This window comes from Arthrobacter sp. UYCu723 (genome assembly GCF_054059215.1).
The window spans coordinates 3,973,418-4,029,017 of sequence record NZ_JBSSBW010000001.1 but is presented as its reverse complement, the minus strand read 5'-3'; the positions used below and the strand labels follow the sequence as shown (position 1 = coordinate 4,029,017).

Below are 55,600 nucleotides of genomic sequence, written 5' to 3'. Positions count from 1 at the left end.
GTTCGCCGGCCCGGTCGTGCGCTATCAGCTGGGCGAGGTCGTCACACTCGGCCGTGGCATACTCCGGATGGGAACCGACGTCGAGGTACAGGCGTGAGCCGTTGGTCAGGAACACATTGGAGGACCTCCCCCAGCTGACCACCTTCCGGAAGAGGTAGCGGGCCACTTCCTCGGGAGCCAGCGGACGTGACTCCGGGCTCGAATAGGAAATCCCGAACTCGGTTTCGATCCCGAAAATACGCTTGTCCATCTCAGTCCTCCTCAGCGAGCAATGCCACGATGTCGGCGTCCTCAAGGCGGCGGAATGCGCGGCGGGTGCCGCGGCTGCTTTCCGAACCGCGGTCCAGTACGGCAACTTCCACAGCCGACGCCGGCAGGGTGGTGGTTTCCTTGTCCGCCACGAGTCCCGCCAGGGCGAGCCGGATGGCGGCGGCGAAGTCGAGCTCGCCCTGCCAGCCGGCCGCGACGGCCTCGGCTACCTTGTCCGCCTGGCCACCCATCACCACGAATCCCTTTTCGTCGGCGATGGACCCGTCGAAGGTCAGCCGGTACAGGTGGTCCTGGTCCTGGCTGGAGCCAACCTCGGCCACGGCGAGTTCGACTTCGAACGGCTTCTGTTCAGCGGTGAAGACGGCGCCCAGGCTTTGCGCATACACGCTGGCCAGTCCCCTCGCCGTGACATCCTCGCGGTCGTAGGAGTAGCCGCGCACATCGGCATACCGCACCCCGGCCTGGCGCAGGCTTTCAAACTCGTTGTACTTGCCGACGGCGGCAAAGGCGATCTTGTCGTAGATCTCGCCGATCTTGTGCAGTGACGGAGAGGGGTTTTCCGCCACGAGGGCGATCCCGTCCCGGCAGCTGACCACCACCACCGAGCGGCCCCGTGCGATGCCTTTCCGTGCGAAATCCGCACGGTCCTTCATCAGCTGTTCTGGAGATACATAGAACTGCTGGGTCATCTCAGGCCTCCCGCTGGGCTGCGGCCCGGGATTCTATGATCGCGCCGGCCACCGCGGCGAGTTCCCGGTCCGGGACCCGGACGGCGCCGGAACGGTTGACGGTGTAGACCACCGGCCAGAGCCGCCGGACCGGGTCCGGGCCGCCGGTGGCGGAGTCGTCGTCGGCGGCGTCATAGAGGGCCTCGACGGCGATGGCGACGGCTTCATGTTCGGAGAGGTTGGGCCGCCACAGCTTTTTCAGCGCGCCGCGGGCGAACATGGAGCCGGAGCCCACCGTGTGGTGTTCCTGTTCCTCGTAGCGGCCGCCGGTGACGTCGTAGGAGAAGAGGCGACCGACTCCGGCCGGCAGGTCGAAGCCGGCGAACAGCGGGATGACGGCCAGTCCCTGCATGGCCATCGGCAGGTTTCCGCGGATCATCGCGCCGAGCCGGTTGGCTTTGCCCTCGAGGCTCAGCAGGGTCCCTTCAATCTTTTCGTAGTGCTCAAGCTCCACCTGGAACAGCCGGGTGAGGTCGAGGGCGCATCCCGGCGGTCCCGGCGATGCCCAGCACCGAGTACTGGTCCGCCGGGAAAACCTTTTCGATGTGCCTGCTGGCGATCACGTTGCCCATCGTGGCACGCCGATCGCCAGCCATCAGCACTCCCCCGGCGTAGCTGAGGGCGACGATCGTGGTCCCGTGGGGCACCTGAAGCGGTGCGGCGTTCGCCGCCAGGGTTCCGGGCTGCGGTTGGCCGAAGGGGAGTTGGCCGAAGTGCAGTTGGCCGAGAGGCAGTAAACCCGGCCGCTCGCGCTGCAGGTGCTCGGTGAAGGAGGACGTCGCGTTGGCTGCTACCTGGTTGGCTGTGGTTTCCTGCACTGGTGCACTCCCTCAACGTGGTGGATCAACGACTTCCTCAAGCCCGGTCCCGCCCTCATCCGGCGGCCGGCCGCGGCCTTATTGGCCGCCCTTTTGGACGAAGGCGCGGACGAATTCCTCGGCGTTGGATTCAAGCACGCCGTCGATCTCATCGAGCAGATCGTCCACGCCCTGCGTGGCGGCTGATGCCTGCCCTTCCGCGGGTGCCGGCGGGGCGGCGGGGACGTCCTCGTCAACCTCGGTGTCGCGCGACTGCGGCTGCTGCTGCTCCTGGCCTGCCATTGTTTTCTCCTTCTGTCCGTCCCTATTTTTTCGAAGGGACATCCTGTAGCAATACTGCCACGCCCGGGGCGTCGGCGGGGGCCTTTGCTCCTACGAACCGGGGCTGAGCCCGAGGAGCTCGGCGAGGAACGGTCCGGCCTCCCGGTGCCGGGCAAACAGGCCGCCGGTGAGGGCCTCCGTACCCCGCAGCGGCTCACGGGTGGGGACGCGCTGGAGCCTGCCGCGGCCGGGCACATCGAAGATCACGGAGTCCCAGCTGGCACCGACGAGGTCGGATCCGAAGCGGCTGACGCAGCGTCCCCGGAAGAAGGCCCGGGTGTCCGACGGCGGTTCGGTCACCGCCCGGGCGATGGTGGCGTCGTCGACGATCCGCTTCATCCGGTCGCGGGCGAGCAGGCGGTAGTACAGCCCCTTCTCCGGCCGGATATCCGCCCACTGCAGGTCCACCAGGCCCAGCCGGGCGTTGTCCCAGTCCAGCCCGTCGCGGTCCCGGTAACCCTCCAGCAGGGAGAGTTTGGCCAGCCACTCCACGGAGGAGGCGGCGGCAGCCCGGTCGCTGCCCAGTTCGGTCAGGGTGGCGGACCAGCGCTCCAGCACGGCGTGGGTGTGTCCGTCGCCGTCCACGGCATCGGCGACGCCGGTGTCCTGGGCGTGCTTTGCGGCCGCCTCATAGTAGATCCACTGCAGGTCCAGGGCGGTGATCCGGCGGCCGTCGAGCAGGCGCAGGGTGGCCGTGAGGGAGGTGTCATGGCTGACGGCCTGGAGTGCACCGACCGGCTCGTGGACCTCCAGCCGGGGGGCCAGTCCGGCCTCGATCAGGCTCAGGACCATCGCGGTGGTGCCGAACTTGAGGTAGTTGGACGTCTGGCTCAGGTTGGCGTCGCCGATGATGACGTGGAGCCGGCGGTACTTGTCGGCGGTGGCGTGCGGTTCGTCACGGGTGTTGATGATGGGACGGCGGATCGTGGTCTCGAGGCCGACTTCGGTCTCGAAGAAGTCCGCGCGCTGGCTGATCTGGTAGCCGTGCCGGGAGCTGTCCTGCCCCCGGCCTACCCTGCCGGAGCCACAGATAATCTGGCGGGTGACAAAAAACGGGGTCAGGCCGCGGACGATGTCACCGAAGGGGACGGTCCGGGGCATGAGGTAGTTCTCATGGGAGCCGTAGGACACCGACTTGTTGTCCGTGTTGTTCTTGTAGAGGTTGATCGGCGGCAGTTCCGGGTCGCCCGCCAGCCGCCGCACCGCGGCCAGGGCCACAAGGTCGCCGGCGGCGTCCCAGGCGACGGCGTCGCGCGGGTTGGTGACCTCCGGGCTGGAGTACTCGGGATGGGCGTGGTCGACGTAGAGCCGGGCACCGTTTCCCAGCACCATGTTCATCAGCAGTGTGCCGGCTTCGTCCTCGCCGTCGTGGTCCAGTTCGGCCCGGCCGTAGGCCAACGCAACCGCCTCGGCGTCCAGGACCGGCGGCTGGTCCGTCAGCTGCTCCGGGTCGGCGGCACTCCGCTCCAGGGTCCAGCCCCGGGCGTCGTGCAGCGGCTCTTCGTCGGTGTAGTCCCAGCGGGTTTCCGCTCCGCCGGCGGCACGCTGCCGCGTCACCTGGGCGTAGGCCTGGATCACCCGGGCCGACATCATGGTGGCGTTGGCCCCCGGCGCGGAGGGCGCGTGGATGCCGTATTCCGTCTCCGAGCCCATCACCCGCATGGCGCCGCCCGCGGGCAGGCCGCCGGAAACGTCCGCCGGACGGCCGGTCGCAGGTGCCGTCACAGGTACTGGCCCGTGCTGGGCATCGTCTCGATGGACTTCCCGGGCTCCTGGCCCGCCTTGCCCTGGACGATGGTGCGGATGTACGTGATGCGCTCGCCCTTCTTGCCCGAGATCCGTGCCCAGTCGTCCGGGTTGGTGGTGTTCGGCATGTCCTCGTGCTCGCGGAACTCGTCGACGACGGCCCGCAGCAGGTGGTCGATGCGGATGCCCTTCTGGCCGACGGTGAGCAGGTCCTTGATCGCGTACTTCTTGGCCCGGTCCACGACGTTTTGCACCACGGCGCCGGAGTTGAAGTCCTTGAAGTAGAGCATTTCGGTGTCGCCGTTGGCGTACGTCACTTCGAGGTACTCGTTGGACTTGTCGGTCGAATACATCGCCTCGACGGTCCGCTGGACCATCGCGTCCACGGTGGCCTGCACGTCGCCGTCGTGTTCGGCGAGGTCGGACTGGTGGAAGGGCAGGTCGACGGTGATGTACTTCTGGAAGATGTCCGCCGCGGCTTCGGCGTCGGGTCGCTGGATCTTTACCTTCACGTCCAGCCGGCCCGGCCGCAGGATGGCCGGATCGATCATGTCCTCCCGGTTGGAGGCCCCGATCACGATCACGTTGTCGAGCCGCTCCACGCCGTCGATCTCGCTCAGGAGCTGCGGGACAATGGTGGTTTCGACATCCGAGGAGATGCCGGTGCCGCGGGTGCGAAACAGGGAGTCCATTTCGTCGAAAAACACGACGACGGGGCTGCCCTCGGAGGCCTTCTCCCGGGCGCGGGCGAAGATCAGCCGGATGTGCCGTTCAGTTTCGCCGACGTACTTGTCGAGCAGCTCCGGGCCCTTGATGTTCAGGAAGTAGCTCTTCATGTCCGTCTTGCCGGTGCGCTCGGCTGCCCGGGCCGCCAGGGAGTTGGCGACGGCCTTGGCGATCAGCGTCTTGCCGCAGCCCGGCGGGCCGTAAAGCAAAATGCCCTTGGGGGCCTTCAGCCCGTGCTCACGGTACAGATCCGGATGCAGGAACGGGAGCTCGACGGCGTCGCGGATCTGCTCGATCTGGGGTCCCAGGCCGCCGATATCCTGGTACGTGATGTCCGGAACTTCTTCGAGGACAAGGTTCTCCACCTCGGAGCGCGGTATTTTCTCGAGCGCGTAGCCGGTGCGGGAGTCGATGGAGAGGGCGTCGCCGACCCGGAGATTCTGGGCCAGCAGGGCGCCGGAGAGCCGGATGACACGTTCCTCGTCCGCGCGGCCCACCACGAGGGCGCGGTCCGGGCCCAGCATTTCCTTGAGCGTGACAAGGTCCCCGGCCCGCTCGTAGCCCAGACCGGCCACTACGAGCAGCGCCTCGTTAAGCAGCACTTCCTGGCCGACCGCGAGCTGGTTCATGTTCACCAGCGGACTGATCCCCACCCGCATCTTGCGGCCGGCATTGAAGATGTCCACCGATTCCTCGGTGGCTGCCTGGCCGCTGTTACCTGCCGTGGGCTGGCGTTTCGGGTTCAGCTGCAGCACCGTGCCGAAACTGTAAGGCGGCTGGCCCTCCTGGTCGAGGGCGTTCTTAAGCCGAAGGATCTCAGCCTTCGCCGCCTCCAGCATGCCCACGAGTTTAGAGTTGTTTTGCGTCGCGGCGGCGAGCTGGCGGTCAATATGCCGGAGTTTGTCCCGGAGGATATTGACCTGCCGCTCGGCCACGGACAGCTCGTTGGCGGCGTAGCGGTCACCATCGGCACCTTGTACCGCCGATCGTGCTGCCGTTTCCGCTGCATCGTCTGCCGATGTGCGGCCCGGGTCGGTGTTCGGAGTCTCCATCGTCTTCAGCCCCTTCCTGCGCTTCTATTAAGACATTAGCCCCAAGACGCCGGGTGCTGCTGAAGACTTCCGGAATTCGGACTAGTTTGTCGCGTCGGGGTCATCCTTGACGTTGGTACCGGCGATGGCGTCCCGGGCTGCCCGGCGCAGTTTCTTGTCCGAGACGGCACGCTCCCCGACGGCGCCGGGGGTCCAGGCGTTGACGTCCTCTTCGTTGAATCCGGTCTTGGAGGGGCGGCGCTTGACGGAGATGCCGGTGACGCCGTCGGCCAGCCTGCGCGTGACGAGCAGGAATCCGGTGTGGGCAACCATGCGGTGGTCCGGGCGGACCGCCAGGCCCTCCAGGTGCCAGCCCCGGACCATGGACTCCCAGGCGTCCGGCTCGGTGAAGCGGCCGTCTGCGCGGATGGCCTCGGCGGTCCGGGACAGCTGCGTCACAGTCGCGACATAATTGATCCACACGCCTCCGGGAGCGAGCACCGTGGCGACGGCATCCAGGCACTCCCAGGGCGCGAGCATGTCCAGGACCACGCGGTCCACGGAGCCCGGCGCCTCGGTGCGGACCACTTCCTCCTGAAAGTCACCGAGGGAGATCTTCCAGGCCGGGTGCGGGCCGCCGAAAATCGTTTCGACGTTGCCGCGGGCAATGTCGGCGAATTCCTCCCGGCGTTCGAAGGAGTGCAGGTAGCCGTTGTCCCCCACCGCGCGCAGCAGCGAAATGGACAGCGCCCCGGAACCGACCCCGGCCTCCACTACGCGTGCGCCGGGGAAGATGTCCGCCATGGTCACGATCTGGCCGGCGTCCTTGGGGTAGACCACTGCCGCGCCGCGGGGCATCGAGAGCACGAAGTCCGAGAGGAGGGGGCGCAGGGTCTGGTACTGCTGGCCGACGTTGTTCACCACGACGGAGCCGTCCGGCTTGCCGATGATCTCGTCATGGTTCAGGAAACCGCGGTGCGTGTGGAAGGCGCCGCCCGCTTCCAGGCTGATCGTGTTCATCCGTCCGCGCTCGTCCGTGAGCTGCACGCGCTCCCCTTCACGGAACGGGCCGCGCCTGCGGGCGGCACCGACCGGCCCCGTCGAGATGGCACCCAGGCTGCCGGCCGGGCCCGCCGCGGTGCTGGTAGCCGCGGTGCTGGTAGCTGCGGTCTTGGCTGCGCCGGTGTCGGCCGGGCTGGCGTTGGCGGCGGTGTCGCTGCTCATGAAGAATTCCTCGCTCCTGTAAAGCTGTGTGGCCGCGGATCTGCCGGCGGTCCGGCTGCTTGTGCTTGGGGTCTGTGCCTGGGGACTTTGCGCCCAGGGCCGGAAATTCACAGCCGGCAGGTAACTCTACCCGTTCCGGCCGTAGATCCGTCCGCCGCCCCGGGGATTCTTGCCGGTGATGGCGTCCAGGACGGTTGATTGCCGGAGCAGCCCGGTGACGGTTCCGTCCCCGTTGACAACGGCGTACTCCTGGCCGTCGAGCTGGGCCAGGTACTCGATCAGCTCCTGGCCTTTTGACCATTCGGGAACATAGGCCCCGACGCCGAGGGCGTACGAGACGGCCGTGAGCGGCGTGGTGGCCGCGGCTGCGGGCGGCACCGTGGCGACAGCGCCGGCGTCGACCACCGCCACGGGGCGGCCGTCCTGGGCACACAGCACGACGGCGGGCGCTGCGCCCGGGGCGGAGTCCCGTGCCAGGTCCTGCAACTCTGCGACCGTGGCGGTTTCGGGAAGGCCGACGGCGGGCTCGGCGAGGGCGCGCGCGTCCACGAGATGCAGCCGCCCGCGCAGACGCGCCTGCTGGATCGACGCGGTCGCGCCCATCCAGAGGAAACTGCCCACAAGGACCGTGATGAGCATGAGCGAAATGTCCGGGCGCTCACCGCCGAGCAAGGGCAGGGCGACGAACCACACCACGAGTGCGATCACGATGATCCTGCCGGCCCAGCCGGCTGCCACGGTGCCTTTCTCCTGGCTGCCGGTCGCCTTCCAGACGGCGGATTCCACCAGCCGGCCACCGTCCAGCGGAAGTCCGGGCAGGACGTTGAAGATGCCGATCAGCAGGTTGGCCCAGACAAAGATGTTGGCCAGGATGCCCGCTACGCCGCTGAGGTTTCCGCTGGTGAGCAGCACCCAGCCGCCCGCGGCCAGGACGAAGTTGGCGGCGGGTCCGGCCAGGGCCACCAGGACGGACCGGCCCGGCGAGGCCGTGAAACTCTCGAACTGGGTGTGGCCGCCCCACAGATTGAGGACGATCTTCTCGGTGGGCCAATGATAGATCTTGGCGGTCAGGGCATGCGCGAGTTCGTGCACCAGCACCGAGATCAGCAACAGCACGGCGTAGGCAAAGGCCACGAAGAAAGCGGCGAGGCCCAGATCGGGATTGTTGCGCTGGAGCACTGGCCCGTAGACGATCACGGTGAAGGCGCCGATGATGAACCAGGAGTAGGCAAGGACGACGGGGATACCGGCGATCCGGCCCAGCGGGATCCCGTCCTTGCGCGTATCCGCGGCCTTGCCCGGCTGTCCCTGGGTGCCGGTGTCCGTCATGGGGCCAGGCTCCCGCTGGCGCGTTCCAGCCCGAACGTCGCGTCCGGAAACTCGTGGCGGAGCGCCACGAGCTCTTCGAGGTCGGACACGGTGCGCCCTGCCAGGGTGTCCCAGATGGCGTGGCGGGGATCAGGCGGGAGCGGGACGATGTGCGGAATCGCCACGGTCAGGACACCGGAGGCCACCGCCGCGGCTACTCCGGGTGCCGAGTCCTCGAGCGCCACGCAGTGCTGCAGGCCGAGCTCCGGATCTGCCTGCTGGAGGAGTTCGACGGCCAACAGGTAGGCCTCGGGGTGGGGCTTCCCCTGCGTGACGGTGTCTCCCGTGACGAGGAAGTCGAAGTAGGGCTTGGGCAGGCTGGCCACTATTTCCCGGGCCAGCGGGGCCTCGGACATGGTCACGAGGGCGCAGCGGACGCCCGCGGTGTGGAGCTCATCGAGCAGTTCCCGGGCCCCCGGCCGCCAGGGCACCGAGGTACGGACGCGGCTGATGACGTGCTCCGTGAGGGTGTCGATGATTTCGCGGCGCTCCAGCTTGACGCCGGCCTCCTGCAGGATCCCGGCGGAGAACGTGAGGGACTGGCCCACGAGCTGCGTGGCCTTCTCATGCGACCACTGCCCGCCGTGGGCGGCGACGAGGGTGTGTTCGGCTTCAATCCAGTACGGCTCGGTGTCGACAATGGTGCCGTCCATGTCCCATAGCGCGGCTTTGAGAAGGGGCTGGGAAGCTGAGGATCGCATGCCCTCAAGTCTACGGTGCGGCGTTGTTTCGCCGCCCGGTACTACGCCCACGGCGAATACCAGGTACCGCGTGGCCCGCTCCGGAGCGGGTTTCACCCGCCGGAGCAAGATTTCCGGCGCTTCATTCCATGCGTGTGCCGGGTCCTTGGACGTAGGGTGAGGAAATGAATAGCTTCGAGGGAGACACCACGGAAGCGGGCGGCGTGCCGGAGCCGGAGCGGCTTCTGCAGCCGGTGCCCGAGGGCCAGCGCATCACGGTGATGCTTGCCGCCTTCGAAGGCTGGAACGACGCCGGCGAGGCTGCAAGCGATGCCCTGCGGTATCTGAACAAGTTGTGGGGCGGCAAGAAGGTCGGTTCGATCGACGCCGATGAGTATTACGACTTCCAGTTCACCCGGCCGACCATCCGCCGGACCTCCTCTGGCGACCGGAAGATCAAGTGGCCGTCCACCCGGATCTTCAAGGCCAGCGTTCCGGACTCCAAGGTGGACGTCATCTTCGTCCAGGGCACGGAGCCGTCCTACAAATGGCGTGCCTACACCGCCGAACTGCTGGTCCATGCGGAGGCGCTCCATGTGGACTACGTGATCCTGGTGGGTGCCCTGCTCGCTGACGTGCCCCACAGCCGGCCGATCCCGGTGAGCGCGTCCACGGACGACGGCGCCCTGCGCGAACGGATGGACCTGGAGGCCTCGCAGTACGAGGGGCCGGTAGGGATCGTCGGGGTGCTGGCCGAGGTGGCGCTGCTGGCCGGGTTGCCCACGGTCTCCCTCTGGGCCGCCGTGCCGCACTACGTGGCCCAGGCGCCTTCGCCCAAGGCCCAGCTGGCCCTGCTGCACCGGATTGAGGAGCTGTTGCAGGTTCCGCTGGACACCACGGAGCTCGTCGAGGAGTCGGACGCGTGGGAGCGCGGCGTCGACGAGCTCGCCACCGAGGACCCTGAGATTGCGGCCTACGTCCGCCAGCTGGAGGAAGCGAAGGATACCGCCGACCTCCCTGAGGCGAGCGGCGAGTCGATCGCGCGGGAGTTCGAGCGCTACCTCAAGCGCCGCGGCAAGGACAAGCCCTAAGCGGAGCCCGGCAGGCAGCCGGAGCCGGCCCGGAGATTCAGCCGGCCCGGCGGCTCAGACGGCCCGCGGCTCAGGCGGTCAGAGTTCGACGCCGAGGAGCGCGTTGACGGCGTCGCTGACCAAGGCAGCGTCTCCGGCCGCGCCGGTACCGCCGCCGTTGAGGGCAGTCCGGGCCCATTCGTCCACGGCGTCGAGTGCGCCGGGGGCATCGAGGTCGTTGGACAGTTCGGCGCGCATGCGGGCCACGAGCGCGGCCGCCGAGCCCGCGGGGGCCACGGCAAGGGCCTCACGCCAGGCGCGGAGACGGTCCTTGGCCGCAGCGAAGCCGGCGCCGGTCCAGGACCAGTCCGTGCGGTAGTGGTGCGCCAGGATGGCCAGGCGGATCGCGGCCGGGTCCTCTCCGTCGGCGCGGAGCCGGGAGACCAGCACGAGGTTTCCCTTGGACTTGCTCATCTTTTCGCCGTCGAGGCCCACCATGCCGGCATGGGCGAAGTGCCGTGCCAGCGGCACCCCCGCCAGGGAATAGGCGTGGCCGGCACCCATCTCATGATGGGGGAAGATCAGGTCCGAGCCGCCGCCCTGCACGGTGAACGGCGCGGGCAGGTACTTCTGGGCGATGACGGTGCATTCGATGTGCCAGCCGGGACGCCCCTCCCCCAGCGCGCCGCCGGGCCAGCGCGGTTCGCCCGGGCGGGCAACCCGCCAGAGCAGCGGGTCCAGTGCCTGGCGCTTGCCGGCACGGCCGGGATCGCCGCCGCGCTCGGCGAAGAGCTCAAGCATCTGGGCGTCTGACAGGCCGGAGATGGCACCCAGCGTCCAGGCGTCTTGGGTTTCCGGGGCGTGCTTGCCGGCGGCTTCGACGTCGTAGTAGACGTCACCGTCGGGCTCGCCGTCGCCGCCGCCGCCTCCGGCCACGCGGTACGCCAGGCCCCGCTCCACGAGCCGTTCGATCGCGGGAACAATCATCGGAATCGCTTCGACGGCGCCCACGTAGTGGTCCGGAGCGAGCACGTTGAGGGCTGCCATGTCTGTCTGGAAGAGTTCGATCTGGCTCGCGGCCAGCTCGCGCCAGTCCACGCCTGTCGCCGTCGCACGCTCCAGCAGCGGGTCGTCGACGTCGGTCACGTTCTGGACGTAGGAGACCTGCTGCCCGCCGTCGCGCCAGGCGCGGTTGAGCAGGTCAAAGGCCACGTAGCTGGCGGCGTGGCCCATATGGGTGGCGTCATACGGGGTGATCCCGCAGACGTACATCGACTGTTCGCCGGTGGCCGCCAAGGTGGCCATGCCGCCCTTGGCGGTGTCGAAAAGGCGCAGGGCAGGCATGCTGCCCGGGAGCTGGGGAACAGGGCGGGAGGTCCAGGATTTCACAGACCAAGCCTAGTGCTAGGCGCTGATGACATTGAAACCGAGCAGCAGATACAGCGCCATGCCCAGGAAGATCCGGTACCAGACGAACACGCGGTAGCTCCGGGTCGAGACATACTTCAGGAACCAGCCGATGATGACGTAGCCGACCACCAGGGCGATGACGGTGGCGAGGGCGGTTTCCGGGAGGCCGTAAGGCCCCGTGATGCCCTCCTTGGAGAGCACCTTGTAGAGCTGGTACAGCCCGCTGCCGAACACGGCGGGGATGGCGAGCAGGAATGAGTAGCGGGCCGCGGCCTCCCGGGTGTAGCCCATCAGCAGGCCGGCGGTGATGGTTCCGCCGGAGCGGGAGACACCCGGGATCAGCGCCATGGCCTGCGCGAGCCCATAGTAGAGCCCGTGTTTATAGGTGAGCTGCGTGAGGTCGCGGTCCTGGCGCCCGACGGCGTCCGCTACGGCCAGGAACAGGCCGAAGACGATCAAGGTGGTGGCAACGATCCAGAGGCTGCGGAGCACGGACTCGATCTGGTCCTGGAACAGCAGGCCGAGGAAGATGATCGGCAGGCTGCCGAGGATCACCAGCCAGCCCATCCGTGCGTCCGGGTCCTGCCGCGAGACCTTGCCGCGGAGCGATCCGAACCAGGCTTTCACGATCCGCACGATGTCGCGCCAGAAGTACACGATCACGGCGGTTTCCGTGCCCAGCTGGGTGATGGCGGTGAACGCCGCGCCGGGATCGGCCGCATGTGGCAGGAAGGAGCCGACAATCCGCAGGTGGGCGCTGGAAGAAATCGGGAGGAATTCTGTCAGGCCTTGCACAAGGCCCAGCAGGGCCGCTTCAAACCAGTTCACGTTTATAGACCCTACGTCATGAACCTTTCCGAATCCCCGTAAGCTTGCTGACATGCAGCAGCGTTATGTCGGCAACAGTGGGTTGCGCGTGTCCGCCCTCTCCCTTGGCACTATGTCCTGGGCCCGGGAGACCGATGAGCAGGATGCCTCCGGGCTGCTCCGCACGTTCGTGGACGCGGGCGGCACCCTGATCGACACGGCCGCCTCCTACGCCGGCGGCCAGGCCGAGGCCATGCTGGGCGGCATGCTGGGCGATGTGGTGGCCCGGTCAGAAGTGGTCATTTCCACGAAGGCAGGACTTTCGTCGGACGAGCGGCGCAGCGTTGACACCTCCCGGAATGCGATGCTCTCCGGTCTGGACGCGAGCCTTGCCAGGCTCGGCACCGACTACGTGGACATCTGGTTTGCCCAGGCCTGGGATCCCAACGTCCCGCTTGAGGAAACCCTGTCCGCGCTTGAGTTTGCCCTCCGCTCCGGCCGGGCCCGGTACGCAGGCGTCTCCAACTTCAATGGCTGGCAGACGGCAAAGGCAGCCGCGGTGGCGGGCTTCCCGCTCATCGCAAACCAGTCCGAGTACTCACTGGTGCACCGTACCCCGGAGGCCGAGCTGATTCCGGCAATCGAGGACGCGGGACTCGGTCTGTTGGCGTGGGGGCCGGTAGGCCGCGGGGTGCTGACCGGAAAGTACCGCGGGCACATCCCGGCGGATTCGCGGGCGGCGCACTCGCGGCTGGCCAGCTACGTCGAACCGTACCTCGAGAGTGCCGCCTCCAGCGTGGTGGAAGCCGTGGCGATGGCGGCGAAAGGACTCGGCCGGACGGCCCTGGATGTCTCCCTCGGCTGGCTGCTGTCACAGCACGGAGTTGCCGCCGCCATCGTGGGCGCACGGACCCCCGTGCAGCTCAAGGAACTGCTGGATGCGACGCTGGCACCGCTGCCGCCGGAGATTGCGCAGGCGCTGGAGGACGTGTCCAGCCCGGCCTGAGCAGACACTGCCGGTCCGGCCGGGGTCAGTCCGCGTCAGCCGCGTCAGCCGGGTCAGTCCGCGAGGATCTCGAGGTCTTCCTCGTCGTCGACGTCTTCCTCATCGTCCTCTTCGCCGTCGTCGTCGATCACCTCAAGTGGAGTAACTTCGCCATACGCTTCATAGAGTGAATCGTCGTAGACTTCAAAGGCGTCAGCAACGGCAAAAAACGCCGCCTCGACCGCGGGGTCCCCGTCGCCCCGGCGCGCCGAAGCGGCGGCCAGGTGTTCTTCCAGGGCGGCGGTCAGGGACTGCAGCGCGACACGCGGATCGATGCTCATGACTTCACGTTAGCCGGAAAAGGACGAAAATGGAGAGCAATGAAGGAACATTTTCTGAGCAGTTCGGTCCGGCGGGAGCGGGACTACCTGAAGCAGTACGAGTACCTCGTACTGACCGTCAGTCCTGAGGATTCCCTGTCCGAGGCCCGCCGCCGCCTCGTGGAGCATTCCGAGTACGGCAAGTGGGAACTGGAGCGCAGCATCCTCTATCTGGGCGGCGGACGGCGCTTCTGGCTCCGCCGTAAGGTCATCCAGGTCCAGCGGACCGTGTGATACTCAGGGGTCGGGCGCCCGCACTGCGCAGCCCGCACAAGGCGAGACCGCAGCGCCGTCGACCGCGGTGCCGCACACCTGCTTCTTCGAACACCTGGCCGAGAAAGGCCTGCACTTCGTCGGATCCCTGCCGCCCTCGGACCACCCCGGCCTGAGAGCGGTCGACGCCACGGTCGACGCGCTCGGCGCTAACCGGCGCGCCGTACTGACGCGTTCACCGAACCTGCACGCCAAACAATCAGCAGGGTTCGACCAGACCTGGCCAAAGCCACCCGCCAACTGACCGAACTGGCCGCGACCCTGGCCCGCGGCAGGGACCAGGTCCAGACCGCGGTCGACAAAATCCTCCGCCCCACCGGGACAGCCGGGCCATCACCACGACCCCTGGCCGGGAACACCCCTGCCGAATTCCGCCTGGCCTGGACCATGGACGATCAGGCCCGGCAGGAGTTGGAGGCCGAACTTCTCGGCAAACGCATCTTGGTCACGGACCACCAGGACTGGCCGGTCGCCGAGGTCGTGGCCGCCTACCGCCCCCAGCCCGAGGTCGTGACCGGCTCACCGCCAGCTCAAGGACACCAAAACCGTCTCCTTCTCGCCGATTCCACTGGTCCGAACCGAAGCTCCGCGTCCACGCCTTCTACTGCGTCCTCGCCCTGGCCATAGCGCACCTGATGCGCCGCCAAGCCGGACTCCACCTGAGCGTCCGGGAACTGCTCTCGTCGCTGGTGTCCATTCAGGAGACCGTGCTGCTCTCCACCGGCCGCCGCCCCAAAGCCCGCCGCATGCTCACCGACCACGACGAAACCGCCGCCAACCAGCCACGCTCTTCGGCATTGAAGCCTACGCTCTCAGGGGACCCGCCTGCTGACCAGGATAAACGTCACTGCCCCCGCATTAGCCCCGAATCTCCCGCTGGACGGCGAGTTCTAGGGGTCGATGGACGCGTTGGAGCCGCCGGCGGCGGCTGCCAGCACGATCCGTGCCCCGGATCAAGTCCCGTTACTCGGTCCGGGCGGAACCCGCACGGCCCTCAGTGCCGCTTCCTCAGTGGCGGACAGGACAATCTGGAACGGAGAAGAGAGAACCATGGAACCGTTGTCCACCCGCCAGGGCCCGGCGTCGAAAGCGACACGCCGCCTGCCTGGAAACCAGCGGGCAAAATGGACCCATGGCCAAGATCCCCGACTCGACGAAAAACTCCCTGCACCAGCGCTTGACCGACCGCGCCAGGGGCCGCTGGCCGCAGATCGAACGGATCAACACCCGCTACCGGGCCGGCTTCGCCTACGTCGACGCCGTCCTGCCCTGCGGAGAAATCCAGCAGCTGTGCCGGCTGCGCTACGCCGGCTACGCCAACCAGTGGGGCTTCGCCATCTACCGTGCCAGCCACGACGACTACGAGGACTCCTGGCTGCCCGCCGGGGACCTGGCCTGCACTGCCGAGCAAGCCCTCGACACCGCCTGCGGCCTGTATCTCGCCGACCCCACCGCCTGGACCTGAACCCCGACGAATAAACGAACATGACCACTAGCACGAGCCGACGGCGACGACTAGTTGCCGCCGGCGCCGCCCTAAAATGTCGGTGCCTCCTGAGATGCTTTCGGTATGGATAGCAGAACAGCCTGGAGTGCGGAAAGCAGGGAGGCCCTGGCGGCCGTCGCCGCGTCCGCTGCTGTGCTTGCTGCCTTCACCGGCGCCGGCGCGGACCGCACTGATCCGCCCGCCGCCGATCCGCTGCGAGACACCGATCCGCTGCGGAATCTGGCGGATGCTTGCCTGGACGGTCTCGCCGAGGTGGCCCGGCTGGAAGCCCGGACCGCCGCGCTGAAGGTGAGGCTGGCCGCCGAATACGTGCAGGCGGCCAGGGCCCTGGCCTCACCGGCGGCGTCCCCGCAGGAACGCACCGCCCAGGAGATGGCCCTGGTCGCGGAGGTCGCCTGTGTCCTGACCGTCAGCGAACGGACCGCCGGAGCCCTCCTGTCCGAATGCCAGGCCCTGACGACGGCGCTGCCGCTGACCCTGACGGCCCTTCAGGCCGGGACGATCTCCTGGCAGCACGCCCGGATCATCGTCGACGAAACCAGCAGCCTGGATCCCGCCGGAGCGGCCGCGCTGGAAGCGCACTTCCTGGACCCCGGCGCCTCCAACCCCGCCCGCGGGTGCCGGGCCGGGGACCTCGTCCCGTCCCGGTTCCGCGCCAAAGCACGCGCCTGGCGGGAACGCCACCACCTGGTCAGCATCGAAAAACGCCACACCAAAAGCGCCGAGGACCGCCGGGTCGAATACATCCCGGACCGGGACGGCATGGCCTGGCTCTCCGCCTACCTCCCGGCAGACACCGCCGCAGGGATCTGGGAACGGACCACCGCCGCCGCCCGCGCCCTCCAGGGCCCGGCCGAGGCCCGGCCGCTGCCCCAGCTCCGCGCCGACATCACCGCCACCTGGCTCCTCACCAGCCACACCACCGGCACCGGCACCACCAGCGGCGGAACGGCCGGCGGCGGAACCGGCACGGGCGCGGGTGTGGCCGGGGGTGTCCCGTCCCCGCGGGCGCAGGTCCTGATCACCGTCCCGGTCCTGTCCCTCCTGGGCGCCACCGACGAACCAGCCACCCTGGACGGGTACGGGCCGATCCCGCCGTCGATGGCCCGCCGCCTGATCGCCGACGGCGCCGACTCCTTCCACCGCGTCCTGACCGACCCCCGCGACGGCGCACCCCTGGAAATCGGACGGACCAGCTACCGCGTCACGAAGGCCCAGCGTCAATGGCTCCGGCTCCGCGACGGCAAGTGCCCCTTCCCCGGCTGCAGCAACCACTCCCTGGACAACGAAGCAGACCACCTCCTGGCCTGGGCCGACGGAGGCAACACCGGCATCTCCAACCTCGGCCAGCCCTGCCCCAGACACCACCGCCTCAAACACAGCTCCGCCTGGACACCAACCGAAGCCAGCAAAGACAACCCACCAGGGTGGACCTCACCCTCAGGCCGGCACCACCCCAGCGAACACCAGGACTGGGAACCACCCCACTGGCCACACCACACCCTGACCAGGGACACAGGCCCGGACCCCGGCCGGGATCCCGAACCGGGACTGCCCCCGGACCCCTTCCCGGACTGGCACCAATTCACGGCTTGGGACTCATTCACAGCCTGGCACCCATTCCCCGCCGCAGACCCAGACGATCCAGGCTGGCCAGCGCCCCTCGACGACCCCTTCCCGGAATGCCTCCTGTTCCTCACGACTTCAGGCAGCGCGTAGCTAGCTACGGCGTTTCCAGCGGGCCCAGCCAGGCGTTCGCCACCGTGTTGTGCGCCGATTCGTCGTCGGACGGGTGGAACATGCCCGCCAGGACGTCGCGGTACAGCCGCTCCAGCTCCGAACCGCGGAAGTAGCTTGAGCCGCCCGATACCCGGATGGCCAGGTCCACCACGGCGCGTGCCGTCTCCGTCGCCCGTACCTTCAGTCCCACCAGCTGCGGGAACCACTGGCTGCCGTGCTCCGCGAGTTCATCCACGTCCGTAGTGACCCGAGACAGCTGAGGGTACAGCGCGTCCATGGCCATCGCCGCCTCGGCCACCTTCCAGCGGATGTCCGGGTCCTGGGCGTAACTGCGCCCGCCGTTCTTGAACGAGGTGCGGCGCTTGACCGCCTCGACGCCGAGCAGCAGCGCGCGTTCGCCGATGCCGGTGTACACGGCGGCGAGCAACGTCTCGAAGCAGGCGAAGATCGCGAAAATCAGCGGATCGGCGTTCGGGCCCACCGGCAGCTTCCGGAAGATCCGCTCCGCCGGCACGACGGCGCCGTCCAGCACCGTGGTGTTCGACTGGCTGGCCCGCATGCCCAGGGTGTCCCAGTCGTCCAGGATACGGTAGCCGGGGGTGTCCCGCGTGATGAAGCCGTGCACCAGCTCCCCTTCGCCGTCCCGGGCGCCCGTGTCCTTTCCGAAGATCCCGAGCCGGGTCCACACCGGCGAAAGGCTCGTGAAGATCTTGCGGCCGGTGAAGGAGTAGCCGCCGTCCGGCTGCGGCACGGCGTCGGTGCGGGAGTCGAAGAGCACCGAGTCATTGCCGGCTTCCGAGTTCCCGAAGGCGAACAGTTCCCCCTGCGCCGCTTCCTTCAGGACGAAATCCAGCGAGGAGTCACCCCGGGTGGCCAGGACGTGGGCGACGCCGGTCCAGACCAGGTGCATGTTGATCGCCAGCGCCGTGGCCGGGGCCGCCGTCGCGAGCCGCCGCTGGAGCTGCGCCGCCGCCGCGAGCCCCAGTCCCAGGCCGCCGTCGGAGGCTGGAACGAAGATCTTCAAGTACCCCGCGGCGGCGAGCTCCTCGAGGTCCTCCTGGCAGAACGCATTGTCGCGGTCGTAGCCGGCGGCGCGGCCGCGGATCCGCTCCAGCAGGGCATCGGGCAGGACGTCTTCGGGGGTCAAGGTGTGCCGTCGTTTCAGCTCAGTAGTTGGTGAGCAGGGTGTCCAGCACCCGCGCGCCGAATTTCAGTGACTCGGCCGGGACTCGCTCGTCGACGCCGTGGAACATTCCGGTGAAGTCCAGCTCGTCCGGCAGCTGGAGCGGGGCGAAGCCGTAGCCGGTGATGCCGAGCCGGCTCAGCGCTTTGTTGTCCGTGCCCCCGGAGAGCGTGTACGGCAGGACCTTGGCGCCGGGGTCCTCGGAGTGCAGGGCATCGATCATCGAATCGACGAGGTTCCCGGCAAAGGGGACCTCCAGGGAGACGTCGTTGTGGACATAGCTCACTTCCACGCCGGTGCCCGCCAATTCGCGGACGATCTCCAGGACCTGCTGTTCCTGGCCGGGCAGCGTCCGGCAGTCCACAAGGGCCTCGGCCGACTCGGGGATCACGTTGTGCTTGTAGCCGCCCCTCAGGAGTGTCGGGTTGGTGGTGTTCTGCAGCGTCGCGCCGACGAAGCGGGCGACGGTGCCGAGCTCCTTAAGGATCTTGTCCGGATCATCGGGATCGAACTCAACCCCCGTGAGTTCCGTCACGCCGTCCAGGAACTGCCGGGTGGTGGGTGTCAGTTCCACGGGCCACTTGTATTCACCGATCCGCGAGACGGCACCGGCGAGCCGCGTCACGGCGTTGTCCGTGTTGATCTGGGAGCCATGGCCGGCGCGGCCGTGGGCCACGAGACGAAGCCAGGACAGGCCCTTTTCGGCGGTCTGCAACAGGTAGGTGCGCTGGCCGCCGATGGTGGCGGAGAAGCCGCCCACTTCGGAGATCGCCTCGGTGGCGCCCTCAAAAAGCTCCGGGCGTTTGTCGACGGCGTAGCCGGCACCGTATTTGCCGCCGGCTTCCTCATCGGCGAAGAACGCGAATATGAGGTCCCGCTTGGGTTTGCGGCCGGTGCGGGCGAAGTTGCGCAGCACCGACAGGATCATGGCGTCCATGTCCTTCATGTCGACGGCGCCGCGGCCCCAGATCAGCCCGTCCTTGAGTTCCGCACCGAAGGGGTCAACTGACCACTGGTCACGGAGCGCGGGAACTACGTCCAGGTGCCCGTGGACCACGAGGGCGCTGGCGGACGGGTCCTCCCCTGCCAGCCTAGTGACCACACTGGCCCGGCCGGGAGCAGACTCGAAGATCTCGGCGTCCAGCCCGACCTCAGTCATAAGTCCCGCCGTGTATTCGGCGGCCGCACGCTCGCCCGGTCCTGACCCGTCGCCGTAGTTGGAGGTGTCGATCCGGATCAGTTCCTGGCAGATCCTGACAACTTCGTCCTCGGGCCGGATTTCAGTCATGGGGCACTCCTTGTGGCGGGGGCTGATTGCTGGCTTCAGCCTACCCACAAGCCCCGATTATTTGTTTCCGGAAACTTCATGCTAGAGTCTTTCTCGCTGCTTCGGAGAAAAGCGAAACGCCGAAAGGCGGAAATCGCCTCCGAATTACCACCTGCGCGGGTGGCGGAATGGCAGACGCGCTAGCTTGAGGTGCTAGTCCTCGAAAGGGGGTGGGGGTTCAAGTCCCCCTCCGCGCACAACAGGAAAAGCCCTGGAATCCAAGGATTTCAGGGCTTTTTCGTGTCTCCCCCACGCGAGGCCCAGTTCCACCCCGGATTCCACCCAGTGCCGCCCTGGAGTTGAGGAAGATCGCCGCCGGGATCGCCCGGGCACCGGGAACACGCCGCACTGAATGGAGCACCGCAATCCGTCCGGACCGCGGCCTAAGCTGGTCCCGTGAACCCGACCCCGACTCCGAGCCCCATCGATGTCTTCGTGCATACAGGGCCCGCTGAGTGGTGGCAGCTTCTTGCTGCCTTGGGCCCACTGGCGGTCCTCCTGGGTGCCGCCCTCGCCGCGCTCATCGGCTGGAACACGCTGCGGCAGCGGACTGCCGCCGACGCACGCGCCCTGACCCAAAAGTCCGAGGCTGACAACCGCTCCGAGTGGTGGAAGCGGACCCAATGGGCACTGGACGCCATCCTGTCCGGGGACAAAAAGCGGGGTACCGTCGGGCTGAAAGTCCTCGGCGTACTTGGGGAAAGCCCCCTGGCAGGATTCGGTGAGCTGGCCGTCCTGGAAGCTGCGTGGAAGAAGCCCCTCGCCGGCGCTGAGCAAAAACTCGTCGCACAGCAGCGCCAGGACGAAGAGCCCTCGCACAGCTCTGCTGAATCGGCCCAAGGGGAGCTTGTTTGGAACGAGCCTGCCGGGGCCCCCGACGTCGACGAGGACGAGCGGGCCATGCAGATCGCCGCGGCCCAGCTTCGCATTGTTACCGACCGCCGCCTCGGCAAGCCCACACCTGAATGGGTGACGGAACTCGCGAGCGACGAGCCGCGCCACACTTCCTGACCCCTCTGCGCCGTCCAGGTGATGGGCGCGGCCGTCGAAAGAGGCGACGGCGTCGATCTCAGGGCGGAGAGTGTTGAACCTCGCGGTGGCCAGGGCGCGTGTCGTCGAGATGAGCTACTGCACCTGCCCGCCGAGCCACGGCTGGCTGTTGGGTCCGGACAGGTCCGGAGCCACCACGGAGATCTCATCGGACTGGGTGTAGGCCCCACGGCCGGAACCACACCCGCTACGCCGGCGTCCGTGGCCCAGGAACTCCGCACCACCTTCGGCTCCGGAGCAGGGCGTAACGAAACCGGGCCGTCAGCGTCTTCCGGCCCGCCATGCCGCACAATGAGTTCCGGACCGGCCGACGTTGACGGCTCCGCCCAGGGTGCGACAACCGTACGATCAGCACTCTTTGCCACCAATTTGGGGGAAACATGAGCAACGAATACCGCCTTGCCGACGGCTCGCCGCGGTACGGATCACGCACTGAAAGCTACACCCCGTATCAAGAAGTGCCAGCGCCCGTCGTCCGCGTCGAAGAAGCAGCCGAGGCGGCGGCCCGCCTGGGACTGGATGACATGGCCGCAGCCATCAGCCGCCGGCTGACAAGCTCCTGGGCCGACAAGACCGATCCGCTCGTGACGGGCTGAGGAAAGCCCACCCTGAGGAGCTGGCCGCCGCCCGCGCCCTGGTCAAGCTGCACCTCGGCTCCCAGCGGCAGTGGCGGCTGAAGGCACAGGCCGTGCGGGACAAGCACCTGGCCGGGACCATGCGCCGGCGCCGCGCCTCGGGTAGCGCCCGTGAAATCCTTCTGCTGCGGCTCGTCCTGATGGGCACCCTGATTGCATTGCCGTCCTCCATCGTGGCAACCGGCCGGGAGGACCTGCTGAAGCTCGTCCTCGTCGGCGTGGCGTGCATTGCCCTGGCGTTCATCGGCGGGCACTTCATCACCTTCCATTCACGGGTGCCGGTCATGCCGAACATCCGGAACGCCTGGCAGAGCGAGCTGCGCGAGGACATCGTCGACGCGACCCTGGTCGCCATCCTGCAGAACAAGGGTGTGGATCTCGACAGTCGGACCGCGGACGCCGGCCGCCGCGGATGGATGAGTATCCAGGTTGCATCCAAAACTGTGGAGGCCCTGCACTGCTGAACCGCTCCATGGGCAACGAAGCCCGGAACGGTGAACGCCTTCGGGGCTCGGTGTTGCTGGTTCAGGAGATTTTCCCGGCCCGGGCTCTGCCGTTTGTCTGGATGAATAATCTGAAATACGACGGGTCCTCATCAACACCGTCATCCAGCATGACGAGGCCCGTCCCAACACTGTGCTCAGGGCGGGTCCCCTTCGTCGCCCGCTACGCCAGGCGGGCGCGGACGATCTCGCTGACGGTCTTGCCGTCGAAGCGTCCCGCCACCTTCACCGTGACCGGCTTCATCACGGCGCCGATGGAACGCATGGAGAGCTCCTGGCCGTCGGCCCTGAGCGCGGCGACCGCGTCGTCGACGATGGCCTCGACCTCGTCACGGGTCAGTGCCTTCGGAAGGTACGCCTCGATGATCTCTGCCTCGGTGACCTCCGCAGCGGCGCGCTCGGCCTCGCCGGCTTCGTTGTAGATGCGGGCGGTGTCGCGGCGTTTGGCCGCTTCTTTCTGCAACAGCGACGTCACCTGGGCGTCGTCCAGCTCGACGGGCGTCTTGCCGGACTTCTCGCGCGTGCTGATCTCGCCCAGGACGTTGCGGACAGTCGTCAGTGCGGTCTTATTGCCGGCCTTCATGTGGCCGACAACGTCTTGCTTCAGGCGCTCTTTCAGCGTCATGGTGTTCCTCGTTTCGTTGGGTACCCGCCGGGTACCCACGGCTGGTGTTGGGTTCGGCAGCGGCGGGCGCCCTTCCCGTTTACTCTTTCATAACTGTGAACCGGGCATCAGCCCCCATGGAGGTGAGTTTGTGGGTAGTCCCGGCGGCAGCTGATGCCCGTGGCAAGGTTTTCCCAAGCCGCCAGGGGCTACGGTACCGTGATGCGGCTATGGCGGCACGAGTGGCCGCACTTGTGGTCCTCTCATTGTGCCGCTGCGGGAACAACCCCGTCATGGCGGGCCCCGGCAAGCGTTGATGGAGCGTCTCAAGTCAGAGCGGGGGCAGATCAATGGTTCGGCTGCAATGGGCCCGAAGAATCGCGGCACTGAATCTCGTTCTGCTGGCGGGTCTCGCAATCGGTGTCGCGCCGGCCCAAGCCGCTGTCAGCTGCGATCCCGCCGCACCGGCACCGTCCAACAACTATCCGGGCACAACAGTGGTGGCGACCAACTTCGAGTCGGGAAGCATCACCGGTGCCGGCTTCAATGCCCCCACGACCGGGGGCACCGGAACAGCGACGGTCGTCTCGACAGCCGCGCACTCGGGCCGGTGTTCCGCCCACCTGCATGTGACGACGGACCCGAGCTCCCTCGCCAATTTCTCCGCCTCCCTGCCGGCAGCGAGCAACGAGGTCTACGCCGACGGTTGGTTTGACGTCACCCGTGCCGGAGTCTCCGGAAACGACGTTCCCTATTTCCGGTTTTTCAAGGGCAGCACCAGGATCCTGGATGTCTTCCGGAGCAACGACAACGGCGACCTGGTGCTTCGGGTTACGTCGCCCACCGTCGCCGGACAATTCGGTTACACGACCCTGGCGGGGAGCGTCGCGCTCGGGACCTGGCATCACCTGACAATGCATGCCATAGCCAACGGGCCGTCTACAACGGTGGAGATCTGGTTTGATGACAAGCTGCTCTATGCCAGCAATGAGGTGGCGAGCGGCGTCACGTCGTTTACGGCGGTGCAACTGGGTGCGGAGCACCGACGGCAGTCAGGCGACAGCTACATCGATGACGTCGTCATCAAGAGCGCAAAAGCGGGCACCCGGCTTCCCGGTACGTTTGCTCCGATCACGCCCACCCGGCTGCTTGACACCCGGACCGGGTCCCCGGTCGGTGCGGATTCCGCCGTGTCCTTCGCGGGAGTCAACGGAATCCCGGCCAAGGTGGCATCCGTCGTGTTCAACCTGACGGTCACCTCGCCCAAGGCCGCAGGCTTCGCCACCGCCTATGCCTCCGGTTCCCCCCGCCCGAACGCGTCCAACCTGAACTTCAACGCCGGCCAGACCCTGCCGAACCTGGTCACGGTCCCGGTGGGGGCCGACGGGAAGGTCACGCTCTTCAACCGCTCCTCCGGCAGTTCCCACCTGATAGCGGACGTCACCGGCTACTACGCCCCGGGCACCCCGGCCACCCCGGGCGCCTTCAAGTCGCTCGCGCCCTCCCGGATCCTGGACACCAGGAATGCCTCAGCCGTGGCCGCCGATACGCCGTTGTCCTTCCAGGTCGCGGGCGTCAACGGGATCCCCGCCTCGGTGGCAGCGGTGGTCTTCAACCTCACCGTGACCGAGCCGAAGTCCTTCGGATTCGTCACCGCCTACGCCTCAGGCACGGCGCGGCCCAACGCGTCCAACCTGAACTTCAACACCGGCCAAAACGTGCCTAACCTGGTCACGGTCCCGGTCGGGGCCGACGGGAAGGTCACCGTGTTCAACCGCTCCGCCGGGACAACCCAGCTCATCGCCGACGTCGCCGGCTACTACCTCCCCGGCACACCGACCGCATCGGGTGCCTTCAAAGCCATCGGACCCACCCGGGCACTGGACACCAGGACCGGCTCCGCCGTCGGCGCGGACTCCGCCGTTTCCTTCCGGGTCTCCGGAGCCAACGGCATCCCCGCCAACGTGTCCGCCGTCGTCTTCAACCTGACCGTCACCTCGCCCAAGTCCTTCGGTTTCGTCACCGCGTTCGCTTCCGGTACGGCGCGTCCCAACGCGTCCAACCTGAACTTCAACACCGGCCAGACCATTCCGAACCTGGCCGCTGTCCCGGTAGGCTCCGACGGCCGGGTGTCGCTGTTCAACCGCTCCTCGGGCAGCTCCCAACTCATCGCGGACATCGCGGGGTACTTCCTGAGGTAGGTGCACGGGCAGCACACCGATGTCTGGCGACGGGGGTCCGTCCCAGGCCGTGGATCGGCCAAGTCAGGTACCTGGCTGCAATGCCGTGCGGACAGTCCTGATCAGGGAACGGAACCCCGGATCGTCCGGCAGCCCGTCGAGGATGACAGGGCCGTGGGGACCGGCCAGTGGTATGCGCCAGTTTGGATATTGCGTGCTGGTCCCGGGCTGGTTCTGCGTCCGGGTTTCGCCGACCGCATCCACGAGGGCCACCCCCAGCAGCGACGACGGCGCCAGCGCGGTGAACGCGTACAGGGCCTCGACCGTCGCCTGTATGTCCTGCCGGACGCCTGTGGGTCCGTCAGCCGGCAACAGCCCGCGCTCCCGGACGAGGGCCAGCACGGCCTCCTGCTCGGCGGCGGCCTCGGCGCGTTCCTCGTCGACCGGACGCTGCAGCAACCCCAAAGACTCGCGGAGGTTGACGTGTTCGCCGGCCAGGTAGCCCGCCGTCGGCGGCAGATCGTGGGTATTCACGCTGGTCAGGCACTGCTGGCGGTACTTTTCCGGCGGGATCGGCCCGTCCGCGTCGTGCTCAAACCAGAGGATCGACGTTCCGAAGATCCCCCGCTCGGCCAGATAGTCCCGGACCCTGGGTTCGAACACGCCCAGGTCCTCGCCGATCACGATCGCCCCGGCCCGCTGAGCCTCCAGGGCCAGGATGCCGATGAGGGCCTCATGGTCGTAGTAGACGTAAGTCCCCTGCTCCGGCCCTGCCCCCGCCGGGATCCACCACAGTCGGAACAGGCCCAGGATGTGGTCCACCCGGATCCCGCCGGCATGGCGCAGCACGGTCCTGAGCATGTCGCGGTAGGCGGCATAACCTGATTCCGCGAGCCGGACCGGGTGCCATGCCGGCTGGGTCCAGTCCTGGCCCTGCTGATTGAACATGTCCGGTGGCGCGCCGACCGTGACGTCCCGGGCCAGCACTCCGGCGAGGGACCAGGCGTCGGCACCGCCTCGTTTCACCCCCACCGCAAGATCGTGAATGACGCCGATTTCCATACCCGACTGCGTGGCCGAACGCTGCGCCGCTTCCAGCTGCCGGTCGCAGCACCACTGCATCCAGCGGTGGAATGCGATCCGGTCGGCGAGCAGAATCCGCTGCTCCTTGCAGTAGGGGGTGTCCGGTGCTGAGGCGGCCGCGGTCCACTCCGGAGACTCCGGGCGTAGCTTCTCGGCCAGTGCGCACCATAGCGCGAAGTCATCGAGTCCTTGCCCCTCCGCGGTGCAGAAATCCTCGAACGCGCGGGCGCCGGCGGGGCCGGGCTGGACCCGGAAGACCAGTTCAAGGGCAGCAAGTTTTGCGGCGTAGCTGGAGTTGCGGTCCAGCAGCCCGGCGGAGCTGTTTGCGGGGTGCTGTTCTTCGGCCAGCCGCTGGACCTCGGCCCGGCCGGCGGGCTCCAGGTAGCCGTATTCGGGAATCTCCTCCACCCGGAGGTACAGCGGGTTGAAGAAACGCCTGGTGGCGGGCAAGTACGGAGAGTCTTCCACCGGCGGCCGCGGCTCCGCGGCGTGCAACGGGTTGACCAGCACAAAACCTGCGCCCTGCTGCCCGGAAATTGCCGCAAGGTCGGCCAGATCGGCGAAATCGCCGATCCCCCAGGACCGGGAGGACCGGACGGAATAGAGTTGCGCGGTCAGTCCCCAGTTCCGTCGGCCCGCGAGCGCCTCGGTAGTGCGGAGCCTGCGCGGGGTGACCACGAGCGGGCACTGGACCACGGTGCCTTCGGAGTCGGCCAGCAGGGTGTGCCACCCAAGGGGAAGGTGATCCGGCACGGCGAACGTCGCGCGTCCCGTCAGGACGCCGTCGACGTCGACGGGCGCGTCCCAGTTGTCCCGCTGGGCAGCCTCCTGCCGGCCACCGTCCTCGGCCTCAATCCAGACGCTGACGTCGCTTCCGTGCGGAACATGGACGTCGACGTGGGTCTCCTGCCCTTCGCGCACGACGACGGCGGCCGGCAGGACGCGCCGCCACGGCGCCAGCCGGGCGTCGTGCAGCGCCCGCTGCATTTCCTCGGCTCCGTGGGCCGGGACGCCCAGCGCTGCCAGGACGGCCTGCAGGGTGCTGTCCGGTACTGAACGTTCGACGCCGTCCCAGCCCCGGAACGTTGTCCCTACTCCGTGCGCCGCCGCGAGCTCCCGCAGCAGCCCGCCTTCGATGTGAGTGTTGTCGTGGTGCGTACCGTCCGCCATGGGGCCACTCTAGACGGTGCCCCCGCGGCCGGCGCGTGCTCGACGCACGTGGGCGTCGCCGACCAGTTCGGAAAGGCCCCCCACGGCCTGCGCAAGCGAGAGCCCAGGGGACGCCACGATGAGCGGCAGGAGGAGACGGTTCGCTTTGTCCACGTGCACGGCGAAGATCTGCCGGATGGCACCGGCGGCCACCGCGGCATCGACCCCACTGGCCCCGCGCAGGTCCTCGGCCAGCCCCGCGAGCACCTGATGCTCGGCCAGCATTCCTTCCACGAGCAGTTTGCCCTCGGGTGTATCCCCGGCACCTCCGTAGAGGGGGCCTTCTTCGGCGAGCGCATGCGGGACCAGTTCGGTTTCGCACCATTCCACCAGCACTTCATGGGCATCGTGCTCGGCCACCGCATCCCCCGCCTTGACGGCGTGCGTGAGCGTGGAGACCAGGGCGTCGAGCCGCTTGAGCATGCTGGCATGATGCTGCTCCACGGCCTCAAGGGCGCCGGCTTCCTCGCCGGGGTCTTTGGCGGCAGGGTTCAGCGTCCCAGTGTTCAGTGGCCCGGAGTTCAGCGTCCCGGGGTTCCGTGGCCCGGTGTCACGTGGCACCGACTCATCCATGAAGCTGCCCTCCTAACGTGACCCGGTACAGGGGTCAGCCCGCGATTTCCTGCTCTTTTCTTTTACCACTGTAGGGCCGGGCTGTCCGCGGCGAACGGGCCTTTTGGCCCGTCTACTGACCCCTCGTTGCCGGCTCCGCTTTTCGACGCGGGGATTCGTTCCGCGCTAGCCTTGCAGCCTATGGTCGACGTCGAACGGTTCCGGATGCTCCTCCAGGAGGAGCGCCGCCGGAAAATAGCCCTCCTTCCCGCGCTCCAGCGGGACATCACCTCTGTGAACGCCGCCCGGCAGGACTCCAACGTGGACGATGAACACGATCCGGAGGGGGCGACGATCGCGTTCGAGCTTTCCCAGGCCTCGGCACTGCTGGAGCAAAGCAAGGCCGGGCTGGCCCAGATAGACGCAGCCCTTGCCCGCATCGATGAAGGCACCTACGGCCTCTGCGAGGTCTGCGGCGACGAGATCGCGGAAGGGCGCCTTGAGGCGAGGCCCTGGACTCCGTACTGCATACGTCACACCTCGGGAAGGGCATGACGAACCCCGTCGGGGACAACCCTGCCGGGACCTGGTGGGACCGGATCGTCTCCGGCTTCAGCCAGTCGCAGCTTCCCCACGTCACCGGCACCGAGCTCGCCGTCGTGATGCTCCTGGCCGTCGCCCTGTCCCTGCCAAGCGCCACCTGGCGATACTTCGGCCTGCTGGCCACCGTGACCCACGAACTCGGCCACGCCTTCGCGGCCCTCATGACGGGCCAGCGGCTCGGCGGTATCCGGTTGCGCCTGGACCACTCCGGCACCACCACCACGTACAGCCGGGGCCGCCTGCCCACTGTCTGGTCCACGTTTTGGGGCTATCCGGTGCCGGCCGTCGTCGGGGCCGCCATGGTCTGGTGCGGTTTCAACGGCTGGGGTCCCGCGGCGATGTCGGTGGGGACCCTGCTGCTGCTGGCATCGTTGGTGTTCATCCGCAACGGGGCGGGCCTGCTGATCACGACGGCTGCGGTGCTGGCCGCCGCGCTCCTCGTGTTGTTCGTGCCGCCGGAATTCAACGGCCACGTCATGATCGTGCTCGGCCTCGCCCTGCTGGTTGCCGCCGTCCGGGACCTCGGAAAGCTGGCGAACGTTCATCTGCGACGCCGGGACAGGCTGCCGACGTCGGATGCGTACCTGCTGTTCCGGGCCACCTCCATCCCCGCAGTCGTGTGGATTGTGCTCTTCGCCGCCGTGGTGGCGGGCGCCTGGTGGTTTGCCTGGCAGCCGATGGCGCGGGTAGTGACCGCCCTGCTGGGTCACAGCGATTCCCCGTCATAGGCTGGGTCCATGAGCCAGACATCCACGAGCAAGAGCCCCTCCAGTGCGGACCACGGCGGCACCGCCCACACGGATGACGCCGGATTCAGCACCCGGGGCGCCTATGTCACCGGCGGAGCCGAGTTCAGCAGGGACACCAACTACATCGAGGACCGGATCACGCGGGACGGCACCCCGGGCAGCAACGGCGAACCCGGCTGGCCCGTGGAACCGGGGCGGTACCGGCTGATCGCGGCCCGTGCCTGCCCCTGGGCCAACCGGACGGTAATCGTGCGGCGGCTGCTGGGCCTGGAGGACGTGATCTCGCTCGGGCAGCCCGGCCCCACCCACGATGCACGCTCCTGGACCTTCGACCTGGACCCCGGCGGCAAGGACCCCGTGCTGGGAATCGAAAGGATCCAGGACGCCTACTTCCGCCGGTTCCCGGACTATCCACGCGGCATCACGGTGCCGGCCATGGTGGATGTCCCCAGCGGGCAGGTGGTCACCAACAACTTTCCCCAGATCACGCTGGACTTTTCCACCGAGTGGACCGCGTACCATCGCCCCGGCGCCCCGGAACTGTACCCCGGGCACCTGCGGGAAGAGATCGACGCGGTCAACAAGCGCGTCTTCACCGAGATCAACAACGGCGTGTACCGCTGTGGCTTCGCCGGCTCCCAGGAGGCGTACGACGCCGCCTACGACAGGCTGTGGACAGCCCTGGACTGGCTGGAGGAGCGGCTCGCCGGCCGGCGGTACCTCGTGGGCGACACCATCACCGAGGCCGACGTCCGCCTCTTCACCACCCTGGCCCGCTTCGACGCCGTCTACCACGGCCATTTCAAGTGCAACCGGCAGAAACTCAGCGAAATGCCGGTGCTCTGGGCCTACGCGAGGGACCTGTTCCAGACGCCCGGTTTCGGCGACACGACGGACTTCGTGCAGATCAAGCAGCACTACTACATCGTCCATGAGGACATCAACCCCACCGGGATTGTCCCGAAGGGACCCGCGCTGGGCAACTGGCTCACCGACCACGGCCGCGAAGCGCTCGGCGGCCGGCCCTTCGGCGACGGTACGCCGCCCGGACCCGTCCGGGCGGGCGAAGAAGTCATCCCGGGGCACGGGGCGGCCTGAACGGTGCGGCCCTCAACGACATCGCTGTCCACCGGGTTCGCTACAGCGGAATTCTCTGCCGTCCGTGCGCTGTTCGACACCTTCCTGGCCGAGGATCCGGACTACAGCGCCCAGCTGGCGGTGTACCGCGAAGGCGCGAAGGTGCTCGAGCTCAGCGGCGGTCCGCAGCTGGCCCCCGGTGACATCACCGGCACGTTACTCCTGCTCAAAGGGGGTGGCAGCCTTCGTGATCGCCCTGCTCGTGCAGGACGGGACACTGGACCTGGACCGGACCATGTCCTCCTACTGGCCGGAATTCGGTGCCCAGGGCAAGGACCGGCTCAGCGTCCGGCAGGCACTCTCGCACCAGGCCGGCGTGCCCGGCGTCGTCGGCGGGTTCGCCCTGGACGAGTTCACCACTGCGGCCGCAGCAGCCAGGCTCGCCGCCGCGGTGCCGCTCTGGCGCCCGGGTACCGCGTTCGGCTACCACGCGCTGACCATGGGGATCCTGATGGAGGAGTTGTGCCGCCGGGTGGCCGGCACCACCCTGCAGGAGCTGTACGAGGCACGCATCCGCCGGCCGTTCGGGATCGACTTCTTCCTCGGACTGCCCGAGGACCAGGAACCGCGTTACCGGGACGTCCTGTACGCGGAAGACCCGGACCGCTCGTGGCTTGACCCGCACAGCCTGGCCGGTCTGAACAGCAACGCACCGGTCAGCACCATCATGGAGCTGCCAAACCATCGCGCCATCCGTGCCGGCGGGATGAGCAGTGCCGGCGGCGTGGGATCCGCCGACGGCCTCGCCCGGCTCTATGCCGCCGCCACAACGGGGCTCGACGGCGGCGCGCCGTTCCTGACACCGCGGACCGTAGGGACCATGTCCGAGGAACAGGTGTGGGGGCTGGACCGTGCCTCCGGCCAGGACAACGCCTTCGCCATCGTGTTCATGAAACCGCAGCCGGGCCGCGACTTCGGCAGCCACCGCGCCTTCGGCCACGAGGGGGCCAGCGCCGCGCTGGGCTTCGCGGACCCGGCGTACGGGCTCGGCTTCGGATACGTTCCCCGCCGCAACGAAGAAGGCCGCACCAACGGGCGCGCCCAGCGACTTTCGGCCGCCGTCCGGAAGGCCGCCCACGCTGCCGGCGGAAAGTTCCTCCATTTGTAGCAGCAATGCCCCCCGCCTAGGGTGAGCCGGGATGCGTACGACACCAGAGGCGACAGACACCAGACACCCCCCGCCGTTCCGAAGGCTCTGGCGGAGCGTCAGCGGCGGCGTGGTTTCGGCGCTTCTCTGGCCCCGGCTGCAGCTGGCCCTGAAGGCGGCGCTCGCCGCGGGCCTTGCCTTTTTCATTGCCCCCTTTATGCCCGGTTCCGCTGCCGATTACCCCTACTACGCGCCGCTCGGCGCGTTGGTGGCGATGTACGAGAATGTTTCCGGCTCCCTGCGCCAGGGCGTGCAGACGCTGGTGGGTCTGGCGTTAGGGATCGGCCTGGCCTTCATGCTCTTCAGCCTCGGGGAACCGACCCCGGTGACGGTCGCCATCGTCATGGGGCTGGGTGTCATCCTCGCGGGGCTGCCCCGAATCGGCTCCGGCAGCGACTGGATTCCGACGGCGGCGCTCCTGGTCCTGCTGGTCGGCGGCCACAACCCGGACGAATTCTCCTTTGGCTACCTGGTCCAGATGGGAACCGGCGTCACGGTAGGCATCCTGGTCAATCTCCTGGTGTTCCCGCCGCTGCACTTCAAAGCCGCGGCCCTCAGCATCGCGGAGCTGCGGCTGGCTCTCGCCCGGCAGCTCTGGGACATGAGCAAGGCCCTGAATGAGAACTGGCCGCCCGAGCACGAGGACTGGTCACGCCGCTCAGATGCGCTCGCAGCCTCGGCCCGCTCCGTGCGCCTGGCCGTGGAAAAGGCGGACGCCAGCCGCCGGGCGAATCCTCGGCGGCGGCTCCATCCGCGGGACATGGAGCTGGACTACCGCAACCTGCGGGATCTGGAACGGGTGACGTTCCATGTGCAGGACGTGACGCAGGTGTTGTCGGATGTCATCTGGGCCGAGGACACACCGTTCGTTGTGCCGGACGAGTACTTCGCGCAGCTGGCTGAGGCGATGTCAGCGGTGGGTGACGTGCTGCACTCCATCGAAGAGGAGAGCACGGAACGGCAGCTGGAGCTGGTCGAGACGGCCGACGCCGCCGTCAAGGACCTCACCCGGCGCATCGGTGCGGAGGAAGCGGCCACTGACGCGCCCAGTGCTGTCGAATCAATCCTGCTGAGCCTGCACCGGGTGCTTCGTATCGTGAAGACCACGGGGGCCTAATACTACAGTCGCGTTTATGGGTGTGCCCGCGGGCCTTGTAATGACAGTATCGTGCACGCTGCTGATGTTTCCGCCGCCAGATCGAATGCCCCAGGATCCGATCCGGGTGAAGTGTCCGGTACCAGATCAGCCGGACCAGCAGGTGCCTGGTCTCCGGCAGGGAGAACCGGATCAGTTCCCCGTCCCCGGCGGCAGGGCCCCTTTTTTAGAGCGGTTGACGGTCAGGGAGGCGTGGGCGAACATGGAGAGGGTGACGTGCAGGTACCAGCCGGCGTATTGCCGCACCTGGTAGTGGTCCAGTCCGGTTTCACCCTTGGAGGTTTGGAAGGTTTCCTCAATCGCCCAGCGGGCACCGGCGATCTGACCAGCTCGGCCAGCGAGACCCGGTTTGGGCCGGGGCAGATGTAGTAGGCCAGGTCGGCGGGGTCCATCGGGGACCGGCGGGCCAGCAGCCAGTGTTCCCCGGTTTCGGCGGGTCCGTTGATGCGGGTCCGAGCCCAGGAATACCGGCGGTCGGGCCTTCCCACCCAGCTGGGCCCCGCCCAGCTGGTGGGGCTGCTGACCTGGCTGGCCGCCGCAATCGTGCTGCACGACGGCGTCATCGTGCCGCTGTCCAGCCTGGCCGGCGCGGGACTGACGCGCCTGGGCTCCGGATGGCGGCCCGCCTCCGCAGCGGTGCTGCGCGGGGCCCTCATGACAGGTGCCGTGGTGACCCTGATCACCGGAATCCTGCTCAAGGCACAGTCCGAGGCCCGCAACACCAGCGTCCTTGAGGCCGACTACGCCGGGCACTTCCTCTGGTTCTGGACGGTTCTCGCCCTGGCCGCAGCGGCCGCAATCGTCGGCTACCTCCGCTACGACACCACCACCGAGCTGGCGAAGCTCAACGAGATCTGGGAACTGGACCGCGTCTTACCAACTACTTGCTGCCACAAGGAGAAACTCATTGAAAAGCAGCGCCACGGGGCGAAAGTCAGCAAGAAGCACGACGACCCGGCCACACCCCACCAACGCGCGATCCGGCACGGGAAGATGCACAAACGCCCGGTCATCCAGATGAACTCCGCCTTCAAGCAGTTCAAACCCGGCGCCCTCTCACGCCGAATCCTGGCGCTCACCGCCCAGCTGGAAACACTGGCCCTGGCGAAGAAACCGGCACAACCCAAACCTGTCAACAGGGCCTGGAACAACTGAACTCCCGAAGGTTTTTCAATGAGGCAACGAAACACCCAGGCGGAGGTTTTCAGATGAGGCAACGAATCACTCTTCCCGGAGGTATTGCAATGAGGCAACAGGGATAGATGCGCCTGTGCTGTGGTCGCAACCGAGACTGTCCGCGGACTGATGGAACAGCGGAGCGGCCGCGTTCCGCGCTCAAGAGTCGCGGCCGCTCCGTGGCGCCGCGATGCTCCGACCGTCCTCCCCGGATGAGGTCCATCGGGATTGGCAGCGACGGCTGAACCGCCGGCACCGGACAGGCCGGCCCGAATTCGACTCGGCACCCGCATCTGATCCTGTGGCCGAGGGATAATCTATCGCCCTGGCGCAGCCACACACAGGCCGCCGGTGTTGGATCCGAAGCGCGGCTCGTCATCGGGCAGCGTCGATGCCGCCATCGTCAACAAAAACGGTGGAACCGGGCAGCGCCATTTGTCGGTCGGGGAAGCGCCACGTATTGATGGGCTCCGGGGCGGCCGCAGCGACCGTCGGTGCCGCGGTGCCGGCGCAGATCTCGGTGTAGAGGGCAAGATGCGCGGCGACCATTCGATCGGCACTGAAATTCTGCTCCACGGCCCGGCGGCAGGCCGTCCGGTCCAGCCGTTCGCAGTCCGGCAGGGCACGCACCAGCCCCATGGTCGTGGACCTGAGGAAGCCGCTGACCGCGTCTTCGACAATTTCGGGGGCCGAACCGTTGGGAGTGGCCAGCACCGGGGTTCCCGCCGCCAGCGACTCGATCATGACCATCCCGAAAGGTTCCGGCCATTGGATCGGATTGATCAGGGCAAGTGCTCCGCCCAGCAGCTCGTATTTCTCCAGGCCGCCCACCTCGCCGAGAAACTCCTCATTGGAACTTAGCCTTGGCCGGATCTGCGTGTTGAAGTACTCATGTTCCTGCTGATTCTGCATCTTTGCGGCAATGCGGAGCGGAACCCCGCCCGCCCGCGCGATCTCGATGGCCTGCGTGACTCCCTTGTGCGGGTGCATTCGGCCCAGAAAGCACGCATAGCCCCCGTCTCCCCGGCCGACGGGGATCCCGTCCATCGCCAGGCCATGATGGATGACGGCAGCGATCGGAATGTCCGCTGCCGTGCCGGCCTGGTGCTCCGATATCGCCACGATGGCCACATCGGCGTCGAAGGCCCGACAGAGTGACCGGACCTTTGCCGCAAAGGGGCTATGCACCGTGGTCACGACCGGAACGCCGGCAGGCCGGTGGCGGTACACGGGGCCGGCGAGCGTGTGGTCGTGGATGATATCGGTGTCCGCCATGGCGGCGTACGCACGAACGACGTGTTCCAACTCGTCCAGGGTGTTGCCCATGGTGACGCCCTTCGCGGACCCGGTCCCGGGAACCGTCCGGACCGGACACGTGCTCTCCTGCGGCGCGGCGAGCAACACCTCGTGTCCCGCCCGGACCAGGCCACGGGCCAAGGTGTCTATCACCGATTCAATTCCCCCGTATCCCGGCGGCGGCACGGGAATCCAGGGCGGGGCCACGATGCCGATCCGCATAGCGCAAGGCTAGCCCGGTTCCGCCGCGCCGCCAAGCGCTTCTGATCGGTTCCGCCACGCTGGGGCACGGCGCGTGATGACCCGAACCCCGGGGGCCCGCCAACTCCGCGCCGGAAGATGACGGGAGGATGGCCGTCGCCGAAGAGCTTGCCGGTGACGGCGCCGATCAGGGCTTCGAGCTCAAGCTGTCCGGCGGCGCGCCGGTCCTTGCGTACAGCGGGTTGAGCGGGCCAAGCGACGCGACTTGCGCACCGATCCAGGCAAAGGGCTTTTTGTAGGCCAGGATGCTCAGGCCAATATCGTCGGTAGTGGGTATCCGGTTAGCTCAGGTAGACTGCGTAAATGTCGAGACCGGACTTTCCGAAGACGATTCTGGAGTTCCAGGCGAGATTCGGCGACGAGCAGGCTTGCCTGGGCTATCTGTTTGAGTGCCGCTGGCCGGATGGCTATTCGTGTCCCCGGTGCAAGGGGGAGTCCGCCTGGCCCGTGGCGGCGCGGGGGCTGTGGGAATGCGCCGCATGCCGTTACCAGGTTTCGCTGACAGCCGGTACCGTGCTCCACAAGACCCACACTGCACTGCATTTGTGGTTCTGGGCGGCCTACCTGATGACGACGGGAACTCCGGGGATCTCGGCCAGGCAGCTGCAGCGCCAGCTCGGACTCAGCCGCTACGAGACGGCCTGGACCATGCTCCACAAACTGCGCCGCGCCATGGTCAACCCCGAACGCACCCTGCTGACCGGCGAGGTAGAGGTGGACGAATGCGAAGTCGGCGGCCCGGAGGTGGGCCGGCGCGGCGGCAGAAATCTCACGGCCCGGGCCGCGCAGATAGTCGTGGCGGTGGAGGTGCGTGGTCAGGGCTCCGGACGCGTCCGGATGAAGGTGATCCCCAACGCGTCCGGCGACACCTTGGGCACTTTCGTGACAGACACTGTGGCTCCCGGCGCCATCGTGCACACCGACGGCTGGATGGGGTACGTCCCGTTGAGGAACAAAGGCTACGACCACCGCCCGCGATCCCAGCGGGCCGCCAAAAGAGCCGGCGACCCCGACCCTGTCCTTCCCCGCGTGCACCGCGCCATCAGCAACTTCAAGACATGGCTGCGGGGAACCCACCGCTCCGTGGGCAATGAACACCTGCAGGTGTACCTCGACGAGTTAACGTTCCGCTACAACCGGCGCAGCACACCCATGGCGGCCTTCCAATCCCTGCTCGGTCTCGGCGCACAGCAGGCGCCAGCCACCTATCGCCAAATCGTCGCCCACGGTCCGGGATCGAAAAGCACAACCTGAGCTAACCGGATACCCACTACGCCGGTAATGCCCTGACGGGCTGCCGTGTCGGCGCCGACTTCCCTCGAGAGCCGGCCGAGAGTTTCGCCGTGGGCGAGCCCTTCCAGGTCCTGGCCGCCTGCCCGAAGAGACGCTCACCGGCCGCCGCGGCTATCAGGTTACGGTGCAGGTACGCAGCCAACGAGCGTTCGCCGATTGTGTCGCTCCCATGCCGTCCCGCATTCATGTTCAAGCCCGTTCGTAGTTGTGGCGTCCTGGCCGATGGCAGACCGCTTGCATCCTCCCCGGTTCATCCGGAGCCGCCCCCGTGTCCGAGGCCGGGGCGCTAGGGCAGTCAAACCCCGAATCGGGGCCTGCCATCACCCACAAAATTGATGCAGCAAGGCACTTACTATCTGATAGTAATCAAGCTTACGATTTTATCGCCAGTAATTTCTGGATCTTGATCAGCAGCCAACCGTTTGGAAAGAGCGCGAAGATGACAGAGAGCCAATGGCCGCAGGACGGGAGCTACGGCACCCTTGGGGCCAGCCAGCAAACGTCCGTCCCGAACGATGCCGCTTATCCGGCGGCGCCGGGTACACCGGGTTCGCCGTCGAAGACGGAGACAGCCAAGCATGAGGCCGGGGATGTTGCCCACCAGGTAACCGACTCCGCGCAGCACGTGGGGGAAACCGCTAAGGCCGAGGCCACCAAGGTCGCCGGTGAGGTCAAAGCCAATGCCAAGGATCTGCTCTACATGGCAAAGACGGACCTCACGGACCAGGCCGGGATGCAGCAGCAAAAGGTGGCCCAGGGCATGCATTCCATCTCCGGCGAGCTCCGCACGATGGCTGACGCTTCCGTGCAGCCCGGCGTGGCCACGGATCTGGTTCGACAGGCGGCGGACCGGTCTGCCTCCGTGGCGTCGTGGCTGGAGGGCCGGGACCCTGGCTCGCTGCTCAACGAGGTGAAGACCTTTGCACGGCAGCGCCCGGGCACGTTCCTGCTCCTGGCGGCCGGGGCGGGAATCCTGGCCGGCCGGTTGACGCGCAGCCTCAGCGAGGGAGCCCCGGACAACCAGGCCGCTACGGCAGGAAGCGGGAGTGCCGAACGGGCACCGATCTCCGGCGCTCCCGATGACCGCACCTCCGGCTCCTACCAGGCCGGAGCCGGAACGGCCGTTCCCCCGCCTCCGGTTCAGCTGCCGGGCCCGGATGTCACGACCGCTGGAATGGCAGGCGCAGACGGCCGTGCGGGCTCGTATGCGGGCGCTCCCAGTACGCATCCGGCGGACATCTATCCGCCCAACCCGCTTGCGGACGAAGGAACGCAGCAGGACGAGCGGTCCGGCGATACCATGGCCGGCCACGGCGTCCCGGAAGCCCCGCCGGCCGGCGACCGTGCGGACGACGTCCCGTACCGTGACGATCCCCTCGGTGGCGGTCGGCGATGAGCAGCCAATTTCCGGAAACACCTCCCTCGGCTGCGCAAGCGAAGGCGGAGACGACGTCCCTCGGTGACCTGCTCGGAGACGTGACCCGGGACATGTCCACGCTGATGCGCCAGGAGGTGGAACTCGCCAAAGCCGAGCTGAAGCAGTCGGCCACCCGCGCCGGGAAGGGCAGCGGAATGCTGGCCGGGGCCGGCGTGGCCGGTCACTTCGTGCTCCTGTTCCTTTCCCTGGCGCTCTGGTGGGCGCTGGGAACGGTGACGGGGCTGGGCTGGTCCGCCGTCGTCCTCGCTGTGATCTGGGGCATTATCGCCGCTGTTCTGGCCGCCGTCGGCCGCAAGCAGCTCAACGCGATCAAGGGCATGCCCCGGACCGCGGAGACGCTCCAGGAAATACCACCCACCCTCAAACCCAGCCACTAGAGCAGGTACACACGATGACTGAAAACCCGGACGCCATCCGCGCCGACATCGAAGCAACCCGTGCACGGCTCGGCACCGACGTCGACGCCGTGGCCGACAAAGTCACCCCGTCGCACATAGTCCAGCGGCAAACGGACAAGGTTAAAGACGCCGTGTTCGGCATGAAGGAGAAAGTCATGGGAGCAGCCGAGCACACCTCCACAGACCGGGTCCATTCAGGCGCCCATGCGGTCACCGGAAGTGCCGGCGCGCACCTGGCCGACGCCGGCGCGGCGATCGGTGACGCGCCGCACCAGCTCAAAGCGAAGACCCAGGGCAACCCGATCGCTGCCGGCCTGATCGCCTTCGGTGCCGGAATGCTGCTCTCGTCCCTGATCCCGGCCAGTGAGAAGGAACGGGCGGCCGCCGAAACACTCAAGGCCAATGCCGAGCCCCTCACGACCGAACTGACCGAAGCGGCGAAGGACGTCGCCGAAGGGCTGAAGGCGCCCACGCAGGAAGCAATGGAAAACGTCAAGGCAACCGCTCGGGAAGCCACCGACCACGTCAAAGCAGAAGGCCAAACCGCCGTTGACGACGTGAAATACCGCGCCGAGGACGCCAAGGACAACGTCCGGGAGGTGTAGCCACACCGGTACCGGGCAGGCCTGTCCTCGCTGCGGCGGGGCAAGCCTGTCCAGATTTGAGGATGTTTCCCATGGCCAACAACCCCGCCACCGAGAACGGCACCACCGCGAATACCGGTGCTGAAACCGATGAAAGCAGCACCGCCAAGGCCCGGACGGCACCCGACCCGGACGATTCCCGCAAACCGGACAGCCCCACCGAAGTCACCAGGCCCTCATGGAAATACATCGCCAAGAAGACACTCCGTGAATTCACCAAGGACCAGTGCCCGGACCTCGCCGCCGCCCTGACCTACTACGGCGTCCTTTCCATGTTCCCTGCACTGCTGGCCCTCGTTTCGCTGCTCGGCATCTTCGGGCAGGCCGAGAAGACCACCGAGGCAATACTGGAAATCGCCCAGCGCATCGCGCCCGGCACCACGCTGGAGATCATCAAACAGCCCATCCAGGAGCTGACCAGCTCATCGGCCGCCGGCATCACACTGATCGTCGGTGTCCTGACGGGCCTATGGTCCGCGTCAGGCTACGTCGGTGCCTTTGGTCGGGCAATGAACCGCATCTACGAAGTCGATGAAGGCCGCCCCTTTTTCAAGCTGCGGAGCACCATGCTGGCAGTCACCCTCACCACCGTAGTCATTGTGGCACTGACGGCCGCCATGCTGGTGCTCAGCGGTCCTGTGGCCGAGGCCGTGGGCGGCGCGATTGGACTGGGCGGAGTCTTCCTGACTACCTGGAATATCCTCAAATGGCCCGTGATCGTGCTGCTCGTGGTGGCAGTCATCGCCACCCTGTACTACGCCACACCCAACGTGAAGCAGCCGAAGTTCCGCTGGATGAGCATGGGTTCCTTCATTGCCCTGATGATTTTCGTGATCGCTTCGCTGGGTTTCGGCTTCTATGTCGCCAACTTCGGGAACTACAACAAGACCTACGGCACGATCGGCGGCGTCATCGTGATGCTGCTGTGGCTGTGGATCCTCAATATGTCCCTGCTCTTCGGCGCCGAGTTCGACGCCGAGATGGAGCGCGGGCGCCAGCTCCAAGCCGGCATCAAGGCCGAGGAAACCATCCAGCTGCCGCCCCGGGACATAAAGCAGAGCGACAAGCTCCAGGCCCGCGAGGAAGCGGACATCCGGCGGGGTCGCGACCTGCGCGAACGTCACGACCGCGAGCGGCGGGACCAAAGCCCCTAGCGTAAACCGCCGGCCCGGCGGTCAGAGTTTCCGGGGCAGGTGAAGCCCTTTAGACCGGTCGGGTTCGTCCCGAAAATCTGGAGGCACGCATGGGAGCTGGCGGGCAGAGACGAACGACCTGCCGTTGCCGCGCGGCCCTTCCACTGGCCTTTTCGTTGTTGCTTGGTGGTTGTGCCGCCGGCGGCGTTACGGAGTCTGTGTCTCAGGCAGTCGATGAGAGCATTTCGGCTGTCGGACGGCACATCTGGCTGCCGCCATGGATGCATCCGGACAATTAACCGACGTCGCTGCGTCAACTGCGCTCGAGGATGCCCGGCAGCAGCTGGGAAAGGCGCGGACAACAGTCCTGGAGCTCTCCCCCATGGTGCAGGAGGACCGCGACGTGCGCGGCGCGGCGCTGTCGGTCATGAATGAGTGCATGGCCGCTATGGTCGCAGTCATCGAATCCGCGTCCGGTGCTGACGGTGCCCCGTCAATCGCCGAAACGGACAGTCTTCTGGAGTCCGCGGCGGACAGGCTGTCGGAACTGAAGAAGCGGCTGGGCGGGAAATGAAGCGGCTGCTGGGAGTCGCCCTGGGCGTTCTGACCGCCATCGGAGGCTTTGTCGACATCGGCGACCTGGTGACCAACGCCGTCGTCGGTTCCCGCTTTGGCCTGTCCCTTGTCTGGGTGGTGATGGTCGGAGTGCTGGGCATCTGCCTGTTCGCGAACATGTCCGGGCGGGTAGCTGCAGCGTCCGGCCGTGCGACGTTTGAGGTGATCAGGGAGCGGCTCGGCGCCCGTGCCGGCCTGGCGAACCTCGGGGCATCGTTTTTCATTAACCTGATGACGGTTGGAACTCGGCGGGATCTCCCTGGCGCTCCAACTGGCCAGCAGTGTCCACTATCTGTTGTGGATCCCCGTGGCCGTCCTGGCGGTCTGGCTGGTCATCTGGCGGGTGAAATTCTCCATCATGGAAAACGTCACCGGCCTGCTCGGGCTGAGCCTGATAGTTTTCGCCGTCGCACTCTTCCTCCTCAAACCTGACTGGGGTTCCCTGGCCGGGCAGGCCCTCACCGCGGCCGTCCCCGAATCGGAAAACGTCTCCTCATACTGGTACAGGGGCGAGCCGGCTCCCGCTTGTATCCAAGAGAAGTGGTTCCAGGTCGCGGATCTGTCCCACTGCGCGATCGAGGAGACGCTGTATCCGGTTCTGGTCGATTTCCAGGTCGGTGCTGGTCAGAACGATGAGGGTCTTCCAGAGCAGCACTTTGCCGGAGACTGCTGCAATGAGCGCTTCCAGTTCCAGCTGTCCGGCGGCCCCATCAGGGGAATGCATCGGATTCAGCGGGTCCAAGGCGGCCAGGTGCGCCCCGATCCATGCCAGAGGTTTCTTATACGCGGGCATGTCCACATGCATCTGTTCACAGATTTCCTGGAGCGCTGCTTTATCCTCGCTTACCTCCACGGCAAGCCGGCTCAGTTCGGTCCCGAGAGGTGAACCTGCCCAGGACTTGGCCGCCTGCTCGAACAGCCGTTCGCCCGCGGACGCAGCCATCAGATGGCTATGCAGGTACGCCGAGAAAGAGTTGCTGTTCCCCTTGTCATCTGCCCGCGTGTTTCCGCCCATCGGCTTTCCTTCCGGTTACGTGTTTCACCTCATCGACCCCGCCGGGGCCTCTTGTTGGGTTGCGTTCGTGATTTCCTCCGGCGCGGAGCGCCGTTCCCTTACCGTCGACAGTCATCGGCCGTCGGCCGTCGGCCGTCGTCCGTCGTCCGGATCAGTCCGTCGATTTTGTCCGGCTTCGCGCTTGTGGTGTTTCGAGCTTCTCTCGGAATCCCGGCGGCGTTGACGCCACGGTGCGCATCTGCTGCGTGGATCGCTTCTCTGGGTGGGTATGCCCGTGTTCCTCTTCGCGAGGAGCAGAACGGTCGGAACGGTGCGTCGTATTCTCGCTCATACATGCATCGTCCCACCGTGACCGGCAGGACACCAGAGCGGCCTCCCGTCTATCCAGACCGTCCATGGGACTGCTGGAGGTCTACCTACAAACGAAAGTCCTGCAGTGCCGCTGCGGCCTCCAGGTGGAAATCCCATCCCTTCTCGCCCACATTCTCGGCGTCATAGCGTTTGGCGTTGCTCACCTTGAGTTCGAGCATGACCGATCCACACGCCCGACCTCCTTGTCCCGGTTGATGACCACCATCAGGAACGCCACCATGGTGGTGCTCGTGTTGGTAACCAGTTGCCAGGTATCGGAACAGCCAAGAATCGGCCGGTGACCCCTTGTGGCCGGGTTGATATCATTCCGGTATTTCCAGGGAATCCGCAACCGCAGGCCAAGAGTTTAGTGCGCAGATATACCTCCAGTGGCACAGTCGGGGAAGGATCGGTAGACGCTGGCGCGTAGATGCTGCGGTGCTGGGAGCCGGCCGTCCTCATCGGTTCCCCGCAATGAAGATACACGCCGCCGAACTTCAGCACTCCAGCCCCTTGGCCTGGACCGTTCAAGATCGCGGCAACGAGCGCCCCAAATGCCGGATGCTCATAGAAGAAGCCGCGGTCACTGCACGAGTGCGCGGCATGGACGAGCCCTGTTCTTGGCGGTTCCAGAGGCTGGATGGACTCGATGATCAGGTGCTCGGCGCTGTCGCATTGAGTGCACCAGAGCCGCTGTCTGTGCGGGCCCTTGGCACGAGCGGTTTTCCGGGGATGGGAGATGGGAGACATTGACTGACTCTTTTGTTCGGAAGGGCACTGTCCGGGACCCGCCGACCGTGGCCTCATCAGGGTGGCGGCCCCGATGGATCAGCGTAACTCCGGCCTAAGTGCTGACAAAGACACCAGAGCCCGGGCTGACAACACCCTCTGGAGATCGGCCTCGAGGACAGGCCTGGGAAGTCCGGTCGACCGCGAGTCTCTTCGAGGTCGTCTGCAGGGAGAAAATGTGGTCACTTTTACTTGCGGAAATGCTGTGGGACGATTTCTCCATGAGCGATCACCCCGAACATGGCCCCGCCGCTGGCGCTCCCGGCGGAGCCGGGCGCGCACGCCACTCCGGACACCAAGTCCGGCGCGAAAACCTGACCACGCAGCAGATGCGCACCATCGGGAAACGGCGCGCGGACGCTGAAGAAAAGCTCGCGCACCATCTCGAACAGGCCCGCCATCCAGCCGGCGAGGAACACCCGGCCAAGAAAAATACTACTGATCACTAAGCGGGCAAACCGGCCACAAGCAGCTCAACCTCACCTCAGAACCTTCGGAGTACCGGCACAAAGACGCCGCTGGAGGTCAGGTTCCCGCGGACTATTCAGAAGCGGCCCCGGGCGCTGGTCAGCCGGCAGTGGCTCCTGGCCCTGGTTCCCCGGTCACCCCAGGTTCCCCGATCAGGTCGGGCTTCGTCCAGGCTGCCACCACGCTGACCCCGCCGCTTTCATCACGATCAGTCACGACCTTGATCTCGGACGGCGCTGCCCCCATTCCCAGAAGTTCGCGCCGATACGCGGCCACAGTCGCAGAAAGGCTTTCCTCCGTCCATTCTCCAGGGCGGATCCGGGTGGAGATCTCCACTGGTTCAGGCTGATATAGCGTCAAATAGTGCCTCCTTAAGCGGTTCCCGGCCACGCATGCCCCGGCGCCGGATGCTCCGCCGGCTCATGTAGCCCCCCGCACCACGGTAGAGCCGTCAGCGCCACCCGACAAGACCTTGCGCCGGAGGACACCCGAAAGGAGGTCAGGACACGACCCAGCCGGCACCTACGTAGACCGCTGGCAACAGGACATATCTCCCCCGGTCGGGCATCAGACTGTCGCGGGAATTGGACTCTCCAAGCCGAAACCGGCGGTGCAGGGGCGCCTTCCGGCCACCGCCTGTGCCGGGCAACCCCTCCGCGTGGGGCTCCACCTGTGTCCCGGGCGCCGGTCCCACCCGTCGCGCTGAAGCATCCGGTAGCATCAATCCCTGTTCAGCAGCAGCGACAAGGTAGCGGCGCTTGATTTCTGGCTGGGGTCCCTTGACAGCACCCTGTCCTGGGCTGAATAAGAAAACCACACTTCAGTTCCCAATGAAGCAGATGCCGGGGACCCGGAGTCGGCGGTCGGTGCGCGGCCCCGCGCAAGGCAATCTGAATGAAGTCCGTGCCGCGGAGGTATACGACAATCCGCGGCACCTGTTGGAGAACCTTGAGAGCAGCGCTATTGGAAAGCTGAGCGCCGGAGAGTTCAGCGCCTGATCGCAGGGCGCCTAGAGCTGCTCGTCGCGGACTTCCTTGTCCATCCGCGTCCACGGACTGTGCGATGACAATGATCGGGGCTGCTCGACGTCCTGAGCGGCGACACAGCCGGAAGCAGCAGCGGTGATGGCCTGGCGGTAGGTCGGGTCGATGACGTCACCGGCGGCGAAGACACTGGACTTGGAGGTCGTTGAGGTCCGGCCGATCACGGAGATTGTGCCCTGGTCGGTCTCCGCCCGGAGAATCCAATCAGCCGAAGGCCTCCTGCACGTGGGCCCGGATGGCGCCGATCACGGGCGCCGATCCCTGAATGCGGTAAACATCGATTGGTCTGGAGCCCAGCTGCACGTTGGGGCTGCACATCCAGACCATGGCCTGGGCCGGCGTGAAAGCACAGTGGAGGTGCCCTACAAGGGCGTCCAGGTCCGCAAGCTGGAGCCGGCCAGCCGCATTCGGCGCATCCTGGCCCGATGTCCAGCGATCCAGAAGTTCCACATTGACGCCCAGCAGGGGTGCCGCAGCATCCATGCCCAGCGAGTTTATTAGCCGTTCGGCTATTGCCGTTGGGCTATAGCCAGGGGCGTCCCTCAACTCCGCGAGACTGGCGAAAACCGTGGTGGCAGACAACGCCGGTTCTTCAGCACTCGTGTCCTGCAGCTGTTCCATGACGCAATTCTATTTATTGGCGTCCCCTTAGAGTAGGGCCAACGACCTCCGGGGCGCTGGTCATCCACGCGGCCTGCCGGGAGAGAGGACTGCAGTCATCAGGCTGGGAGGTCTGTCACTACCGCAGTCTATGAGTCCGCCCCCGCAAGGGGTTACAAAGACGTGCTGTGGAAACAGGCAATGGATTCACTGGGCGCCGCCATCGCAGCAGCCAAAGAAGACCCTGTCGTAGCGAAACATCTCTTCGACTTCGCACGGTACGGATGCCGGAGTAAAGAATCCGTGCGCGGTCTCCGGGAAACTTCGCCGAGCTTCAAATACCCCTCGACTTTCTGTCACATATAGAGGATCAGCCCAACACCCCCGTGAACCTCGTATCCTCAGCCTTAGCTGGAACCTCCACACCTTCAAATGTGGCTCTACCGTTGGCAAGACCACGGTCCCGCATGGCAACCCACGGATCAACTTGAACCGGAGGTTCCAGCCCCAAACCGGGGCCCCCTCATGTCGTCTAGAGTGGTGGGCATTGCAGAGCCGTAAGCATGCTGATTAACTCATGGGTACGGCCGCTTAACACGCGACGGTCCTACCGAAAGGAAGTACAGCCATGGGAATTCTCGGATTTCTCCTGCTCGGGCTTATCGCAGGAGCAATCGCTAAAGCCATCCTTCCCGGCCCGCAGGGCGGGGGCTGGGTGATCACCCTCGTTCTGGGCGTCGTGGGAGCAATACTCGGCGGCTGGATCGGTTCATTGATTTTCGGCGGAGGCCTGGGTGACTTCTTCGACCTGAGGACCTGGCTTCTCTCAATCCTCGGCGCCGTCATCGTGCTGCTGATATATGGCGCCGTTGCCGGCCGCAGAAGCAGGGTATGAGACCATACGACCAATGTTTTCCCCAGGGGTCAGACCGCCTCGGGCTGACCGGCCTCCCTCGGTCCAAGCGTGCTCCATTTCATATGGCGACGGCCCGCTCTCTACAGTGGGCCGCCGCTGACCGTCACCATGCCGACACCGCAGACACGCAAACGTTCAATTGTGTAGCCCTTAGCTAAGCGCCGGGGAACGCCGACGGCGGCCGCCCACGGTGGTTCCCGCGGACGGCCGCCGTGGTCGTCGATCCAGGCGAGGAAACCCTACACTGCCGCCACTGCTCCGCTGAAGTGCTTGCGGCCGGAACGCGGACTCCAGGCGACATAGTCCGAGCGCTGCCAGCCGCCGTCGTCGTCCTGGACGGTGCTGATGTCCAGCGCCACGCGGGCGGGCAGGAAAACCGGAGCCTCAAAGGCCACATCCCAGCGGAAGGCCTCCCCTTTCACGGCGCCCACATCCGCCAGTGCCCGCGAGGCGAGGTACATTCCATGCGCGATGGACCGCCGCAGCCCCAGGGCCCTGGCCGAGAGGACGCTCAAGTGGATCGGGTTGAAGTCGCCGGAAACGGCGGCGTAGGCGCGTCCCGTATCCACGCCCAGCTGCCACAGCGCCGTCGGATCCGGGGCCCTGAAGTCCACCTGCACCGGCGGCGCCGAGAGCTTGTCGATTCCGGGCAGGAACACGCCCTTGGCCAGATAGGTGGACACGCCGCGCCAGCGGAGGTCGCCATCCCCTGCGCCGCGCACCTCGGCCACGAGATCCAGCTGGGTACCGGAGCGGTGGCCACGCAGGTTCTCCGCCCGGGCCCGGATGTCCACGGCCTCGGTGAAGCGCACCGGCGCGGACTGCACCACCTGGTTGCCCAGGTGGATCATGCCGAGCAGGGGCAGCGGGAAGTCGTCGCGGTTCATCACGCTCATGGCCAGCGGAAACGCCAGCGCATGGATGAAGCCGGCCGGGAGGATGTCGCTCGCGGTCTCGCCGATCAGGTGTTGGTACGCGGTGAGATTCGCGACCCCTGCCTTCACGCCGCGGACCTCATGGCTGCCGTCGGGGAGGGCGGTGCCCGCATGGGTGCCAAGCACGCGGCGCCGGGCCGCGGTGGCTGCCGCGTTCACATACATTTTGGAGAGCGAGGGCATCTCGCCCAGAATGACGGGCTGGGAACCGGTCATGCTCCCACCAGGTTCTGCCCGCAGACGCGCAGCACGTCGCCGGAGATCCCGGCGGCCGCGTCGCTGGCCAGGAACGCGATGGCCTCGGCCACGTCTCCCGGCTGGCCGCCCTGCTGCAGCGAGTTGAGCCGCCGGGCCACCTCGCGCGTGGCGAAAGGGATCCGGGCCGTCATCTCGGTCTCGATGAAGCCCGGGGCCACGGCGTTGATGGAGCCGCCGTGCACGGCGATCAGCGGAGCCGTGGCCCGGACCATGCCCATCACGCCGCCCTTGGACGCCGCATAGTTGGTCTGGCCGCGGTTGCCCGCGATCCCGCTCGTCGAGGCAACGGACACGATCCGCGGAGAGCTCCGGAAGTGCTCGGACGCCAGCAGTGCCTCGTTGATGCGCAGCTGTGCGGCGATGTTGACGGCGATCACCGAGTTCCAGCGGCCCTGGTCCATATTGGCCAGCAGCTTGTCCCGCGTGATCCCGGCGTTGTGGATCACGATGTCGAGCCGGCCGTGGCGTTGGACTGCGTGGTCAATGATCCGTTGCCCCGCGTCCTCGCGGCTGATGTCCAGCTGCAGAGCCGTGCCGTGCACCTCATTGGCGACCCTGGCGAGGTGGTCCCCGGCGGCCGGGATGTCCACGACCACCAGGGTGGCGCCGTCCCGGTGCAGGGTGCGCGCAATCGCGGCGCCGATGCCCCGGGCGGCACCGGTCACGACGGCGACCTTGCCGGCCAGCGGTTTCCCGACGTCGGCAGGCAGCTGCCCGGCACCTGAGGTGACCGTCAGGAACTGCCCGTCAACGTACGCGGAGCGGCCCGAGAGGAAGAAGCGCAGTGCGCCCAGGGTGCTCGGACTCGTGGTACCGGCCCCGTCGGCGAGCAGGATGCCGTTGCCGGTGGCACCGGCGCGGAGTTCCTTGGCCAGCGAACGGAGCAGCCCGTCGACGCCCTGGCGTGCTGCGGCGACGGCGGGTTCGGTGGTGTCCCAGGCGGCGCGGGACACGGTGATGACGCGGGCGTTGGCGGCCAGGTCGCGCAGTGAGGTGGCGGCCGAGAGGACGGGCTTCTCGAGGTCCTCGGGCCCGGTGAGCTCGTCCAGGACCAGGATGATGGCGCCGAGCTTTTCCTTCGGCACCGCATGCCGCCGGACATCCAGGTTCCAGGCCAGGAGGGTCGACGCCAGTTCCTCGGCGCCGGTTCCGGCGCCCTGGACCAGCACCGGCCCGTCAATGAGCGGCTGGCCCGGCTTATGGCGCCGGAGCTCCACGGGCTGCGGCAGGCCGAGCTTCCGCGCGATGTCCTTGCCCAGGCCCCGGCTCACCAGCTGCGTGTATTTGTCGGTCATCGGATCCCCCTAGGGTGCTTCAAGAATAGCGACTACGCCCTGGCCGCCCGCGGCGCAGATCGAGATGAGCCCGCGCGCCGGGCGTCCGTCCACCCGGCCCTTGGTGTGCAGCATCTTCGCCAGTGAGGCCACGATCCGTCCGCCCGTGGCAGCGAAGGGGTGGCCGGCGGCGAGCGAGGAGCCGTTGACGTTGAGCCGGGACCGGTCGATGCTGCCGAAGGCACCCTTGAGTCCGAGCCGGGTGCGGCCGAATTCCTCGTCCTCCCAGGCAGCCAGGGTGCTGAGTACGGTGCCGGCAAAGGCCTCGTGGATCTCGAAGAAATCGATGTCATCGAGGGTCAGGCCGTTGCGGGCAAGCAGCCGCGGCACGGCGAAGGCGGGTGCCATCAGGAGGCCGTCCTTGCCGTGCACAAAGTCCACGGCCGCCGCTTCGCCGTCGACGACGGCGGCCAGCTTGGGCAGATCGTGGGCGTCAGCCCATTCCTCGGAGGCGAGCAGCACGGTGGAGGCGCCGTCGGTGAGGGGTGTGGAGTTCCCGGCGGTCATGGTGGCCGCGGCGCCCAGGTTCTTGCCGAAGACGGGCTTGAGTGTGGCCAGTTTCTCCAGGCTTGTGTCGGCGCGCAGGTTCGAGTCCTTGGTGAGACCGCGGTACGGGGTGAGCAGGTCGTCGAAGAAGCCTGCGTCATAGGCGGCGGCGAGGTTCCGGTGGCTGTGGTACGCCAGCTCGTCCTGCGCCTCGCGGGTGATCTTCCACTGGGCGGTGGTGAGCGCCTGGTGCTCGCCCATGGAGAGCCCGGTGCGCGGTTCGCCGGTGTTCGGCGCATCGGGGACGAGGTCCTTGGGCCGGAGGCGGCTGAGGACCTGGAGCCGCTGGGGCAGCGTCTTGGCACGGTTCAGATCCAGCAGGACCTCGCGCAGGCCCTCGCTCACGGCGATGGGGGCGTCCGAGGCGGAATCGACGCCGCCGGCGATGGCTGAATCGATCTGGCCGAGCTTGATCTTGTTGGCGAGTCCCAGGACCGTTTCCAGCCCGGTGGCGCAGGCCTGCTGCAGGTCATAGGCCGGGGTCTCGGCGGAGAGCGCGGAGCCAAGCACGGTTTCGCGCGTCAGGTTGAAGTCGCGGGAGTGCTTGAGCACGGCGCCCGCGGCGACTTCGCCGATGCGTTCGTCCTGCAGGCCGAACCGGGCGATCAGGCCGTCCAGGGCCGCGGTGAGCATGTCCTGGTTGGAGGACTTGGTGTAGGCGCCCCCCGTCCGGGCGAAGGGAATCCGGTTGCCGCCCACCACCACTGCCCTGCGGAGCTGCGGCACTGCTGCCGGGGCGGCGGACGGGGTCGAATCCTGGAGTCCGGGTGCGGACTGTCCGTGGACGGACATGGCTGTCTCCTTAGATCAAAGCGGTTACCGGTACCCAGCGTACCTGATACGCTGGGTATCGTGAACAATCCCGTGGATCTTCCGGACTCCGGTGCTGCCCCGGACGTTTCGTCCTCCGTGGACGGCCGTGCCTCCCGCTGGCAGCAGCACCGCGAGGATCGACGGCGGGAGCTGATCAAGTCAGCCCGCAGGGCCGTGCACGCGCTGGGCAGCGACGCCTCCATGGAGGAGATCGCCGCAGCGGCAGGAACCTCCAAATCTGTGTTCTACCGGTACTTCGGGGACAAGGCCGGGCTCCAGCAGGCGGTGGGCGAAGTGGTGCTCAGCCAGATGCAGCGGCGCATCCAGGAAGCCGCCCAGGGCGCCCAGACGCCCCGCCAGGGGCTGTTCGCCATGGTCTCCGCGTACCTGCAGATGGCCGAGACAAGCCCCAACGTCTATGCCTTCGTGACCCGCTATGCGCCCGGCGAAGCGGGAACGGCGAACGGTCCGATCGCCACGGCCGGGGCCCTGGGCCACTTCTTCGCCGCCATCAGCGACATGATTGCCCGGCCCATGCGCAGCCACCTGGCCCCGTCCGCCGGACGGGAAGCGGTGATCGGCTACTGGCCCAATGCCGCGATCGGCCTCGTCCGGAATGCCGGCGAGCAATGGCTCGCGAGTCCGGCCTCTCCCGGCAAACCGGATCAAGAGGCGATGGCGCGCCAGATCACCGACTGGCTGTGCCTCGGGCTCGCGCCCGAGCTCCGGAACCTCGAATCCAAGACTTCAGAACCGACCTTGTCAGAACCAAAGAAGGAATCGACATGACTGAACTAACGGACCGAACCGCCGGAATTCCCACCGGCAACGGCAGCAGGACCACCCAGTCCACCCCGGCCCCGACGCCGCAGGCAGCCACACCGGCAGCGGTGGCCGGAGCCGCCGCCGTCGACGTTGCGGCGCTTGGTGAGCTGCTGCTGGGAAAGTGGGCCGACACACGGCTGAAGTCCAGGGCCCTGGCCGGCCGGCCGGAACTGTACAAGACCGAGGGCCTGACCCACACCGAACACCGCAAACGCGCCTTCGGCCAGCTGAAGATCCTGGTGGACAACGGCGCCGTGCACCGCGCCTTCCCGAAGTCCGTGGGCGGCTCGGATGATCACGGCGGCAACGTGGCCGGTTTCCAGGAGCTGGTCATCGCCGACCCGTCGCTGCAGATCAAGGCCGGTGTCCAGTGGGGACTGTTCGGCTCCGCCGTGAACCACCTGGGCACCGCGGAACACCACAAGAAGTGGCTGCCCGGCATCATGAGCCTGGACATACCGGGCTGCTTCGCCATGACCGAGACCGGGCACGGATCCGATGTGGCCAGCATCGCCACTACCGCCACCTACGACCCCGCCACGGAGGAATTCGTGGTGCACACGCCCTTCCGGGCTGCCTGGAAGGACTACATCGGCAACGCCGCGGCCGACGGCCTGGCCGCCGTCGTGTTCGCCCAGCTGGTGACCAACGGCGTGAACCACGGCGTCCACGCCTTCTACATGGACCTCCGGGACCCCGGGACGAAGGAATTCCTGCCGGGCATCGGCGGCGACGACGACGGCGTCAAGGGCGGCCTGAACGGCATCGACAACGGCCGGCTGCACTTCACCCACGTCCGGATCCCCCGCACGAACCTGCTGAACCGCTACGGAACCGTGGACGCCGCCGGCAGCTACAGCTCCCCCATCTCCAGCCCGGGCCGCCGCTTCTTCACGATGCTCGGCACCCTGGTCCAGGGCCGCGTATCGCTCGACGGCGCCGCGGTGACGGCCTCGAAACTGGCCCTGAAAACCGCCATCCAGTACGCCACCGAACGCCGCCAGTTCAACGCCTCCTCCCGGACGGACGAGGAGGTCCTGCTGGACTACCAGCGGCACCAGCGCAGGCTCTTCACCCGGCTGGCCACCACCTATGCCGCGAGCTTCGCCAGTGAACAGCTGCTGCAGAAATTCGACGACGTGTTCTCCGGCAGGAACGACACCGACGAGGACCGCCAGGACCTTGAGACCCTCGCCGCGGCCCTCAAGCCGCTCAGCACCTGGCATGCCCTGGACACCCTGCAGGAATGCCGCGAGGCCTGCGGCGGCGCCGGCTTCCTGATCGAGAACCGCTTCGCCTCGCTGCGCGCCGACCTCGACGTCTACGCCACCTTCGAAGGCGACAACACGGTCCTGCTGCAGCTCGTCGCCAAGCGCCTGCTGGCCGACTACGCCAGGGAATTCCGCACCGTGAACTTCGGGGTGCTGGCCCGCTACGTCGTCGGGCAGGCCACCGGTGTAGCGATCCACCGCACCGGCCTGCGCGGCGTTGCCCAGTTCGTGGCCGACTCGGGTTCGGTGCAGAAGGCGGCCCTCGCGATCAAGGACGAAGCCAGCCAGCGGGCCCTGCTGACGGACCGGGTCCAGACCATGGTGGCCGAGGTGGCCGCCGGACTGAAGGGGGCGAACAAGCTGCCGCAGCAGCAGGGAGCCGCGCTGTTCAACCAGCACCAGAACGAACTCATCGAAGCCGCCCAGGCGCACGCCGAGCTGCTCCAGTGGGAGGCGTTCACCGACGCCCTCGGCAAGGTCACGGACCCGGGCACCGAGGTGGTCCTGACCTGGCTCCGGGACCTCTTCGGCCTGTCCCTGATCGAGAAGAACCTGGCCTGGTACCTCATGAACGGCCGGCTGTCCATGCAGCGTGGCCGCACCGTGGGCGAATACATCAACCGGCTCCTGGTGAAAATTCGCCCGCACGCCCTGGACCTGGTGGACGCCTTCGGCTTCGGCCCGGAACACCTCCGCGCCGAGATCGCCACCGGCGCGGAAAAGCTCCGCCAGGACGAGGCGCGGGAGTACTTCCGCCGGCAACGCGCCAGCGGCCAGGCGCCCGTGGACGAGAAGATCCTGTTGGCCCGCACGGCCTTCGACAAGAAGGCGTCCCGGAGCTGAACTGTCACCCCAAAGACCACGGCCGCCAACGACGACGGCGCCGCTCCCACAGCCGGGGCGGCGCCGTCGCCGTCTGTTCTTCAGAAGGGGACGTCAGGAGCCGCCTGGGAGCACCGAGCGGTACACCTCGAGGGTGGTCTCGGTAATGGATTCCCAGGAGAAGTGCTCCTCCGCGCGGCGCCGGCCGGCCTGGCCCATGGCGCGGGCCCGCTCGGGATCGGACACCACCTCGATGAGCGCGGCGGCAAAGTCGGTGACGAATTTCTCCGGGTCCAGCGGGATGCCCGTGCCGTCCGTGACCTGCTCGATCGGGACCAGCAGCCCGGTCTCGCCGTGCTGGACCACCTCGGGGATGCCGCCGGTGGCGCTGGCCACGACGGCGGCGCCACAGGCCATTGCCTCAAGGTTCACGATGCCCAGCGGCTCGTAGATGGACGGGCACGCGAACGCGGTCGCGTGGCTGAGCACCTGGATCACCTCGTTGCGCGGCAACATCCGCTCAATCAGGATGACGCCGCTGCGCTGGCTCTGCAGCTCCTCGATCAGGCGGGCCGTTTCGGCCGCCAGCTCCGGAGTGTCCGCAGCACCCAGGCACAGGACCAGCTGGACGTCGGCCGGGAGCTTCGCGGCGGCCCGCAGCAGGTACGGGACGCCCTTCTGCCGGGTGTTGCGGCCCACGAAGACCACGCTCGGCCGCTCCGGATCGATGCCGAGGGCACGGATGATGTCGTCGCCCTCGTCCCGGTTCCACTGGCTCACATCGATGCCGTTGTGGACCACCTTGACCTTGGCCGGGTCGACGTCCGGGTAGCTGCGCAGGATGTCCTGCCGCATGCCCTCGGAGACGGCGATGATGGCTGCGGCGGCCTCGTAGGCGGTCTTTTCCACCCAGGAGGACACGGCGTAGCCGCCACCGAGCTGCTCGGCTTTCCATGGCCGGAGCGGCTCCAGGCTGTGGGCGCTGAGCACATGGGGAATCCCGTGCAGCAGCGCGGCGATGTGCCCGGCCATGTTGGCGTACCAGGTGTGCGAGTGCACCAGATCCGCGCCGGCAATGTCCGGGACGATCCGCAAATCCACCCCGAGCGTCTGCACGGCAGCATTCGCCCCGCCCAGGTCCCCGGGCACCGGGTAGGACGTGACCGTCGCTCCGTGGTACTCGGGTTCACGGGGCGCACCGAAGGCGCGCACCTGCAGATCCACGTGCTGGGCCAGCACCCTGCTGAGTTCGGCCACGTGGACCCCGGCGCCGCCATAGATTTCGGGCGGGAATTCTTTGGTCACAATGTCTATACGCACAAACCCCAAGGTAGTCGTTACGGTGTAACTGATCTAGTGTGAAGAACGTTCGGGCGTGCCGAACCGTTGGGGAGTTACGAAGGCGTACAGGAGCGACCACCATGCCGCATAAGAAAGTTCTGGCCATTGTCCTTGCAGGTGGCGAGGGCAACCGGCTGATGCCGTTGACGGCGGACCGGGCCAAACCCGGCGTACCCTTTGCCGGAAGCTACCGGCTCATAGACTTTGCCCTGTCCAACCTGGTGAATTCCCGGTACCTGCAGATCGTTGTCCTCACGCAGTACAAGTCGCACAGCCTGGACCGCCACATTTCCGAGACCTGGCGGATGTCCACGCAGCTGGGCAACTACGTCGCCTCGGTCCCCGCGCAGCAGCGCGTGGGCAAGAGCTGGTTCCTCGGCAGCGCCAACGCCATCTACCAGTCACTGAACCTCATCCACGACGCCAACCCGGACATTGTGGTGGTTGTCGGTGCCGACCACGTCTACCGCATGGACTTCGCCCAGATGGTGGAACAGCATGTTGCCAGCGGCGCCAAGGCAACTGTCGCCGCCGTGCGCCAGCCGCTGAACATGGCCGACCAGTTCGGCGTCATCGAGGTGGACCAGGACAATCCGCAGAAGATCGCCGCCTTCGTCGAGAAGCCCTCCTCCACGCCCGGCCTGGCCGCCGATCCCAGCCAGTTCCTCGCGTCCATGGGCAACTATGTCTTCAACGCCGACGCCCTCGTTGAAGCCCTGCACGTCGACGCGGAGCGGCTCGACACCAAGCACGACATGGGCGGCGACATCATTCCCTACTTCGTCAACCAGGGCGAGGCCGGCGTCTACGACTTCACCCTCAACGACATCCCCGGCTCCACCGAACGTGACCGCACCTACTGGCGCGACGTCGGCACCATCGACTCGTTCTACGACGCGCACATGGACCTCATCTCCCCCGTGCCGGTATTCAACCTGTACAACTCGGAATGGCCCATCTACACCCGGCAGAGCATCTCCCCGCCGGCGAAGTTTGTCCGCGGCCAGGGCGGCACCGTCGGCACGGCCCTGGACTCGATCGTAGCCAGCGGCGTCGTAGTCTCCGGCGGCATCGTGGAAGGCTCCGTGCTGTCCAACGACGTCTATGTCAGTACCTCCAGCCGGGTGCTCGACTCCGTGCTGATGGACAAGGTCAACATCGGCGAAGGCGCCGTCGTCAAACGCGCCATCATCGACAAGAACGTCAGGGTGCCCGCGGGGGCGGCCATCGGCCTGGACCACGAGCTGGACCGGGCCCGCGGGTTCAAGGTCACGGACTCCGGCATCACGGTCCTGTCCAAGGGTCAGTTCGTCCCGGAACCGGACGACGCCGAGCGGGCCTTGTCGGCCGCAAACCTGCACCTCGTGCCGGATGCTGTCAGGACCGCCACGGAAAAGTGGCCCGCCATCCGGGACTCCGTGGACAAGGTCCGCGAAGTCCAGGCCGCGGCCGTGGGTGTCGGCGTGCCCGGCACGCAGTCACCCAAAACGCCCTGAGCCGGATCTGCTGGAGCGGGAGCCCGGCGACAACGGCTGGCCGGGCTCCCTGCAGGCTGTAAAATTGGGGCAATGAGCTCCCCCGATCTGCCTTCCGAACTGATCTCTGCTGACTTGACCCCCGCCGACTTGGCGCCTGCTGACCTGGCGGCCGCCGACTTGACGGCCGAGGAAATCCAGGCCTGCCTCAAGGTCCTGAACAGCATCCACGTCTACGACGAGGAGCACCCGGACTACGTCTCGGTGCGCCGCGCCACCGGCAAAATGTTCAAGGCGGTCAAGCGGCACCGGCGCGTCAGCAAGCGGGATCTGATTGCCGAC

At 67.1% G+C, this 55,600-nt stretch carries 52 protein-coding genes, 1 tRNA gene and 5 pseudogenes (2 of these 58 cut by a window edge); 30 read left to right on the top strand and 28 right to left on the bottom strand.

The features are described from left to right. From pafA to ACVWZ8_RS18770, 9 genes and pseudogenes are all read right to left on the bottom strand, one after another. Positions 1-250: the 5' end (the start) of a Pup--protein ligase gene (pafA, locus tag ACVWZ8_RS18810; RefSeq protein ID WP_426977822.1), read on the bottom strand. Its footprint begins 1,115 nt before the window's first position; 250 of the gene's 1,365 nt are visible here — the first part of the coding sequence; the start codon lies at positions 248-250; the stop codon falls past the left edge of the window. A 1-nt stretch (position 251) separates the two neighbouring features. Continuing rightward, complete coding sequence (gene prcA / locus ACVWZ8_RS18805; protein ID WP_426977823.1) at positions 252-959, bottom strand: proteasome subunit alpha; 708 nt, start codon at positions 957-959, stop codon at positions 252-254. 1 nt (position 960) lies between these two features. After that, positions 961-1,816, bottom strand: a pseudogene (gene prcB, locus ACVWZ8_RS18800) (proteasome subunit beta). A gap of 78 nt (positions 1,817-1,894) precedes the next feature. Continuing rightward, entirely contained in the window at positions 1,895-2,098 is a 204-nt protein-coding gene (locus tag ACVWZ8_RS18795; protein WP_024365265.1) for a ubiquitin-like protein Pup, read from the bottom strand. A gap of 90 nt (positions 2,099-2,188) precedes the next feature. After that, complete coding sequence (gene dop, locus ACVWZ8_RS18790) at positions 2,189-3,862, bottom strand: depupylase/deamidase Dop (RefSeq protein ID WP_426977826.1); 1,674 nt, start codon at positions 3,860-3,862, stop codon at positions 2,189-2,191. Then, positions 3,859-5,661 (bottom strand): proteasome ATPase, encoded by a 1,803-nt coding sequence (gene arc, locus ACVWZ8_RS18785; RefSeq protein ID WP_426977827.1) that lies wholly within the window; start codon positions 5,659-5,661, stop codon positions 3,859-3,861. The genes dop and arc overlap by 4 nt, the downstream gene beginning before the upstream one ends. An 81-nt stretch (positions 5,662-5,742) precedes the next feature. Continuing rightward, on the bottom strand, positions 5,743-6,864 hold the full coding sequence (locus ACVWZ8_RS18780) for a tRNA (adenine-N1)-methyltransferase (protein ID WP_426977828.1): 1,122 nt from the start codon (positions 6,862-6,864) through the stop codon (positions 5,743-5,745). A 126-nt stretch (positions 6,865-6,990) separates the two neighbouring features. Continuing rightward, positions 6,991-8,193, bottom strand: coding sequence for a site-2 protease family protein (locus ACVWZ8_RS18775; protein ID WP_456505461.1), 1,203 nt, complete (start codon positions 8,191-8,193; stop codon positions 6,991-6,993). Further along, positions 8,190-8,933, bottom strand: coding sequence for an HAD family hydrolase (locus ACVWZ8_RS18770; RefSeq protein ID WP_456505460.1), 744 nt, complete (start codon positions 8,931-8,933; stop codon positions 8,190-8,192). Before ACVWZ8_RS18770 ends, ACVWZ8_RS18775 begins: the two co-directional genes overlap by 4 nt. A gap of 164 nt (positions 8,934-9,097) precedes the next feature. On the opposite strand from ACVWZ8_RS18770, the gene ACVWZ8_RS18765 reads away from it, so the two are divergent. Beyond that, positions 9,098-10,003, top strand: coding sequence for a PAC2 family protein (locus ACVWZ8_RS18765; protein ID WP_426977831.1), 906 nt, complete (start codon positions 9,098-9,100; stop codon positions 10,001-10,003). 78 nt (positions 10,004-10,081) lie between these two features. Here ACVWZ8_RS18765 and mshC read toward each other — a convergent pair whose 3' ends face one another. Together mshC and ACVWZ8_RS18755 are read right to left on the bottom strand one after the other, a co-directional pair. Continuing rightward, the gene (gene mshC, locus ACVWZ8_RS18760) at positions 10,082-11,371 is read right to left on the bottom strand and encodes a cysteine--1-D-myo-inosityl 2-amino-2-deoxy-alpha-D-glucopyranoside ligase (RefSeq protein ID WP_456505459.1); all 1,290 of its coding nucleotides are present in this window, start codon (positions 11,369-11,371) and stop codon (positions 10,082-10,084) included. A gap of 15 nt (positions 11,372-11,386) precedes the next feature. Beyond that, positions 11,387-12,220 carry an undecaprenyl-diphosphate phosphatase gene (locus ACVWZ8_RS18755; protein WP_456505458.1) on the bottom strand — a complete coding sequence of 278 codons (834 nt, stop codon included), beginning with the start codon at positions 12,218-12,220 and terminating at the stop codon, positions 11,387-11,389. A 52-nt stretch (positions 12,221-12,272) separates the two neighbouring features. On the opposite strand from ACVWZ8_RS18755, the gene ACVWZ8_RS18750 reads away from it, so the two are divergent. After that, positions 12,273-13,205, top strand: coding sequence for an aldo/keto reductase (locus tag ACVWZ8_RS18750; protein ID WP_426977836.1), 933 nt, complete (start codon positions 12,273-12,275; stop codon positions 13,203-13,205). A 53-nt stretch (positions 13,206-13,258) separates the two neighbouring features. On the opposite strand, the gene ACVWZ8_RS18745 is transcribed toward ACVWZ8_RS18750, so the two are convergent. Beyond that, on the bottom strand, positions 13,259-13,525 hold the full coding sequence (locus ACVWZ8_RS18745; protein WP_426977837.1) for a hypothetical protein: 267 nt from the start codon (positions 13,523-13,525) through the stop codon (positions 13,259-13,261). A gap of 39 nt (positions 13,526-13,564) precedes the next feature. On the opposite strand from ACVWZ8_RS18745, the gene ACVWZ8_RS18740 reads away from it, so the two are divergent. The 4 genes from ACVWZ8_RS18740 (at position 13,565) to ACVWZ8_RS18725 (ending at position 17,063) form a co-directional block, all read left to right on the top strand. Continuing rightward, entirely contained in the window at positions 13,565-13,798 is a 234-nt protein-coding gene (locus ACVWZ8_RS18740) for a DUF5703 family protein (RefSeq protein WP_426977838.1), read from the top strand. Between the two features lie 67 nt (positions 13,799-13,865). After that, positions 13,866-14,081 (top strand): hypothetical protein, encoded by a 216-nt coding sequence (locus ACVWZ8_RS18735; RefSeq protein ID WP_456505457.1) that lies wholly within the window; start codon positions 13,866-13,868, stop codon positions 14,079-14,081. An 888-nt stretch (positions 14,082-14,969) separates the two neighbouring features. Beyond that, complete coding sequence (locus tag ACVWZ8_RS18730; protein ID WP_426977839.1) at positions 14,970-15,302, top strand: hypothetical protein; 333 nt, start codon at positions 14,970-14,972, stop codon at positions 15,300-15,302. A 105-nt stretch (positions 15,303-15,407) separates the two neighbouring features. Beyond that, complete coding sequence (locus tag ACVWZ8_RS18725) at positions 15,408-17,063, top strand: DUF222 domain-containing protein (protein ID WP_456505456.1); 1,656 nt, start codon at positions 15,408-15,410, stop codon at positions 17,061-17,063. Positions 17,064-17,067: 4 nt separating this feature from the next. Here the strand turns inward: ACVWZ8_RS18725 and ACVWZ8_RS18720 are convergent, their stop codons facing one another. Next, the gene (locus ACVWZ8_RS18720; RefSeq protein WP_456505455.1) at positions 17,068-18,231 is read right to left on the bottom strand and encodes an acyl-CoA dehydrogenase family protein; all 1,164 of its coding nucleotides are present in this window, start codon (positions 18,229-18,231) and stop codon (positions 17,068-17,070) included. 19 nt (positions 18,232-18,250) lie between these two features. Further along, on the bottom strand, positions 18,251-19,555 hold the full coding sequence (locus ACVWZ8_RS18715) for a M20/M25/M40 family metallo-hydrolase (protein WP_456505454.1): 1,305 nt from the start codon (positions 19,553-19,555) through the stop codon (positions 18,251-18,253). Positions 19,556-19,708: 153 nt separating this feature from the next. Between ACVWZ8_RS18715 and ACVWZ8_RS18710 the strand changes: the two genes are divergently transcribed. From ACVWZ8_RS18710 to ACVWZ8_RS18695, 4 genes are all read left to right on the top strand, one after another. After that, a tRNA-Leu gene (locus ACVWZ8_RS18710) sits at positions 19,709-19,791 on the top strand. A 199-nt stretch (positions 19,792-19,990) separates the two neighbouring features. Further along, on the top strand, positions 19,991-20,605 hold the full coding sequence (locus ACVWZ8_RS18705) for a hypothetical protein (RefSeq protein ID WP_426977843.1): 615 nt from the start codon (positions 19,991-19,993) through the stop codon (positions 20,603-20,605). Between the two features lie 419 nt (positions 20,606-21,024). Then, on the top strand, positions 21,025-21,240 hold the full coding sequence (locus tag ACVWZ8_RS18700; protein ID WP_426977844.1) for a hypothetical protein: 216 nt from the start codon (positions 21,025-21,027) through the stop codon (positions 21,238-21,240). Between the two features lie 92 nt (positions 21,241-21,332). Further along, positions 21,333-21,743 carry a hypothetical protein gene (locus ACVWZ8_RS18695; protein ID WP_456505453.1) on the top strand — a complete coding sequence of 137 codons (411 nt, stop codon included), beginning with the start codon at positions 21,333-21,335 and terminating at the stop codon, positions 21,741-21,743. Positions 21,744-21,945: 202 nt separating this feature from the next. On the opposite strand, the gene ACVWZ8_RS18690 is transcribed toward ACVWZ8_RS18695, so the two are convergent. After that, a complete protein-coding gene (locus tag ACVWZ8_RS18690) occupies positions 21,946-22,407 on the bottom strand; it encodes a GatB/YqeY domain-containing protein (protein WP_426977846.1) in 462 nt (153 codons plus the stop codon). Positions 22,408-22,736: 329 nt separating this feature from the next. Between ACVWZ8_RS18690 and ACVWZ8_RS18685 the strand changes: the two genes are divergently transcribed. Further along, on the top strand, positions 22,737-24,587 hold the full coding sequence (locus tag ACVWZ8_RS18685) for a hypothetical protein (RefSeq protein ID WP_456505452.1): 1,851 nt from the start codon (positions 22,737-22,739) through the stop codon (positions 24,585-24,587). A gap of 63 nt (positions 24,588-24,650) precedes the next feature. On the opposite strand, the gene malQ is transcribed toward ACVWZ8_RS18685, so the two are convergent. Next, positions 24,651-26,819, bottom strand: coding sequence for a 4-alpha-glucanotransferase (gene malQ, locus ACVWZ8_RS18680; protein ID WP_426977848.1), 2,169 nt, complete (start codon positions 26,817-26,819; stop codon positions 24,651-24,653). 9 nt (positions 26,820-26,828) lie between these two features. Further along, on the bottom strand, positions 26,829-27,431 hold the full coding sequence (locus ACVWZ8_RS18675; protein WP_456505451.1) for a hemerythrin domain-containing protein: 603 nt from the start codon (positions 27,429-27,431) through the stop codon (positions 26,829-26,831). A 180-nt stretch (positions 27,432-27,611) separates the two neighbouring features. Between ACVWZ8_RS18675 and ACVWZ8_RS18670 the strand changes: the two genes are divergently transcribed. From ACVWZ8_RS18670 to ACVWZ8_RS18650, 5 genes and pseudogenes are all read left to right on the top strand, one after another. Then, on the top strand, positions 27,612-27,965 hold the full coding sequence (locus ACVWZ8_RS18670) for a TraR/DksA family transcriptional regulator (RefSeq protein ID WP_456505450.1): 354 nt from the start codon (positions 27,612-27,614) through the stop codon (positions 27,963-27,965). Beyond that, positions 27,962-28,741: a M50 family metallopeptidase gene (locus ACVWZ8_RS18665; RefSeq protein ID WP_426977851.1), complete on the top strand. Its 780-nt coding sequence runs from the start codon at positions 27,962-27,964 to the stop codon at positions 28,739-28,741. Before ACVWZ8_RS18670 ends, ACVWZ8_RS18665 begins: the two co-directional genes overlap by 4 nt. Before the next feature lie 9 nt (positions 28,742-28,750). Next, positions 28,751-29,860, top strand: coding sequence for a glutathione S-transferase family protein (locus tag ACVWZ8_RS18660; RefSeq protein WP_456505449.1), 1,110 nt, complete (start codon positions 28,751-28,753; stop codon positions 29,858-29,860). Positions 29,861-29,884: 24 nt separating this feature from the next. After that, a pseudogene (locus ACVWZ8_RS18655) lies at positions 29,885-31,007 on the top strand (serine hydrolase domain-containing protein). Positions 31,008-31,038: 31 nt separating this feature from the next. Beyond that, positions 31,039-32,163, top strand: coding sequence for an FUSC family protein (locus ACVWZ8_RS18650; RefSeq protein ID WP_456505448.1), 1,125 nt, complete (start codon positions 31,039-31,041; stop codon positions 32,161-32,163). A 171-nt stretch (positions 32,164-32,334) separates the two neighbouring features. Here ACVWZ8_RS18650 and ACVWZ8_RS18645 read toward each other — a convergent pair. After that, a pseudogene (locus ACVWZ8_RS18645) lies at positions 32,335-32,675 on the bottom strand (IS701 family transposase); the annotation flags it as partial. On the opposite strand from ACVWZ8_RS18645, the gene ACVWZ8_RS18640 reads away from it, so the two are divergent. Continuing rightward, positions 32,647-33,357, top strand: coding sequence for a hypothetical protein (locus ACVWZ8_RS18640; RefSeq protein WP_426977855.1), 711 nt, complete (start codon positions 32,647-32,649; stop codon positions 33,355-33,357). The pseudogene ACVWZ8_RS18645 and the gene ACVWZ8_RS18640 sit on opposite strands and share 29 nt — an antisense overlap. Positions 33,358-33,753: 396 nt before the next feature. On the opposite strand, the gene ACVWZ8_RS18635 is transcribed toward ACVWZ8_RS18640, so the two are convergent. Further along, on the bottom strand, positions 33,754-34,896 hold the full coding sequence (locus ACVWZ8_RS18635; RefSeq protein ID WP_426977857.1) for a glycosyltransferase family 4 protein: 1,143 nt from the start codon (positions 34,894-34,896) through the stop codon (positions 33,754-33,756). A gap of 128 nt (positions 34,897-35,024) precedes the next feature. Here ACVWZ8_RS18635 and ACVWZ8_RS18630 point away from each other — a divergent pair, with 128 nt between their 5' ends. The 8 genes and pseudogenes from ACVWZ8_RS18630 to ACVWZ8_RS18595 form a co-directional block, all read left to right on the top strand. Continuing rightward, the gene (locus ACVWZ8_RS18630; RefSeq protein WP_426977858.1) at positions 35,025-35,174 is read left to right on the top strand and encodes a hypothetical protein; all 150 of its coding nucleotides are present in this window, start codon (positions 35,025-35,027) and stop codon (positions 35,172-35,174) included. Between the two features lie 64 nt (positions 35,175-35,238). After that, the gene (locus ACVWZ8_RS18625) at positions 35,239-36,189 is read left to right on the top strand and encodes an IS1595 family transposase (protein WP_456504401.1); all 951 of its coding nucleotides are present in this window, start codon (positions 35,239-35,241) and stop codon (positions 36,187-36,189) included. Between the two features lie 478 nt (positions 36,190-36,667). Next, on the top strand, positions 36,668-37,624 hold the full coding sequence (locus tag ACVWZ8_RS18620; protein ID WP_456505447.1) for a hypothetical protein: 957 nt from the start codon (positions 36,668-36,670) through the stop codon (positions 37,622-37,624). Next, positions 37,621-38,043, top strand: a complete 423-nt coding sequence (locus ACVWZ8_RS18615; protein ID WP_426977860.1) for a phage holin family protein — start codon at positions 37,621-37,623, stop codon at positions 38,041-38,043. Before ACVWZ8_RS18620 ends, ACVWZ8_RS18615 begins: the two co-directional genes overlap by 4 nt. A gap of 14 nt (positions 38,044-38,057) precedes the next feature. Next, complete coding sequence (locus ACVWZ8_RS18610; RefSeq protein ID WP_426977861.1) at positions 38,058-38,669, top strand: DUF3618 domain-containing protein; 612 nt, start codon at positions 38,058-38,060, stop codon at positions 38,667-38,669. Between the two features lie 71 nt (positions 38,670-38,740). Further along, positions 38,741-39,862, top strand: a complete 1,122-nt coding sequence (locus ACVWZ8_RS18605; protein WP_456505446.1) for a YihY/virulence factor BrkB family protein — start codon at positions 38,741-38,743, stop codon at positions 39,860-39,862. A gap of 256 nt (positions 39,863-40,118) precedes the next feature. Then, on the top strand, positions 40,119-40,415 hold the full coding sequence (locus tag ACVWZ8_RS18600) for a hypothetical protein (RefSeq protein WP_426977863.1): 297 nt from the start codon (positions 40,119-40,121) through the stop codon (positions 40,413-40,415). Next, positions 40,412-40,961, top strand: a pseudogene (locus ACVWZ8_RS18595) (Nramp family divalent metal transporter); the annotation flags it as partial. The gene ACVWZ8_RS18600 and the pseudogene ACVWZ8_RS18595, both read left to right, overlap by 4 nt. Here ACVWZ8_RS18595 and ACVWZ8_RS18590 read toward each other — a convergent pair. The 5 genes and pseudogenes from ACVWZ8_RS18590 to ACVWZ8_RS18570 all read right to left on the bottom strand — a co-directional run bounded on the left by ACVWZ8_RS18590 (position 40,950) and on the right by ACVWZ8_RS18570 (position 44,743). Next, positions 40,950-41,471: a hypothetical protein gene (locus ACVWZ8_RS18590; protein WP_456506008.1), complete on the bottom strand. Its 522-nt coding sequence runs from the start codon at positions 41,469-41,471 to the stop codon at positions 40,950-40,952. The pseudogene ACVWZ8_RS18595 and the gene ACVWZ8_RS18590 overlap by 12 nt on opposite strands. Positions 41,472-41,982: 511 nt before the next feature. Further along, on the bottom strand, positions 41,983-42,174 hold the full coding sequence (locus tag ACVWZ8_RS18585; RefSeq protein ID WP_456505445.1) for a low affinity iron permease family protein: 192 nt from the start codon (positions 42,172-42,174) through the stop codon (positions 41,983-41,985). 625 nt (positions 42,175-42,799) lie between these two features. Continuing rightward, positions 42,800-43,057 carry a hypothetical protein gene (locus tag ACVWZ8_RS18580; RefSeq protein WP_426977866.1) on the bottom strand — a complete coding sequence of 86 codons (258 nt, stop codon included), beginning with the start codon at positions 43,055-43,057 and terminating at the stop codon, positions 42,800-42,802. A 1,031-nt stretch (positions 43,058-44,088) separates the two neighbouring features. Continuing rightward, positions 44,089-44,307: pseudogene (locus ACVWZ8_RS18575) on the bottom strand (hypothetical protein); the annotation flags it as partial. 19 nt (positions 44,308-44,326) lie between these two features. Further along, entirely contained in the window at positions 44,327-44,743 is a 417-nt protein-coding gene (locus ACVWZ8_RS18570; RefSeq protein ID WP_456505444.1) for a hypothetical protein, read from the bottom strand. Positions 44,744-45,350: 607 nt separating this feature from the next. On the opposite strand from ACVWZ8_RS18570, the gene ACVWZ8_RS18565 reads away from it, so the two are divergent. Continuing rightward, on the top strand, positions 45,351-45,617 hold the full coding sequence (locus tag ACVWZ8_RS18565; protein WP_456505443.1) for a GlsB/YeaQ/YmgE family stress response membrane protein: 267 nt from the start codon (positions 45,351-45,353) through the stop codon (positions 45,615-45,617). A gap of 260 nt (positions 45,618-45,877) precedes the next feature. On the opposite strand, the gene ACVWZ8_RS18560 is transcribed toward ACVWZ8_RS18565, so the two are convergent. Genes ACVWZ8_RS18560 through ACVWZ8_RS18550 form a run of 3 tightly spaced genes read right to left on the bottom strand, consistent with a single transcriptional unit; the run spans position 45,878 to position 49,503 of the window. Beyond that, on the bottom strand, positions 45,878-46,789 hold the full coding sequence (locus tag ACVWZ8_RS18560; RefSeq protein WP_456505442.1) for a MaoC family dehydratase: 912 nt from the start codon (positions 46,787-46,789) through the stop codon (positions 45,878-45,880). After that, positions 46,786-48,126, bottom strand: a complete 1,341-nt coding sequence (locus tag ACVWZ8_RS18555) for a 3-oxoacyl-ACP reductase (protein ID WP_426977870.1) — start codon at positions 48,124-48,126, stop codon at positions 46,786-46,788. The genes ACVWZ8_RS18560 and ACVWZ8_RS18555 overlap by 4 nt, the downstream gene beginning before the upstream one ends. Before the next feature lie 9 nt (positions 48,127-48,135). Beyond that, entirely contained in the window at positions 48,136-49,503 is a 1,368-nt protein-coding gene (locus tag ACVWZ8_RS18550; protein WP_426977871.1) for an acetyl-CoA C-acetyltransferase, read from the bottom strand. Positions 49,504-49,563: 60 nt separating this feature from the next. Here ACVWZ8_RS18550 and ACVWZ8_RS18545 point away from each other — a divergent pair, with 60 nt between their 5' ends. Together ACVWZ8_RS18545 and ACVWZ8_RS18540 are read left to right on the top strand one after the other, a co-directional pair. After that, entirely contained in the window at positions 49,564-50,313 is a 750-nt protein-coding gene (locus ACVWZ8_RS18545; protein ID WP_426977872.1) for a TetR family transcriptional regulator, read from the top strand. Further along, positions 50,310-52,463, top strand: a complete 2,154-nt coding sequence (locus tag ACVWZ8_RS18540) for an acyl-CoA dehydrogenase family protein (RefSeq protein WP_456505441.1) — start codon at positions 50,310-50,312, stop codon at positions 52,461-52,463. Before ACVWZ8_RS18545 ends, ACVWZ8_RS18540 begins: the two co-directional genes overlap by 4 nt. A 93-nt stretch (positions 52,464-52,556) precedes the next feature. Here the strand turns inward: ACVWZ8_RS18540 and glgA are convergent, their stop codons facing one another. After that, the gene (glgA, locus tag ACVWZ8_RS18535; RefSeq protein ID WP_456505440.1) at positions 52,557-53,762 is read right to left on the bottom strand and encodes a glycogen synthase; all 1,206 of its coding nucleotides are present in this window, start codon (positions 53,760-53,762) and stop codon (positions 52,557-52,559) included. A 101-nt stretch (positions 53,763-53,863) separates the two neighbouring features. On the opposite strand from glgA, the gene glgC reads away from it, so the two are divergent. Both glgC and ACVWZ8_RS18525 read left to right on the top strand, forming a co-directional pair. Then, positions 53,864-55,279 carry a glucose-1-phosphate adenylyltransferase gene (gene glgC / locus ACVWZ8_RS18530; protein WP_426977875.1) on the top strand — a complete coding sequence of 472 codons (1,416 nt, stop codon included), beginning with the start codon at positions 53,864-53,866 and terminating at the stop codon, positions 55,277-55,279. A 144-nt stretch (positions 55,280-55,423) separates the two neighbouring features. Further along, on the top strand, positions 55,424-55,600 hold the 5' end (the start) of the coding sequence (locus tag ACVWZ8_RS18525; protein ID WP_426979907.1) for an SDR family NAD(P)-dependent oxidoreductase. The gene runs 1,275 nt beyond the window's last position; 177 of the gene's 1,452 nt are visible here — the first part of the coding sequence; its start codon is at positions 55,424-55,426; its stop codon lies off the right edge, out of view.

What these genes read in the sequence shown, in the direction of transcription:
- ACVWZ8_RS18685 (WP_456505452.1), top strand. Translation starts at nt 22,737, where the DNA reads ATGGTTCGGCTGCAATGGGCCCGAAGAATCGCGGCACTGAATCTCGTT.
- ACVWZ8_RS18715 (WP_456505454.1), bottom strand. Translation starts at nt 19,555, where the DNA reads ATGACTGAAATCCGGCCCGAGGACGAAGTTGTCAGGATCTGCCAGGAA.
- ACVWZ8_RS18725 (WP_456505456.1), top strand. Translation starts at nt 15,408, where the DNA reads ATGGATAGCAGAACAGCCTGGAGTGCGGAAAGCAGGGAGGCCCTGGCG.
- ACVWZ8_RS18560 (WP_456505442.1), bottom strand. Translation starts at nt 46,789, where the DNA reads ATGACCGGTTCCCAGCCCGTCATTCTGGGCGAGATGCCCTCGCTCTCC.
- ACVWZ8_RS18565 (WP_456505443.1), top strand. Translation starts at nt 45,351, where the DNA reads ATGGGAATTCTCGGATTTCTCCTGCTCGGGCTTATCGCAGGAGCAATC.
- malQ (WP_426977848.1), bottom strand. Translation starts at nt 26,819, where the DNA reads ATGGCGGACGGTACGCACCACGACAACACTCACATCGAAGGCGGGCTG.
- ACVWZ8_RS18540 (WP_456505441.1), top strand. Translation starts at nt 50,310, where the DNA reads ATGACTGAACTAACGGACCGAACCGCCGGAATTCCCACCGGCAACGGC.
- ACVWZ8_RS18620 (WP_456505447.1), top strand. Translation starts at nt 36,668, where the DNA reads ATGACAGAGAGCCAATGGCCGCAGGACGGGAGCTACGGCACCCTTGGG.
- arc (WP_426977827.1), bottom strand. Translation starts at nt 5,661, where the DNA reads ATGGAGACTCCGAACACCGACCCGGGCCGCACATCGGCAGACGATGCA.
- ACVWZ8_RS18730 (WP_426977839.1), top strand. Translation starts at nt 14,970, where the DNA reads ATGGCCAAGATCCCCGACTCGACGAAAAACTCCCTGCACCAGCGCTTG.
- ACVWZ8_RS18640 (WP_426977855.1), top strand. Translation starts at nt 32,647, where the DNA reads ATGCGGGTCCGAGCCCAGGAATACCGGCGGTCGGGCCTTCCCACCCAG.
- ACVWZ8_RS18660 (WP_456505449.1), top strand. Translation starts at nt 28,751, where the DNA reads ATGAGCCAGACATCCACGAGCAAGAGCCCCTCCAGTGCGGACCACGGC.
- ACVWZ8_RS18625 (WP_456504401.1), top strand. Translation starts at nt 35,239, where the DNA reads ATGTCGAGACCGGACTTTCCGAAGACGATTCTGGAGTTCCAGGCGAGA.
- ACVWZ8_RS18630 (WP_426977858.1), top strand. Translation starts at nt 35,025, where the DNA reads ATGGCCGTCGCCGAAGAGCTTGCCGGTGACGGCGCCGATCAGGGCTTC.
- ACVWZ8_RS18795 (WP_024365265.1), bottom strand. Translation starts at nt 2,098, where the DNA reads ATGGCAGGCCAGGAGCAGCAGCAGCCGCAGTCGCGCGACACCGAGGTT.
- ACVWZ8_RS18775 (WP_456505461.1), bottom strand. Translation starts at nt 8,193, where the DNA reads ATGACGGACACCGGCACCCAGGGACAGCCGGGCAAGGCCGCGGATACG.
- ACVWZ8_RS18690 (WP_426977846.1), bottom strand. Translation starts at nt 22,407, where the DNA reads ATGACGCTGAAAGAGCGCCTGAAGCAAGACGTTGTCGGCCACATGAAG.
- ACVWZ8_RS18675 (WP_456505451.1), bottom strand. Translation starts at nt 27,431, where the DNA reads ATGGATGAGTCGGTGCCACGTGACACCGGGCCACGGAACCCCGGGACG.
- ACVWZ8_RS18600 (WP_426977863.1), top strand. Translation starts at nt 40,119, where the DNA reads ATGGATGCATCCGGACAATTAACCGACGTCGCTGCGTCAACTGCGCTC.
- ACVWZ8_RS18635 (WP_426977857.1), bottom strand. Translation starts at nt 34,896, where the DNA reads ATGCGGATCGGCATCGTGGCCCCGCCCTGGATTCCCGTGCCGCCGCCG.
- ACVWZ8_RS18555 (WP_426977870.1), bottom strand. Translation starts at nt 48,126, where the DNA reads ATGACCGACAAATACACGCAGCTGGTGAGCCGGGGCCTGGGCAAGGAC.
- ACVWZ8_RS18550 (WP_426977871.1), bottom strand. Translation starts at nt 49,503, where the DNA reads ATGTCCGTCCACGGACAGTCCGCACCCGGACTCCAGGATTCGACCCCG.
- ACVWZ8_RS18765 (WP_426977831.1), top strand. Translation starts at nt 9,098, where the DNA reads ATGAATAGCTTCGAGGGAGACACCACGGAAGCGGGCGGCGTGCCGGAG.
- ACVWZ8_RS18665 (WP_426977851.1), top strand. Translation starts at nt 27,962, where the DNA reads ATGACGAACCCCGTCGGGGACAACCCTGCCGGGACCTGGTGGGACCGG.
- ACVWZ8_RS18740 (WP_426977838.1), top strand. Translation starts at nt 13,565, where the DNA reads ATGAAGGAACATTTTCTGAGCAGTTCGGTCCGGCGGGAGCGGGACTAC.
- ACVWZ8_RS18650 (WP_456505448.1), top strand. Translation starts at nt 31,039, where the DNA reads ATGCGTACGACACCAGAGGCGACAGACACCAGACACCCCCCGCCGTTC.
- ACVWZ8_RS18770 (WP_456505460.1), bottom strand. Translation starts at nt 8,933, where the DNA reads ATGCGATCCTCAGCTTCCCAGCCCCTTCTCAAAGCCGCGCTATGGGAC.
- ACVWZ8_RS18700 (WP_426977844.1), top strand. Translation starts at nt 21,025, where the DNA reads ATGAGCAACGAATACCGCCTTGCCGACGGCTCGCCGCGGTACGGATCA.
- ACVWZ8_RS18570 (WP_456505444.1), bottom strand. Translation starts at nt 44,743, where the DNA reads ATGGAACAGCTGCAGGACACGAGTGCTGAAGAACCGGCGTTGTCTGCC.
- ACVWZ8_RS18745 (WP_426977837.1), bottom strand. Translation starts at nt 13,525, where the DNA reads ATGAGCATCGATCCGCGTGTCGCGCTGCAGTCCCTGACCGCCGCCCTG.
- ACVWZ8_RS18780 (WP_426977828.1), bottom strand. Translation starts at nt 6,864, where the DNA reads ATGAGCAGCGACACCGCCGCCAACGCCAGCCCGGCCGACACCGGCGCA.
- glgC (WP_426977875.1), top strand. Translation starts at nt 53,864, where the DNA reads ATGCCGCATAAGAAAGTTCTGGCCATTGTCCTTGCAGGTGGCGAGGGC.
- ACVWZ8_RS18670 (WP_456505450.1), top strand. Translation starts at nt 27,612, where the DNA reads ATGGTCGACGTCGAACGGTTCCGGATGCTCCTCCAGGAGGAGCGCCGC.
- ACVWZ8_RS18615 (WP_426977860.1), top strand. Translation starts at nt 37,621, where the DNA reads ATGAGCAGCCAATTTCCGGAAACACCTCCCTCGGCTGCGCAAGCGAAG.
- ACVWZ8_RS18750 (WP_426977836.1), top strand. Translation starts at nt 12,273, where the DNA reads ATGCAGCAGCGTTATGTCGGCAACAGTGGGTTGCGCGTGTCCGCCCTC.
- ACVWZ8_RS18605 (WP_456505446.1), top strand. Translation starts at nt 38,741, where the DNA reads ATGGCCAACAACCCCGCCACCGAGAACGGCACCACCGCGAATACCGGT.
- ACVWZ8_RS18610 (WP_426977861.1), top strand. Translation starts at nt 38,058, where the DNA reads ATGACTGAAAACCCGGACGCCATCCGCGCCGACATCGAAGCAACCCGT.
- ACVWZ8_RS18590 (WP_456506008.1), bottom strand. Translation starts at nt 41,471, where the DNA reads ATGGGCGGAAACACGCGGGCAGATGACAAGGGGAACAGCAACTCTTTC.
- prcA (WP_426977823.1), bottom strand. Translation starts at nt 959, where the DNA reads ATGACCCAGCAGTTCTATGTATCTCCAGAACAGCTGATGAAGGACCGT.